This is a genomic window from Rhodanobacter koreensis (assembly GCF_054782855.1).
Window position 1 is genome coordinate 1 of sequence record NZ_BAAGRR010000002.1, and the last position, 54602, is coordinate 54602.

General features: G+C 63.7%; 63 protein-coding genes (1 of these 63 running past the window's edge). 40 read left to right on the plus strand and 23 right to left on the minus strand.

Annotation, left to right across the window (positions count from 1 at the left end; genetic code table 11):
• From ACYVKM_RS05650 to ACYVKM_RS05795, 30 genes are all read left to right on the plus strand, one after another.
• Nucleotides 1–104 (plus strand): EF-Tu C-terminal domain-related protein (locus ACYVKM_RS05650; RefSeq protein WP_460877788.1); only part of this gene is annotated, 104 nt, incomplete at its 5' end.
• A 449-nt stretch (nucleotides 105–553) separates the two neighbouring features.
• Nucleotides 554–865, plus strand: a complete 312-nt coding sequence (gene rpsJ, locus ACYVKM_RS05655; RefSeq protein ID WP_008209947.1) for a 30S ribosomal protein S10 — start codon at nucleotides 554–556, stop codon at nucleotides 863–865.
• A gap of 20 nt (nucleotides 866–885) precedes the next feature.
• On the plus strand, nucleotides 886–1527 hold the full coding sequence (rplC, locus tag ACYVKM_RS05660; protein WP_460876563.1) for a 50S ribosomal protein L3: 642 nt from the start codon (nucleotides 886–888) through the stop codon (nucleotides 1525–1527).
• 11 nt (nucleotides 1528–1538) lie between these two features.
• Nucleotides 1539–2141 carry a 50S ribosomal protein L4 gene (rplD, locus tag ACYVKM_RS05665; protein ID WP_072757744.1) on the plus strand — a complete coding sequence of 201 codons (603 nt, stop codon included), beginning with the start codon at nucleotides 1539–1541 and terminating at the stop codon, nucleotides 2139–2141.
• Complete coding sequence (rplW, locus tag ACYVKM_RS05670; protein WP_007082176.1) at nucleotides 2138–2431, plus strand: 50S ribosomal protein L23; 294 nt, start codon at nucleotides 2138–2140, stop codon at nucleotides 2429–2431. Before rplD ends, rplW begins: the two co-directional genes overlap by 4 nt.
• A 17-nt stretch (nucleotides 2432–2448) precedes the next feature.
• Nucleotides 2449–3273 carry a 50S ribosomal protein L2 gene (gene rplB, locus ACYVKM_RS05675; protein ID WP_460876565.1) on the plus strand — a complete coding sequence of 275 codons (825 nt, stop codon included), beginning with the start codon at nucleotides 2449–2451 and terminating at the stop codon, nucleotides 3271–3273.
• Between the two features lie 12 nt (nucleotides 3274–3285).
• Nucleotides 3286–3558 carry a 30S ribosomal protein S19 gene (rpsS, locus tag ACYVKM_RS05680; protein WP_007082178.1) on the plus strand — a complete coding sequence of 91 codons (273 nt, stop codon included), beginning with the start codon at nucleotides 3286–3288 and terminating at the stop codon, nucleotides 3556–3558.
• Nucleotides 3558–3893, plus strand: coding sequence for a 50S ribosomal protein L22 (rplV, locus tag ACYVKM_RS05685; RefSeq protein WP_077442337.1), 336 nt, complete (start codon nucleotides 3558–3560; stop codon nucleotides 3891–3893). The genes rpsS and rplV overlap by 1 nt, the downstream gene beginning before the upstream one ends.
• A gap of 15 nt (nucleotides 3894–3908) precedes the next feature.
• Complete coding sequence (gene rpsC, locus ACYVKM_RS05690) at nucleotides 3909–4664, plus strand: 30S ribosomal protein S3 (protein WP_460876567.1); 756 nt, start codon at nucleotides 3909–3911, stop codon at nucleotides 4662–4664.
• Nucleotides 4665–4675: 11 nt separating this feature from the next.
• Nucleotides 4676–5089, plus strand: a complete 414-nt coding sequence (gene rplP / locus ACYVKM_RS05695) for a 50S ribosomal protein L16 (protein ID WP_056386829.1) — start codon at nucleotides 4676–4678, stop codon at nucleotides 5087–5089.
• Entirely contained in the window at nucleotides 5089–5274 is a 186-nt protein-coding gene (gene rpmC, locus ACYVKM_RS05700) for a 50S ribosomal protein L29 (RefSeq protein WP_460876569.1), read from the plus strand. The genes rplP and rpmC overlap by 1 nt, the downstream gene beginning before the upstream one ends.
• A gap of 12 nt (nucleotides 5275–5286) precedes the next feature.
• On the plus strand, nucleotides 5287–5559 hold the full coding sequence (rpsQ, locus tag ACYVKM_RS05705) for a 30S ribosomal protein S17 (protein WP_460876571.1): 273 nt from the start codon (nucleotides 5287–5289) through the stop codon (nucleotides 5557–5559).
• Between the two features lie 14 nt (nucleotides 5560–5573).
• Nucleotides 5574–5942 carry a 50S ribosomal protein L14 gene (gene rplN, locus ACYVKM_RS05710; RefSeq protein ID WP_007513359.1) on the plus strand — a complete coding sequence of 123 codons (369 nt, stop codon included), beginning with the start codon at nucleotides 5574–5576 and terminating at the stop codon, nucleotides 5940–5942.
• Nucleotides 5943–5955: 13 nt separating this feature from the next.
• On the plus strand, nucleotides 5956–6270 hold the full coding sequence (gene rplX / locus ACYVKM_RS05715; protein WP_056386827.1) for a 50S ribosomal protein L24: 315 nt from the start codon (nucleotides 5956–5958) through the stop codon (nucleotides 6268–6270).
• 8 nt (nucleotides 6271–6278) lie between these two features.
• Nucleotides 6279–6821, plus strand: a complete 543-nt coding sequence (gene rplE / locus ACYVKM_RS05720) for a 50S ribosomal protein L5 (protein ID WP_460877789.1) — start codon at nucleotides 6279–6281, stop codon at nucleotides 6819–6821.
• An 18-nt stretch (nucleotides 6822–6839) separates the two neighbouring features.
• Entirely contained in the window at nucleotides 6840–7145 is a 306-nt protein-coding gene (gene rpsN / locus ACYVKM_RS05725) for a 30S ribosomal protein S14 (RefSeq protein WP_077442343.1), read from the plus strand.
• A 221-nt stretch (nucleotides 7146–7366) separates the two neighbouring features.
• The gene (gene rpsH / locus ACYVKM_RS05730) at nucleotides 7367–7762 is read left to right on the plus strand and encodes a 30S ribosomal protein S8 (protein WP_460876573.1); all 396 of its coding nucleotides are present in this window, start codon (nucleotides 7367–7369) and stop codon (nucleotides 7760–7762) included.
• Nucleotides 7763–7773: 11 nt separating this feature from the next.
• Nucleotides 7774–8301 (plus strand): 50S ribosomal protein L6, encoded by a 528-nt coding sequence (gene rplF / locus ACYVKM_RS05735; protein ID WP_460876575.1) that lies wholly within the window; start codon nucleotides 7774–7776, stop codon nucleotides 8299–8301.
• Nucleotides 8302–8392: 91 nt separating this feature from the next.
• The gene (gene rplR / locus ACYVKM_RS05740) at nucleotides 8393–8746 is read left to right on the plus strand and encodes a 50S ribosomal protein L18 (RefSeq protein ID WP_460876577.1); all 354 of its coding nucleotides are present in this window, start codon (nucleotides 8393–8395) and stop codon (nucleotides 8744–8746) included.
• Between the two features lie 110 nt (nucleotides 8747–8856).
• Nucleotides 8857–9366 (plus strand): 30S ribosomal protein S5, encoded by a 510-nt coding sequence (gene rpsE / locus ACYVKM_RS05745; protein ID WP_077442651.1) that lies wholly within the window; start codon nucleotides 8857–8859, stop codon nucleotides 9364–9366.
• On the plus strand, nucleotides 9359–9559 hold the full coding sequence (gene rpmD, locus ACYVKM_RS05750; protein WP_460876579.1) for a 50S ribosomal protein L30: 201 nt from the start codon (nucleotides 9359–9361) through the stop codon (nucleotides 9557–9559). Before rpsE ends, rpmD begins: the two co-directional genes overlap by 8 nt.
• Before the next feature lie 5 nt (nucleotides 9560–9564).
• The gene (gene rplO, locus ACYVKM_RS05755; protein ID WP_460876580.1) at nucleotides 9565–9996 is read left to right on the plus strand and encodes a 50S ribosomal protein L15; all 432 of its coding nucleotides are present in this window, start codon (nucleotides 9565–9567) and stop codon (nucleotides 9994–9996) included.
• 6 nt (nucleotides 9997–10002) lie between these two features.
• Complete coding sequence (gene secY / locus ACYVKM_RS05760) at nucleotides 10003–11325, plus strand: preprotein translocase subunit SecY (RefSeq protein ID WP_460876582.1); 1323 nt, start codon at nucleotides 10003–10005, stop codon at nucleotides 11323–11325.
• A gap of 126 nt (nucleotides 11326–11451) precedes the next feature.
• A complete protein-coding gene (gene rpsM / locus ACYVKM_RS05765) occupies nucleotides 11452–11808 on the plus strand; it encodes a 30S ribosomal protein S13 (RefSeq protein ID WP_460876584.1) in 357 nt (118 codons plus the stop codon).
• Between the two features lie 12 nt (nucleotides 11809–11820).
• Nucleotides 11821–12207 (plus strand): 30S ribosomal protein S11, encoded by a 387-nt coding sequence (rpsK, locus tag ACYVKM_RS05770; protein WP_007513384.1) that lies wholly within the window; start codon nucleotides 11821–11823, stop codon nucleotides 12205–12207.
• Nucleotides 12208–12218: 11 nt separating this feature from the next.
• Complete coding sequence (rpsD, locus tag ACYVKM_RS05775; protein ID WP_077442350.1) at nucleotides 12219–12845, plus strand: 30S ribosomal protein S4; 627 nt, start codon at nucleotides 12219–12221, stop codon at nucleotides 12843–12845.
• Between the two features lie 15 nt (nucleotides 12846–12860).
• Nucleotides 12861–13859 carry a DNA-directed RNA polymerase subunit alpha gene (locus ACYVKM_RS05780; RefSeq protein ID WP_056714883.1) on the plus strand — a complete coding sequence of 333 codons (999 nt, stop codon included), beginning with the start codon at nucleotides 12861–12863 and terminating at the stop codon, nucleotides 13857–13859.
• A gap of 322 nt (nucleotides 13860–14181) precedes the next feature.
• Nucleotides 14182–14565, plus strand: coding sequence for a 50S ribosomal protein L17 (gene rplQ, locus ACYVKM_RS05785; RefSeq protein ID WP_077442351.1), 384 nt, complete (start codon nucleotides 14182–14184; stop codon nucleotides 14563–14565).
• Nucleotides 14566–14764: 199 nt separating this feature from the next.
• Nucleotides 14765–15268 (plus strand): disulfide bond formation protein B, encoded by a 504-nt coding sequence (locus tag ACYVKM_RS05790; protein ID WP_460876586.1) that lies wholly within the window; start codon nucleotides 14765–14767, stop codon nucleotides 15266–15268.
• Between the two features lie 29 nt (nucleotides 15269–15297).
• Nucleotides 15298–16674, plus strand: a complete 1377-nt coding sequence (locus ACYVKM_RS05795) for a class II 3-deoxy-7-phosphoheptulonate synthase (RefSeq protein ID WP_460877790.1) — start codon at nucleotides 15298–15300, stop codon at nucleotides 16672–16674.
• A 62-nt stretch (nucleotides 16675–16736) separates the two neighbouring features.
• Here ACYVKM_RS05795 and ACYVKM_RS05800 read toward each other — a convergent pair whose 3' ends face one another.
• Both ACYVKM_RS05800 and ACYVKM_RS05805 read right to left on the minus strand, forming a co-directional pair.
• A complete protein-coding gene (locus tag ACYVKM_RS05800) occupies nucleotides 16737–16949 on the minus strand; it encodes a GDCCVxC domain-containing (seleno)protein (RefSeq protein ID WP_460876588.1) in 213 nt (70 codons plus the stop codon).
• A gap of 11 nt (nucleotides 16950–16960) precedes the next feature.
• Nucleotides 16961–18574: an amidase gene (locus tag ACYVKM_RS05805; protein WP_460876590.1), complete on the minus strand. Its 1614-nt coding sequence runs from the start codon at nucleotides 18572–18574 to the stop codon at nucleotides 16961–16963.
• A gap of 99 nt (nucleotides 18575–18673) precedes the next feature.
• Here ACYVKM_RS05805 and ACYVKM_RS05810 point away from each other — a divergent pair, with 99 nt between their 5' ends.
• Together ACYVKM_RS05810 and ACYVKM_RS05815 are read left to right on the plus strand one after the other, a co-directional pair.
• Nucleotides 18674–19423: a c-type cytochrome gene (locus ACYVKM_RS05810; protein WP_460876592.1), complete on the plus strand. Its 750-nt coding sequence runs from the start codon at nucleotides 18674–18676 to the stop codon at nucleotides 19421–19423.
• Nucleotides 19420–20709 carry a c-type cytochrome gene (locus ACYVKM_RS05815; RefSeq protein ID WP_460876594.1) on the plus strand — a complete coding sequence of 430 codons (1290 nt, stop codon included), beginning with the start codon at nucleotides 19420–19422 and terminating at the stop codon, nucleotides 20707–20709. The genes ACYVKM_RS05810 and ACYVKM_RS05815 overlap by 4 nt, the downstream gene beginning before the upstream one ends.
• Before the next feature lie 83 nt (nucleotides 20710–20792).
• Here ACYVKM_RS05815 and ACYVKM_RS05820 read toward each other — a convergent pair whose 3' ends face one another.
• On the minus strand, nucleotides 20793–21302 hold the full coding sequence (locus tag ACYVKM_RS05820; RefSeq protein WP_460876595.1) for a mismatch-specific DNA-glycosylase: 510 nt from the start codon (nucleotides 21300–21302) through the stop codon (nucleotides 20793–20795).
• The gene (locus ACYVKM_RS05825; protein ID WP_460876596.1) at nucleotides 21286–22017 is read right to left on the minus strand and encodes a Dph6-related ATP pyrophosphatase; all 732 of its coding nucleotides are present in this window, start codon (nucleotides 22015–22017) and stop codon (nucleotides 21286–21288) included. Before ACYVKM_RS05825 ends, ACYVKM_RS05820 begins: the two co-directional genes overlap by 17 nt.
• A gap of 185 nt (nucleotides 22018–22202) precedes the next feature.
• On the opposite strand from ACYVKM_RS05825, the gene rng reads away from it, so the two are divergent.
• From rng to tldD, 3 genes are all read left to right on the plus strand, one after another.
• On the plus strand, nucleotides 22203–23684 hold the full coding sequence (rng, locus tag ACYVKM_RS05830) for a ribonuclease G (RefSeq protein WP_460876598.1): 1482 nt from the start codon (nucleotides 22203–22205) through the stop codon (nucleotides 23682–23684).
• Nucleotides 23685–23705: 21 nt separating this feature from the next.
• Nucleotides 23706–27644 carry a YhdP family protein gene (locus ACYVKM_RS05835; protein WP_460876600.1) on the plus strand — a complete coding sequence of 1313 codons (3939 nt, stop codon included), beginning with the start codon at nucleotides 23706–23708 and terminating at the stop codon, nucleotides 27642–27644.
• Between the two features lie 242 nt (nucleotides 27645–27886).
• A complete protein-coding gene (tldD, locus tag ACYVKM_RS05840) occupies nucleotides 27887–29326 on the plus strand; it encodes a metalloprotease TldD (RefSeq protein WP_460876602.1) in 1440 nt (479 codons plus the stop codon).
• Nucleotides 29327–29570: 244 nt separating this feature from the next.
• Here the strand turns inward: tldD and ACYVKM_RS05845 are convergent, their stop codons facing one another.
• Nucleotides 29571–30965, minus strand: a complete 1395-nt coding sequence (locus ACYVKM_RS05845) for an alpha/beta hydrolase family protein (RefSeq protein ID WP_460876604.1) — start codon at nucleotides 30963–30965, stop codon at nucleotides 29571–29573.
• Nucleotides 30966–31061: 96 nt separating this feature from the next.
• On the opposite strand from ACYVKM_RS05845, the gene ACYVKM_RS05850 reads away from it, so the two are divergent.
• Complete coding sequence (locus ACYVKM_RS05850; RefSeq protein ID WP_460876606.1) at nucleotides 31062–31580, plus strand: MarR family winged helix-turn-helix transcriptional regulator; 519 nt, start codon at nucleotides 31062–31064, stop codon at nucleotides 31578–31580.
• A 665-nt stretch (nucleotides 31581–32245) separates the two neighbouring features.
• Here the strand turns inward: ACYVKM_RS05850 and ACYVKM_RS05855 are convergent.
• The 3 genes from ACYVKM_RS05855 to ACYVKM_RS05865 all read right to left on the minus strand — a co-directional run bounded on the left by ACYVKM_RS05855 (nucleotide 32246) and on the right by ACYVKM_RS05865 (nucleotide 34564).
• Nucleotides 32246–33298, minus strand: a complete 1053-nt coding sequence (locus ACYVKM_RS05855) for an alpha/beta fold hydrolase (protein WP_460876608.1) — start codon at nucleotides 33296–33298, stop codon at nucleotides 32246–32248.
• Between the two features lie 424 nt (nucleotides 33299–33722).
• Nucleotides 33723–34277 carry a ribosome biogenesis factor YjgA gene (yjgA, locus tag ACYVKM_RS05860; protein ID WP_460876609.1) on the minus strand — a complete coding sequence of 185 codons (555 nt, stop codon included), beginning with the start codon at nucleotides 34275–34277 and terminating at the stop codon, nucleotides 33723–33725.
• A gap of 29 nt (nucleotides 34278–34306) precedes the next feature.
• On the minus strand, nucleotides 34307–34564 hold the full coding sequence (locus ACYVKM_RS05865) for a DUF1653 domain-containing protein (RefSeq protein WP_460876611.1): 258 nt from the start codon (nucleotides 34562–34564) through the stop codon (nucleotides 34307–34309).
• 105 nt (nucleotides 34565–34669) lie between these two features.
• Here ACYVKM_RS05865 and pmbA point away from each other — a divergent pair, with 105 nt between their 5' ends.
• The 3 genes from pmbA to ACYVKM_RS05880 all read left to right on the plus strand — a co-directional run bounded on the left by pmbA (nucleotide 34670) and on the right by ACYVKM_RS05880 (nucleotide 37124).
• Nucleotides 34670–36052: a metalloprotease PmbA gene (pmbA, locus tag ACYVKM_RS05870; RefSeq protein ID WP_460876613.1), complete on the plus strand. Its 1383-nt coding sequence runs from the start codon at nucleotides 34670–34672 to the stop codon at nucleotides 36050–36052.
• A gap of 129 nt (nucleotides 36053–36181) precedes the next feature.
• Entirely contained in the window at nucleotides 36182–36583 is a 402-nt protein-coding gene (locus tag ACYVKM_RS05875) for a DUF4870 domain-containing protein (protein ID WP_460876614.1), read from the plus strand.
• A gap of 178 nt (nucleotides 36584–36761) precedes the next feature.
• Nucleotides 36762–37124, plus strand: a complete 363-nt coding sequence (locus tag ACYVKM_RS05880; protein WP_460876616.1) for a DUF805 domain-containing protein — start codon at nucleotides 36762–36764, stop codon at nucleotides 37122–37124.
• 48 nt (nucleotides 37125–37172) lie between these two features.
• On the opposite strand, the gene ACYVKM_RS05885 is transcribed toward ACYVKM_RS05880, so the two are convergent.
• From ACYVKM_RS05885 to accA, 5 genes are all read right to left on the minus strand, one after another.
• Nucleotides 37173–38081, minus strand: coding sequence for a polyprenyl synthetase family protein (locus tag ACYVKM_RS05885; protein WP_460876617.1), 909 nt, complete (start codon nucleotides 38079–38081; stop codon nucleotides 37173–37175).
• Entirely contained in the window at nucleotides 38065–38322 is a 258-nt protein-coding gene (locus ACYVKM_RS05890) for an exodeoxyribonuclease VII small subunit (RefSeq protein ID WP_460876619.1), read from the minus strand. The genes ACYVKM_RS05885 and ACYVKM_RS05890 overlap by 17 nt, the downstream gene beginning before the upstream one ends.
• Before the next feature lie 76 nt (nucleotides 38323–38398).
• Complete coding sequence (gene tilS / locus ACYVKM_RS05895; protein ID WP_460876620.1) at nucleotides 38399–39700, minus strand: tRNA lysidine(34) synthetase TilS; 1302 nt, start codon at nucleotides 39698–39700, stop codon at nucleotides 38399–38401.
• Nucleotides 39697–40437, minus strand: a complete 741-nt coding sequence (locus tag ACYVKM_RS05900; protein ID WP_460876622.1) for an NYN domain-containing protein — start codon at nucleotides 40435–40437, stop codon at nucleotides 39697–39699. Before ACYVKM_RS05900 ends, tilS begins: the two co-directional genes overlap by 4 nt.
• Before the next feature lie 74 nt (nucleotides 40438–40511).
• Nucleotides 40512–41468, minus strand: a complete 957-nt coding sequence (accA, locus tag ACYVKM_RS05905; protein WP_460876623.1) for an acetyl-CoA carboxylase carboxyl transferase subunit alpha — start codon at nucleotides 41466–41468, stop codon at nucleotides 40512–40514.
• Between the two features lie 159 nt (nucleotides 41469–41627).
• On the opposite strand from accA, the gene ACYVKM_RS05910 reads away from it, so the two are divergent.
• Entirely contained in the window at nucleotides 41628–42005 is a 378-nt protein-coding gene (locus ACYVKM_RS05910; protein ID WP_460876625.1) for a YajD family HNH nuclease, read from the plus strand.
• A gap of 46 nt (nucleotides 42006–42051) precedes the next feature.
• Here the strand turns inward: ACYVKM_RS05910 and dnaE are convergent, their stop codons facing one another.
• The 10 genes from dnaE to rseP all read right to left on the minus strand — a co-directional run.
• Entirely contained in the window at nucleotides 42052–45627 is a 3576-nt protein-coding gene (gene dnaE / locus ACYVKM_RS05915; protein WP_460876626.1) for a DNA polymerase III subunit alpha, read from the minus strand.
• A 124-nt stretch (nucleotides 45628–45751) separates the two neighbouring features.
• A complete protein-coding gene (locus ACYVKM_RS05920) occupies nucleotides 45752–46297 on the minus strand; it encodes a TlpA disulfide reductase family protein (RefSeq protein WP_460876627.1) in 546 nt (181 codons plus the stop codon).
• 58 nt (nucleotides 46298–46355) lie between these two features.
• Entirely contained in the window at nucleotides 46356–46529 is a 174-nt protein-coding gene (locus ACYVKM_RS05925) for a hypothetical protein (RefSeq protein ID WP_460876629.1), read from the minus strand.
• A 216-nt stretch (nucleotides 46530–46745) separates the two neighbouring features.
• Nucleotides 46746–47456 carry a ribonuclease HII gene (gene rnhB / locus ACYVKM_RS05930; protein WP_460876631.1) on the minus strand — a complete coding sequence of 237 codons (711 nt, stop codon included), beginning with the start codon at nucleotides 47454–47456 and terminating at the stop codon, nucleotides 46746–46748.
• Nucleotides 47449–48660: a lipid-A-disaccharide synthase gene (lpxB, locus tag ACYVKM_RS05935; protein WP_460876633.1), complete on the minus strand. Its 1212-nt coding sequence runs from the start codon at nucleotides 48658–48660 to the stop codon at nucleotides 47449–47451. The genes rnhB and lpxB overlap by 8 nt, the downstream gene beginning before the upstream one ends.
• Nucleotides 48661–48728: 68 nt before the next feature.
• A complete protein-coding gene (lpxA, locus tag ACYVKM_RS05940) occupies nucleotides 48729–49502 on the minus strand; it encodes an acyl-ACP--UDP-N-acetylglucosamine O-acyltransferase (protein ID WP_460876635.1) in 774 nt (257 codons plus the stop codon).
• Complete coding sequence (fabZ, locus tag ACYVKM_RS05945) at nucleotides 49499–49972, minus strand: 3-hydroxyacyl-ACP dehydratase FabZ (protein ID WP_460876636.1); 474 nt, start codon at nucleotides 49970–49972, stop codon at nucleotides 49499–49501. The genes lpxA and fabZ overlap by 4 nt, the downstream gene beginning before the upstream one ends.
• Nucleotides 49965–51011, minus strand: coding sequence for a UDP-3-O-(3-hydroxymyristoyl)glucosamine N-acyltransferase (lpxD, locus tag ACYVKM_RS05950; RefSeq protein WP_460876638.1), 1047 nt, complete (start codon nucleotides 51009–51011; stop codon nucleotides 49965–49967). Before lpxD ends, fabZ begins: the two co-directional genes overlap by 8 nt.
• A gap of 127 nt (nucleotides 51012–51138) precedes the next feature.
• Nucleotides 51139–53556 (minus strand): outer membrane protein assembly factor BamA, encoded by a 2418-nt coding sequence (gene bamA / locus ACYVKM_RS05955; RefSeq protein WP_460876640.1) that lies wholly within the window; start codon nucleotides 53554–53556, stop codon nucleotides 51139–51141.
• 195 nt (nucleotides 53557–53751) lie between these two features.
• A protein-coding gene (rseP, locus tag ACYVKM_RS05960; protein ID WP_460876642.1) for an RIP metalloprotease RseP crosses the window boundary here: on the minus strand, nucleotides 53752–54602 show its 3' portion. Its footprint extends 496 nt past the window's final position; only the last 851 of its 1347 coding nucleotides appear in the window; the start codon falls outside the window, past its right edge; it ends in the stop codon at nucleotides 53752–53754.

Sequence of the window (54602 nt, forward strand, 5' to 3'; positions counted from 1 at the left end):
TGAGCCTGATCCACCCGATCGCGATGGACGAGGGTCTGCGCTTCGCGATTCGCGAGGGTGGCCGTACCGTCGGCGCCGGCGTCGTGGCCAAGGTCATCAAGTAAGACGCTTCAACTTGCCCAGGGTCGTCTTTGGCGACCCTGGGTAGACAGGCTTTCCTCCCTGTCATGGTCGGTGAGTTGTCCCGTTGACTGAATTGTCACCGGACCACTTCACTTGGCAGATATTTGCATGTATACTTCGCAGCTTGCTTATCGGTCGAGGCTTGCCTCCGGTCGATCTACCGCGAAATGAGGCGCAGGATGTGCTTCGAGTTCGCAGGCCGGGATGGCCCTCGCAATTCAATGTAATCACAGGGTGCAGCCCTGCTGATTACGTTTTTTTGCGTGATACGCAACTACGTCCAAGCGAGCCGCCTAGCGCTCGCTTGGTCTTTTCGAATTTGGGGCCGTGTAGTTGGTTTGCGGCTGCCGATGTGGTGCTAAAGGGTTGTGCGAGGCGGTGAGAAGCCGTTTCGTTTCACATTACGTTCTTTCGACAACAGGACACGGTTATGGCGAACCAGAAGATTCGGATTCGGCTCAAGGCGTTCGATCATCGTCTGATCGATCGTTCGGCCAGCGAGATCGTCGAGACGGCAAAGCGCACGGGTGCCACGGTACTCGGCCCGATTCCGCTTCCGACCAAGATCGAGCGTTACACCATTCTGACGTCGCCGCACGTCGACAAGGATGCACGCGACCAGTACGAGACCCGTACGCACAAGCGTGTGCTCGACATCGTCGACCCGAACGACAAGACCGTGGACGCGCTCATGAAGCTTGATCTCGCCGCCGGCGTCGATGTTCAGATCAAGCTCGGTTGAGCGACAGACAGGATACGAAGATGAGTATCGGATTGGTTGGCCGCAAATGCGGCATGAGCCGGCTCTTCACTGAAGATGGCCGCTCGATTCCGGTGACGCTGATTGAAGCGACGCCGAATCGCGTGACCCAGGTGAAGACGGACGATAACGATGGCTACAGCGCCGTCCAGGTTTCGGCGGGCAGCAAGCGCGCGAATCTGCTGACGCAGCCGCTGAAGGGTCACTACGCGAAGGCGAAGGTTGAGCCGGGTCGTGGCCTGTGGGAATTCCGCGTGGCTGCCGACGATCTCGGCAAGTACACCGTGGGTGCCGAGATCAAGGCTGACGACGTGTTCAGCGTCGGCCAGATCGTCGATGTCGCCGGCGTGTCGAAAGGCAAGGGCTTCCAGGGCACGATCAAGCGCTGGAACTTCAAGATGGGTGACGCCACCCACGGTAACTCGCTGTCGCATCGCGCGCCGGGCTCCATCGGTCAGCGCCAGACACCGGGTCGCGTGTTTCCGGGCAAGAAGATGTCCGGCCACATGGGTGCGGTGAACCGCACGCAGCAGGGTCTGGAAGTGGTCAAGGTCGACGCCGAGCGTCATCTGATCGCGGTGAAGGGTGCGGTGCCGGGTGCAACCGGTGGCGACGTCATCATCCGCCCGACGACGAAGAGCTGAGGAGAGACGCCATGGAACTCAATGTTATTGGCGCCAAGTCACTCAACGTGTCGGACGAAGTGTTCGGCGGTGAGTACAAGAAGGCCCTGGTTCACCAGGTCGTGATCGCCTACCAGGCGGCCGGCCGTGCCGGTACCCAGTCGCAGCTGTCGCGCGGCGAGATGTCCGGTACCACCAAGAAATTCAAGAAGCAGAAGGGCGGTGGCGCCCGTCACGGTGATTACCGTGCACCGATCTTTGTCGGTGGTGGCCGCACCTTTGCAGCCAAGCCGCGCAGCTACGAGCAGAAGGTCAACCGCAAGGCCTACCGCGTCGCGATCCGCTCGATCTTCTCCGAACTGGTTCGCCAGGGTCGCCTGAAGGTTGTCGAGAGCTTTGGTGTCGAGACGCCGAAGACTTCCGCGATGGTCGCCAAGCTGGCCGAGCTGGAAGTGTCCGGTCGCGTGCTGCTGGTGTCGGAAGATGCTTCCGAGTCGGTCTTCCTGGCCGCTCGCAACATTCCTTACATCCACGTACTGGATGTGATGGGCCTGAATCCGGTCAGCCTGGTCGGTTCCGACCATGTGGTGGTGACGGTCGACGCCGTGAAGAAGATCGAGGAGTGGCTGGCATGAACAACGAACGCATTCTCGATACGCTGCGCGCACCGCACATCTCCGAGAAATCGGCGCGCTTGGCCGAGCATAACCAGTACGTATTCGTGGTTGCCCCCGCGGCGACCAAGGCCGATGTCCGCGCTGCCGTGGAGAAGCTGTTCGACGTCAAGGTCGAGCAGGTGAACCTCGTCAACACCAAGGGCAAGGTCAAGTCCTTCCGTTTCCGCGCTGGCAGCCGCCAGGGCAAGCGCAAGGCCTATGTGCGTCTTGCCGATGGCCAGACCATCGACGTGTCCGCCAAGGCCTGAGCCAGGAGTTCTGTGAGATGGCACTAATCAACCACAAGCCGACCTCGCCGGGCCGTCGTGACGCAGTCAGCGTCAAGACGGAAGGCCTGCACAAGGGCGCGCCGTACGCGGCGTTGACCGAGTCGCAGTCCCGTACCGGTGGTCGCAATCATCATGGCCGCATCACCGTGCGTCATCGCGGCGGCGGTCATAAGCAGCAGTACCGCATCATCGACTTCAAGCGCGACAAGGAAGGCATCGCCGCCCGTGTCGAGCGCATCGAATACGACCCGAACCGCACCGCGCACATCGCGTTGCTGTGCTACGCCGATGGCGAGCGTCGCTACATCATTGCGCCGAAGGGCGTGGCGGTGGACGATCGTCTGGTGTCGGGTCGTGATGCGCCGATCAAGGCTGGCAACTGCCTGCAGCTGCGCAACATTCCGATGGGCAGCACGATCCATTGCATCGAGCTGCGTCCGGGCAAGGGTGCGCAGATCGCCCGCAGCGCCGGTGCCTCGGTGCAGCTGGTGGCCCGCGAATCCGGTTACGCCACGTTGCGTCTGCGCTCCGGCGAGATGCGTCGCGTCTCGGTCGACTGCCGCGCCACGATCGGCGAAGTCGGCAACGGCGAGCACAGCCTGAAGAAGCTCGGCAAGGCCGGCGCCAAGCGCTGGCTGGGTATCCGCCCGACCGTTCGCGGTGTGGTGATGAACCCGGTCGACCATCCGCACGGTGGTGGTGAAGGCAAGACTTCAGGTGGTCGTCATCCGGTCAGCCCGTGGGGCACGCCGGCCAAGGGCTACAAGACCCGCAACAACAAGCGCACGCAGCAGTTCATCGTGCGTCGTCGCACCAAGTAACAGGAAGCCGACATGCCTCGCTCTTTGAAGAAAGGTCCGTTCGTCGACCTTCACCTCGTAAAGAAGGTGGAAGCTGCGGTTTCCGCCAACAACAAGCGTCCGATCAAGACCTGGTCGCGTCGTTCGATGATCCTGCCGGAAATGGTTGGCTTGACCATCGCTATTCACAACGGCCGTCAGCACGTACCCGTACTGATCAACGAGAACATGGTCGGGCACAAGCTCGGCGAGTTCGCGGTGACCCGTACGTTCAAGGGCCATGTCGGCGACAAGAAGGGCAAGTGATGAGCACTGAAGCCAAAGCGATCCTGCGTGGCGCCCGCATTTCGGCGCAAAAGGCACGCCTGGTGGCTGACCTCGTCCGCGGGCTTCCCGTGGGCCGGGCCAGCGACGTGCTCACCTATACCAACAAGAAGGCTGCACACCTTGTCCGCAAGGTGCTGCTGTCGGCTGTCGCCAACGCCGAGAACAATCTCGGTGCCGATGTCGACGAGCTGAAAGTGGCCAGCATCTTCGTTGACGAAGGTCCGGCGATGAAACGCATGCATGCCCGCGCCAAAGGCCGCGGCTCGCGCATTCTCAAGCGCACCAGCCACATCACTGTGGTTGTTGGTAACTGACCGAGGATATAGACGATGGGTCATAAAGTTCATCCCACCGGTATCCGCCTCGGCATTGCCAAGGACTGGAACTCGAAGTGGTACGCCAACAAGGGCGATTACGCCAAGTATCTCGTGGCTGACATCAAAGTCCGCGACATGCTGAAGAAGAAGCTGGCTGCCGCCGGCATCTCGAAGATCCAGATCGAGCGTCCGGCCAAGACCGCACGCGTGACGATCCACACCGCCCGTCCGGGCGTGGTGATCGGCAAGAAGGGCGAGGATATCGAGAAGCTGCGCAAGGAAGTCAGCGACATGATGGGCGTCCCGACGCACATCAACGTCAACGAAGTGCGCAAGCCCGAGCTAGATGCACAGCTGGTCGCCGAGTCGATCGCGCAGCAGCTCGAGCGCCGCATCATGTTCCGCCGCGCGATGAAGCGCTCGGTCGGCAACGCGATGCGCCTGGGCGCGCTGGGCATCAAGATCAACGTGTCCGGTCGTCTGAACGGTGCCGAGATCGCCCGTTCCGAGTGGAGCCGCGAGGGTCGTGTGCCGCTGCATACGCTGCGTGCCGACATCGATTACGGTACTGCCGAGGCGAAGACCACCTACGGCATCATCGGCATCAAGGTGTGGGTCTACAAGGGTGAGGTCTTCGATCTGGCAGCAGCATCCCAGGAGTCGAAGGACGAGCCGTCATCGCAGCCGCGCCGCGAAGGTGGCGAAGGTCGTCGTAACGATTCGCGTCGCGAGGCCGGTGACGGCCGCCGCGAGCGGTCTGCGAAGTAAGGAGAGTTGCCATGTTGCAACCCAAGCGAACCAAATACCGCAAGCAGTTCAAGGGCCGCAATGACGGTCTGGCACAGTGCTCCAACCTCGTCAGCTTCGGCGAGTACGGCCTGAAGGCAACGACCCATGGTGCGCTTACCGCGCGTCAGATCGAAGCCGCTCGCCGTTGCATCACCCGTTTCGTGAAGCGTGGTGGCAAGCTGTGGATCCGCGTGTTCCCGGACAAGCCGATCACCAAGAAGCCGATCGAAGTGCGAATGGGCGCCGGCAAGGGCAGCGTCGAGTTCTGGGTCGCCCCGATCCAGCCTGGTCGCATGCTCTATGAAATCGAGGGCGTCGATGAATTGACGGCGCGCGAGGCGTTCCGTCTGGCGGCAGCGAAGCTGTCTGTGCAGACCCAGTTTGTTACCCGGGCGGTGATGTGATGGCCACCAAAGAAACCAAGAACCAGTCGGCCGAAGAGCTGAACCAGCATTTGCTGGATCTGCGCAAGGAGCAGTTCAACCTGCGCATGCAGAAAGGCTCCGGCCAGCTCACTCAGCCGCACCAGCTCCGCCGCGTTCGGCGTGACATCGCCCGCACGAAGTTTGTGCTCGGCGGCAAGAAGTAAGGGACGGCCGACATGAGCGACACTCAAATTCAAGAACAGAAACAGGCGCGTACCCTCGAGGGTCGCGTCACCAGCAACAAGATGGACAAGACGGTCACCGTACTGGTCGAGCGTCAGGTGCAGCATTGGCTGCTCGGCAAGATCATCCGCCGTTCGACCAAGTTGCATGCGCAGGACGATTTCGGTGCGAACGAGGGTGACCTCGTGCGTATCGCCGAGTGCCGTCCGTTGTCCAAGACAAAACATCACCGCGTGGTTGAAATCATCACGCGCGCCAAGGTCTAAGGGAGGGTGCAGCCATGATCCAGATGCAAAGCACGCTTTCCGCAGCGGACAACAGCGGCGCGAAGGAACTGATGTGCATCAAGGTGCTCGGCGGCTCCAAGCGTCGTTACGCCGCGATCGGTGACGTGATCAAGGTCACCGTGAAGGATGCGATTCCCCGCGGCAAGGTAAAGAAGGGTGAGGTGTACAATGCCGTGGTGGTTCGTACCGCCAAGGGTGTACGCCGTCCCGATGGCTCGCTGATCCGTTTCGACGGCAATGCAGCGGTGCTCCTCAACAACAAGCTCGAGCCGATCGGCACCCGTATTTTCGGGCCGGTCACCCGCGAGCTGCGCAGCGAGAAGTTCATGAAGATCGTCTCGCTTGCTCCCGAAGTGCTCTGAGCGGAGTCAAGAAATGAACCGTATCCGCAAGGGTGATCAGGTCCTCGTGATCACCGGCAAAAACAAGGGTCAGCGCGGCGATGTGCTGCGTGTTGCAGACGATCGCGTGTTCGTCTCCAACGTGAATCTGGTCAAGCGTCACACCAAGCCGAATCCGCAGGCCAACCAGGCCGGCGGCATCGTCGAGCGTGAAGCCTCGATCCATCTCTCCAATGTGCAGCTGTTCAACCCCGCCACGAACAAGGGTGAACGCGTCGGCACCAAAACGCTCGAAGATGGGCGCAAGGTCCGCGTGTTCCGTTCGACTGGCGAGGTCGTGGACGCGTAAGGAACACGATCATGACGCGCCTTGAAAGTTTTTATAAAGACCAGGTGGTCGCCAAGCTCACCGAGCAGTTCGGCTACCAGAACGTGATGCAGGTTCCCCGCATCACCAAGATCACGCTGAACATGGGCGTGGGCGAAGCCGCGGGCAACAAGAAAGTGCTCGAGAACGCCGTTGCCGACATGGCCAAGATCTCCGGCCAGAAGCCGATCACGACCAAGGCGCGCGTTTCCGTGGCCTCGTTCAAGATCCGTGACGGCTGGCCGATCGGCTGCAAGGTCACCTTGCGTCGCGCCCAGATGTGGGAGTTCATGGATCGCCTGATCAACATCTCGCTGCCGCGAGTCCGCGATTTCCGCGGTGTGTCGGCGCGAGCCTTCGATGGCCGTGGCAACTACAACTTCGGCATCAAGGAACAGATCATCTTCCCCGAGATCGACTTCGATCAGGTCGACGCGCTGCGTGGCATGGATATCTCCATCACCACCACGGCCAAGACCGACGAAGAGGCGAAAGCCCTGCTGGCAGCGTTCAGCTTCCCGTTCCGCAACTGATAGACGCGAGAGATACCCATGGCAAAGACCTCGATGGTCAACCGCGATATCAAGCGGACCAAACTCACGCAGAAGTTCGCCGCCAAGCGCGCTGAACTGAAGGCGATCGTGCTGAGCCCCAAGGCCTCCTACGAGGAGAAGATGGAAGCCCAGTCCAAGCTGCAGAAGCTGCCGCGCGATGCCAGCCCGGTGCGTCAGCGCACCCGTTGTGCATTGACCGGTCGCCCGCGTGCGGTCTACGCCAAGTTCGGCCTTGGCCGCAACAAGCTGCGTGAAGCGACCATGCGTGGCGACGTGCCAGGCCTGCGCAAGGCCAGCTGGTAATTACCAAAGACGGACTGGTCTGCGGAGTCAAGGCTCCGCGACTGGCTCACCCGGCTGCATAATTGCGCAGCCGTTGATGCGACTACCGCATCGAATTCGCTAAAACCTGAAAATGCTGATATAGTCAGCGGTCTGCGTAAGGCAGGCCGACGTCTTGTCGGCTCACAATTTGATTGATTTCCGGTTTTATCGGATATCGGTGCACTCTGAAGGATGTTTTCATGAGCATGACTGATCCCATCGCCGATCTGTTCACGCGCGTCCGCAATGCCCAGTCGATGGGCAAGCCGACCGTGCGTATGCCGTCGTCGAAACTGAAGTTGGCCATCGCCAATCTTCTCAAGAACGAGGGCTACATCCTCGACGCCAAGACTTCCGCCGAGGAAGGCAAGCCGGTGCTCGAGATCAAGCTCAAGTATTTCGAAGGCCAGCCGGCCATCGAGACCATTTCCCGTGTCAGCCGCTCCGGCCTGCGTGTGTATCGCGGCAAGGACGAGCTGCCGAAGGTCCTCGGCGGCCTGGGTATCTCGATCATCTCGACTTCCGCCGGTCTGTTGACCGATGCGCAGGCCCGTGCCAAGGGTCTGGGCGGCGAAGTCATCGGCCAAGTGGCATAAGGAGTCATTCAATGTCACGTGTAGCCAAGAAACCGATTTCCCTGCCGAAGGGCGTGGAGCTGACCGTCGCCGCCGACGCAATCTCCGTGAAGGGCCCGAAGGGCACGCTGTCCGTGCATCACCTGCCGGGCGTCACCGTTGCCGTGGACAATGGTGTTGCCACCATCAGCCTCGCCGAAGGCACCGACGACAAGTTCGGCGGTACCGCTCGCGCGCTGCTGGCCAACATGGTCCAGGGTGTTTCCACCGGTTATGAGCGCAAGCTCGAGCTGGTCGGCGTGGGTTACCGCGTCGCCATGCAGGGCAAGTCGCTGAACCTGAGCCTGGGCTTCTCCCATCCGGTGGTGTTCGAAGCGCCGGAAGGCATCAGCATCGAAACCCCGACGCAGACCGAAGTCCTGATCAAGGGCGCCGACAAGCAGATCGTGGGTCAGGTTGCAGCCAAGATTCGCGGCTTCCGTCCGCCGGAGCCCTACAAGGGCAAGGGTGTGCGCTATGCCGGTGAGAAGATCACGCTGAAGGAAGCCAAGAAGGCTTAATGCGGGTCCCTCCGCGAAAGACTGGCCATCCATGGCCAGACTCTTCAAAAGAGCCCCAACTACAAGCCGATCCGCTTTCGAGGAACTAACGATGAACAAGAACGAAAACCGCCTGCGCCGCGCCAAGTCCACGCGCAGTCACATCCGCAAGCTGGCTGTGGCCCGTTTGTCGGTGCATCGCACCGGCCAGCACATCTATGCGCAAGTGTTCGACGCTTCCGGCGTGAACGTGGTGGCAGCTGCCTCCACCGTGCAGAAGTCGGTGGCTGAAGGTCTGAAGGGCACCAAGAACCTGACGGCCGCTGCTGCTGTGGGCAAGGCTGTCGCCGAGCGTGCATTGGCTGCTGGCATCGATGCTGTGGCGTTTGATCGCTCCGGCTTCCGTTTCCACGGTCGCATCAAGGCGCTGGCCGATGCTGCTCGTGAAGCGGGTCTCAAGTTCTAAAAGTACTACCTGGGGATCGGGCAGGTCCTGATTCCCGCTGCATCACCTACAACTCCAAGCGGCTCAGCCGCAAGTAAAGTCCCGGTCCAGCCGGGCACATGGAAAAGAACATGTCTTCTAACGATCGCGAAAATTCGGACGGCTTGCTCGAAAAGCTGATTGCCGTCAACCGCGTGGCCAAGACCGTCAAGGGTGGCCGCCAGATGAGCTTCACCGCACTGACCGTGGTCGGTGATGGCGAGGGCAAGGTCGGCTTCGGCTATGGCAAGGCGCGTGAAGTGCCGGTGGCCATCTCCAAGGCGATGGAGCGTGCCCGCCGCCAGATGGTGAACATCGAGCTGAACAACGGCACCCTGTGGTATGCCATCAAGGCCAACCATGGCGCAGCCCGCGTCTACATGCAGCCGGCTTCCGAGGGTACCGGCGTGATTGCCGGCGGCGCCATGCGTGCCGTGCTGGAAGTGGTCGGCGTGAAGAACGTGCTGGCCAAGGCCGTCGGTTCGCGCAACCCGATCAACCTGGTGCGTGCCACCATCAAGGGTCTGCAGGCAGTCGCCTCACCCAAGAAGATCGCCGCCAAGCGTGGCAAGACCCTGGATGAGGTGCTCGGCAATGGCTAAGTCTCAGCAAACCGCCGACAAGACCGTGCGCGTGCGCCTAGTCAAGGGCCTGCGTGGCGTGCAGGCGCGTCACCGTCTCAGCGTCAAGGCGCTGGGTCTGGGCAAGATCAACGATGTCCGTGAACTGAAGGACAGCCCGCAGGTTCGTGGCCTGATCAACACGGTCTACTACCTGGTCCAGGTCGAGGAGTAAGCATCATGCGTCTTAATGACATCAAGCCGGCCGCCGGTTCGCACAAGACGCGCCTGCGCGTCGGTCGCGGTATCGGTTCGGGCATGGGCAAGACCGCTGGTCGCGGTCACAAGGGTCAGCATGCCCGTGCCGGCGGCACCCACAAGTATGGTTTCGAAGGCGGCCAGATGCCGCTGCAGCGCCGGTTGCCGAAGGTCGGCTTCCGTTCGCTGAAGAAGGCCGAGAGCCAGGAAGTGTTCCTGTATCAGCTGGCCCATCTCAAGACTGACGTGATCGACGTCGTCGCGCTGCATCAGGCTGGCCTGATCAGCAGCCGTGCGAAGAAGGTCAAGGTGGTTCTGAAGGGTGAAATCGGCCGAGCGGTGAAGTTGTCGGGTCTGCTGGCTACCGCCGGCGCCAAGGCAGCCATCGAAGCGGCCGGCGGCAGCGTGGAGTAATCGACGGTGGCTGCAGCCAAGGGCAATGCACTCGGCAAGCTCGGCAAGCTGACGGAGCTCCGTCAGCGCATCTTCTTCGTGATCGGTGCGTTGATGGTGTTCCGGCTCGGTTCGTTCATCCCCGTTCCCGGTGTGAATCCGGAGGCGATGACCAGCCTGGTCAACGGCAACGGCCTGATGGACATGTTCAACATGTTCTCGGGTGGTGCGCTGGCGCGGTTCTCGGTATTCGCGCTCGGCGTGGTGCCCTACATCTCGGCATCGATCGTGTTCCAGATGATGGGCTCGGTGCTTCCGGGACTGCAGGGGCTGCGCAAGGAAGGCGAGGCCGGCAAGCGCAAGATGACGGCGTACACGCGCTATGCCACGGTCGCTCTGGCGGCGTTCCAGTCGTTCGGCATTGCGATGGCGTTGCAGGGGCAGGTCGCGGCAGGTGGTGCGCCGGTGGTCTATACGCCCGGTTTCGGTTTCGTCATGTCATCCGTGGTCGGGCTTACCGCCGGCACGATGTTCCTGATGTGGCTGGGCGAGCAGATGACCGAGCGTGGCATCGGCAACGGCATCTCGCTGCTGATCTTCGCCGGCATCGTGGCTGGTCTGCCGGGGGCGGTGGTGCATACGCTCGGCATGGCCAACAACGGTGAGCTGACACTGATCAAGTTGCTGATGGTGTTTGGCCTGGTGTTGCTCGTGACGGCTTTCGTGGTGTTCATGGAGCGGGCCCAGCGGCGCATCACGGTGAACTATGCACGGCGTTCAGGTGGGCAGAAGGCCTACATGAACCAGAGTTCGAGTTTGCCGTTGAAGATCAACATGTCGGGTGTGATCCCGCCGATCTTCGCCTCGAGCCTGCTGATGTTTCCGGCCACCGCAGTCAGCTGGTTCAGCACCGGGCAGCAGTCGCGTTGGTTGCAGGATCTGACACAGTCGCTGAGTCCGGGCAATCCGCTGTACGACATCATCTTTTCGGTGCTGGTGATCGGTTTCGCGTTCTTCTACACGGCGATCGTGTTCAACGCCGATGAGACCGCGGACAACCTCAAGCGGTCGGGTGCGCTGATTCCCGGCATTCGTCCGGGCAAGGCGACGGCCAGCTACATCGATGCGGTGATGACTCGTTTGACCGGCGTCGGTGCGTTGTATCTGGTGCTGGTGTGTCTGGTGCCATCGTTCATGCAGCAGGCCTGGCATGTGCCGTTCTATTTCGGCGGCACCTCGCTGCTGATCGTGGTGGTGGTGGTGATGGATTTCACGGCTCAGGTGCAGGCGCATCTGGTCAGTCACCAGTACGAAAGTCTGCTCAAGAAGGCCAATCTGCGCCGCAGCTGAGGCTGCCAACGGATCGGTCAAAGTCGGAAAGTGGCGACACCGCGGTGTCGCAGGGCTTTCCAGTCAGGGTAATTCAGGTTAAAATTGCGCGTTTACCGCGCACGAAAGCATCGGAGAAAGTACATCATGGCGCGCATCGCGGGTGTCAATTTGCCGGTCCAGAAGCATGTCTGGGTTGGTCTGCAGAGCATTTATGGTATCGGCCGCAGCCGGGCCAAGAAGGTCTGCGTGGATGCTGGCGTGGTTCCCACCACCCAGATCAAGTCCCTCAGTGAAGGCGAGGTGGAGAAGATCCGCCACGAAATCGGCAAGTACACCGTCGAAGGCGATCTGCGCCGCGAGGTGGGTATGGCCATCAAGCGCCTGATGGATCTGGGTTGCTACCGTGGCCTGCGCCATCGTCGTGGCCTGCCGGTGCGCGGCCAGCGCACGCGTACCAACGCACGTACCCGCAAGGGTCCCCGTCGCGCGATCAAGAAGTAACGGATTCCGAATATGGCTAAGCCGGTCAAGACCAAGAAGAAGATCAAGCGCGTTGTCACGGATGCCGTGGCCCACGTGCAGGCCTCCTTCAACAACACCATCGTCACCATCACCGATCGCCAGGGCAATGCCTTGTCGTGGGCTACTGCCGGCGGCGCCGGTTTCCGTGGCTCGCGCAAGTCGACCCCGTTCGCTGCGCAGGTTGCCGCCGAAAAGGCTGGCCGTGCTGCTGGCGACTATGGCGTGAAGACTGTCGAAGTGCGCATCAAGGGCCCGGGCCCGGGTCGCGAGTCGGCGGTGCGTTCACTGAACGCGTTGGGCTACAAGGTGCTCAACATCATCGACGTCACGCCGATTCCGCATAACGGCTGCCGTCCCCCCAAGAAGCGTCGAGTCTAAGGAGCATACCCATGGCCCGTTATCGTGGAGCTACCTGCAAACTCGCCCGTCGTGAGGGTGCAGATCTCAGCCTGAAGAGCCCGGCGCGCGCGCTGGACTCCAAGTGCAAGCTGGAAAACAAGCCCGGCCAGCATGGCGCGAACAAGCGCATGCGCATGTCCGACTATGCCGTGCAGCTGCGTGAGAAGCAGAAGGTCAAGCGCATCTACGGTGTGCTCGAGCGCCAGTTCAGCAACTACTACACCAAGGCGTCGACCCTCAAGGGCAACACCGGTGAGAACCTGTTGCGCCTGCTCGAAAGCCGTCTGGACAATGTCGTCTATCGCATGGGCTTCGCGGTGACCCGCGCCCAGGCCCGCCAGCTGGTTGCCCACAAGGCGATCCTGGTGAACGGCAAGAAGGTGAACATTCCTTCGTACCAGGTCCGTCCGGGCGATGCGATCGCATTGACCGAAAAGGCACGCACCCAGCTGCGCGTGCAGGAAGCGGCGACCGTGTTCGACACCATGGACCTGCGTCCGATCTGGGTCGAAGTCGACGCCAAGAAATTTGAAGGCACGTTCAAGTCGGTGCCGGATCGCGGTGATCTGCCGTCCGACATCAATGAAGCATTGATCGTCGAGCTTTACTCGAAGTAATTACCGGAGCTCTGCATGGCAGTTTCGTCAACTAGTGTGCTGCGGCCACGAGGCCTCAGCGTCGAACAGCTCGGAGCCAACCGCGCCAAGGTGGTGGTCGAGCCGCTCGAGCGTGGCTTCGGCCATACCCTGGGCAACGCGCTGCGTCGCGTGCTGCTCTCCTCGATCCCTGGCAGTGCCATTGTCGAGGTGGAAATCGATGGCGTGCTGCACGAATACACCACCCTGGAAGGCCTGCAGGAGGACGTCATTGAAGTCCTGCTCAACCTCAAGGACGTGGCGATCCGTCAGCATACCGGCGATGAAGTCACCCTGACCTTGTCCAAGAAGGGCAAGGGCGTGGTCACGGCCGGCGACATCGTCGTCGACCACTCGGTGGAAATCATCAACCCCGAGCACGTGATCTGCCACCTGACCAAGGACATCGCGCTCAACATGCGTCTGAAGGTGCGTCGCGGCGTCGGCTACCAGCCAGCCAGCACGCGCCAGCATCCGGATGATGAGGCACGCCCGATCGGTCGCCTGCAGCTCGACGCGTCGTTCGCGCCGGTGCTGCGCGTGGCTTACGAAGTGGACGCAGCTCGTGTCGAGCAGCGCACCAACCTCGACAAGCTGGTTCTCGATATCGAGACCAATGGAACGATCGGTGCGGAAGACGCGGTTCGCAAGGCCGCCGAGATCATCAACGACCAGCTGTCGGTGTTCGGTGACTTCTCGCGTCGCGAGAGCGCCACCGACAAGGCCGAGAAGAGCGGGTTCGATCCGCTGCTGCTGCGTCCGATCGACGATCTGGAGCTCACCGTGCGTTCGGCGAACTGCCTGAAGGCCGAGAGCATCTACTACATCGGCGATCTGGTGCAGAAGACCGAAGTCGAGCTGCTGAAGACACCGAACCTGGGCAAGAAGTCGCTGACCGAGATCAAGGATGTGCTGGGCGGGCGTGGTCTCGCACTCGGCATGAAACTTGAGAACTGGCCGCCGCCGGGCCTTTCGCACGGCATGCAGCTGGGTTGATAGTTTTTTGCGAATGATGTTCGTGCGATCGCCCTTGATCGCTAGTAGTAAACCTCCAGCCGGAGCGTGTATAGCGCTCCGGCTGAATACCAAAAGCGGCCATCCATGGCCGCGAATGTTTTTTTGCGATCCTCCTTGATCGCTGTGTCATTTTGGTTTGGCAAGTATGCGTTTACCCGCTTTGCCAACCGCCAAAGGCGGCCATCCGTGTCCGCACTTCCAATAAGAGCCTGTTCTAAAAGGCTCCTCATAGCGGGTAACCGCGGGAAGCCGGACACAAGCGCCGGTTTTTCATAACAACAGACATCAGAGACTTTTTGCCATGCGCCATCAAAAATCCGGACGCAAACTCAACCGCACCAGCTCGCACCGCGAAGCCATGTTCAAGAACATGGCATCCTCGCTGATCAAGCACGAGCTGATCCGTACCACCCTGCCCAAGGCGAAGGAACTTCGCCGTGTGGCCGAGCCGCTGATCACGCTCGCCAAGACCGACGGCGTTGCCAATCGCCGCCTCGCCTTCTCGCGCCTGCGCGACAAGGAAGCGGTCGGCAAGCTGTTTGTCGAGCTGGGGCCGCGTTACAGCGAGCGTCCCGGCGGCTACCTGCGTATCCTCAAGTGCGGCTTCCGCCCCGGCGACAACGCGCCGATGGCGTATGTCGAGCTGGTCGGTCGCCCGCAGGTCGAGGCAGTCGACGCCGAATAAGCCGGTCGAACAGGCCGGTCGGGCAAGCCCGGTCGGACTGACGCTCCACCGTCGATACACAAAAACCCGGCCGGGCAACCTGCCGGGTTTTTGCTTTGTGGCAACAGCCGGACGCAAATTTTCCGCGGAATGCCGCCACCCTGCTGACAGCGCGTCGATGAACGGGTAATGTCATTGTTCCGCAACGCAGCAAAACGTCATGAATCCATTCCGCTGGTCGTACCGCATCAGTTTTTTCGTCGGCTTCCTGATCTGTGCAGGCCTGCTGGGCTTCGCGCTGTTTGCCGAATACCACTGGGGCATGTTTCCGTGCCCGCTGTGCATCTTCCAGCGCGTGGCCTTCATCGTGATGGCCTTGTTCTTCCTGCTGGGTGCCCTGCATGCCCCACGTGGCGGCGCCCGCTGGGTATATGCCGGCGGCGTGCTGCTCGGCTCGCTTTTCGGCATCGCCGTGGCCGGTCGGCATCTGTGGATCCAGTCGTTGCCGGCTGACCAGATTCCGTCCTGCGGGCCACCGCTGGATTACCTGTTCAGTGCGTTCCCGTTCGCCAAGGTATTGCAGCTGGTGTTCACCGGTTCCGGCGAGTGCGCCAAGGTCGAACCGATCCTGGGGCTGCCGATGCCGGCCTGGACCCTGCTGTGGTTCATCGCGCTGGCCGTGCTGGCGATCGTGGCCACGCGCCGCCGGGCCCAACAGAAATGAATGCTTCCACCGTGATCAAGGCCGTACCCATGAATGCCGGTTTGCCCAATACTTCCGCTCCCCAACACTGGGCTCCCGATTCCTGGCAGCAGCGCGAGGCACTGCAACAGCCGCAGTACGACGATGCGGCCGAACTGGCCGCCGCCGGTACCCAGCTGGCCCAGCTGCCGCCGCTGGTGACCTCGTGGGAAGTGCTGGCACTGAAACAGTCGCTCGCCGAGGCGCAGGAAGGCCGGCGCTTCCTGCTGCAGGGTGGCGATTGCGCGGAGAGCTTCGCCGACTGCACCAGCCCGATCATTTCCAACCGGTTGAAAGTGCTGCTGCAGATGAGTCTGGTGCTGGTGCACGGGCTGAAGAAGCCGGTGCTGCGTGTGGGCCGCTTTGCCGGCCAGTATGCGAAGCCGCGTTCAACCGACACCGAGACGCGCGATGGGGTGACGCTGCCCAGCTTCCGCGGCGATCTGGTCAACAGTCCGGAATTCACCACAGCAGCGCGTCGCCCCGATCCGCAACGGCTGATCCAGGCGCATGCGCATTCGGCGCTGACCATGAACTTCGTGCGCGCGCTGATCGACGGCGGTTTCGCTGATCTGCATCACCCGGAATACTGGGACCTGGCCTGGGTCGAGCATTCGCCGCTGGCTGCCGAATACCGCCAGATGGTCACCGGTATCGGCGATTCGCTGCGCTTCATGGAAACCCTGGCCGGGCCGATCGCCGGGTTCTCCAAGGTGGATTTCTTCACCTCGCACGAGGCGCTGCTGCTGCATTACGAACAAGCGTTGACCCGGCAGGTGCCGCGCCATCCCGGCTTCTTCAACCTGTCCACGCATTTCCCGTGGATCGGCATGCGCACGGCTGCGCTGGACGGCGCGCACGTGGAGTATTTCCGCGGCATCCGCAATCCGATCGCGGTGAAGGTCGGCCCGACGGTGACGGCAGCGCAACTGCTGCCGCTGATCGACGCACTGAACCCGCAGGACGAACCGGGGCGACTGACCCTGATCCATCGCATGGGCAACGCAAAGATCGCCAGCGCACTGCCACCGCTGCTGGAAGCGGTGAAGCGCGAGGGTCGCCGCGTGCTGTGGGTGGCCGATCCGATGCACGGCAATACCGAGAGCACCTCGAACGGCTACAAGACACGCCGCTTCGACAATATCCGCGGTGAACTCGATCAGGCGTTCGATATCCACGCCGCCGTTGGTACGCGACTGGGTGGCGTGCATCTGGAGCTGACCGGCGAGGACGTCACCGAATGCATGGGCGGTGCGCGCGACCTGTCCGAGTCGGATCTCGACCGTGCCTACAAGTCGATGGTCGATCCACGTCTGAATTACGAGCAGTCGCTGGAACTGGCGATGCTGATCGTGCGCAAGTCAGTCGGCGGCCACGAACAGGGTTGAGGCATCCCGCCACGGCGCCACTGAGCTGCCCGATGCGGAATCAGGCGCAACACGCAGATGAGTTAGCTGCAGCACGATGTCCGTTGCTGGATCGGCGGGCACGGCACGTCGCCGTAGGAGCAGAACACGCAGCAATCGCCGGGCCTGGGGCGAAGCAACATGCCGCAGTGCGGACACTCGTGGAAAAACAGGCACGCATTCGTCGGCATGGTCTCGGTGGACTGATGCCCGCAAGCGGGGCAGGTCAGCGTGCTTTGCAGGATCGGCTCGGACATGGTGCAGGACCTCAGCGCGGCACGACGGCCACCGGCTTGCCACCCACCGTATCAAGGAACTTCGGCGGCTGCCATGCATGGGTGTGTTGTTCGAAGCCGGAGGCGATCGAAATCAGCGTCGGCTCGCTCCACTTCGCACCGAACAGCACGATGCCGACGGGCAGACCATGCGCCCATCCGGCCGGCACGGTGATCGAGGGATAACCTGCCACCGCGGCGGGTTGTGATGCGCCACCGATCGTCGGGTCGCCACTGACGATGTGATCGCCGAGTACCGGGTCGGTGACGAACGCCGGCCCCCACGACGGCGCCAGCAAGGCGTCGAGATGATCCTTCGCCAGCGCGGCGTCGATGCCCTCCGGGCCGGCCAGCTGTTTCGCCTTCGTCAGCGCATCGGTATAGGACTTGTCGGTGAGCGGACCCCTGGCCTGGGCCTGCTCGAACAGCTGCTGCCCGAACCATGGCATCTCGCGTGCAGCCTCACGCTGATCGAACGCGATCAGGTCGGTCAACGTATGCACCTTCAGTCCGGTCCGCGTGGCCAGGTAGGCGTTGAGATCGTGTTTGAGGTCGTACTGCAGGACGGTCGACTCCGGCGTGTTCAGTTCGCTCAGATGCGGCAGCACGACCGGATCGACGATGATTGCCCCCTGTGCCTTCATCGTCGCGATCGCCTGCCCGAGCACGCGATCCGCATTCGGTTCGTTGCCGGCGAGTTGGCGCACCACGCCGATGCGCTTGCCACGCAGGCCATCCGGGCCGAGGAAACGGGTGTAGTCGGTTTTGTGCTGGTCCGCCTCGGCGGTGGCCGGGTCACGTGGGTCGCTGCCGGCGATCACCGTCAGCAGTGCCGCGGCATCGGCCACGCTTCGCGCCAACGGGCCGGCCGTGTCCTGGTTGTGGCTGATCGGCACGATGCCGCTGCGGCTGACCAACCCCAGCGTCGGCTTGATGCCGACGATGCCATTCATCGAGGCGGGGCAGATGATCGAGCCGTCCGTTTCGGTGCCGATCGCCACCGTGGCGAGTCCTGCTGCCACCGCTGCCGCGGAGCCCGAGCTCGATCCGCAGGGATTGCGATCGAGCGCGTACGGGTTGCGCGTCTGACCGCCGACGCCGCTCCAGCCACTGCTGGCGTGATCGGAGCGCATGTCGGCCCACTCGCTGAGGTTGGTCTTGCCGAGGGCCAGTGCGCCAGCCTGACGCAGGCGTTCAACCAGCGCGGCATCATGCGGTGCCGGTGCATCTGTCAGTGCCAGCGAGCCGGCGGTGGTCAGCATGCGATCACCGGTATCGATGTTGTCCTTCAGCAGCACCGGGATGCCATACAACGGACTGTGCGATGCGCTGCTGCGTGCGTGGTCAAGTGCACGGGCAAGATGCAGCGCATCGGGGTTGGTTTCGAGCACGGCACGCAAGGTGGGGCCGGAGCGGTCGATCTGCCGGATGCGTTGCAGGAACTGTCTGGCCAGTTGCCGGCTGTCGAGCGTGCCAGCATCCATGCGTTGCTGCAGCTGTGCGACCGATGCGTAGATCGCAGCGGGCGATGTTGAATCGGCGGCAATGGCCGGCGCCGCAGAGAGTGCAGCGACGAACGCGGCGAGATAGACGGCTGAACGGCTCACGGCAATCCCCGGTTCGGCGGATGCGGCATGTTGTCGCGAAGCGCCAGCTTAGCGCCATGTCCGATCAATCATCACGGCATGCACGCCTATAATCGGACGATGAACGCGAACACCAGCCTGCAACATGCCAAGCCCTTCGGTGCCGCGGCCCTTCTTGTTGTCGTCATGTTGTTCGGTGGCCCCAGCCGCGCTGCCGATGCACCACCGATTCCCGATACCTTGCAGCAGCGCATTGCCGCCTGCACCACCTGTCATGGTGTGCACGGCGAAGGCACGCCGGGTAGCGGTTATTTCCCGCGTCTGGCCGGCAAGCCGGCTGCTTACCTGGTGCGCCAGATGCAGGATTTCCAGAACGGCCTGCGCAAGTACGCGCCGATGGAATACACCGTGCGCCAGCTGAGTCCGGCCTACATGCAGGAGATCGCCGAATACTTCGCCGCGCAGCAGGTGCCCTATGCCCGGTCACCCTTGCCGCCGGTTTCCGCGGCGATCCTGCAACGCGGCGAGCAACTGGTCAGCAAGGGCGATCCCGCGCGCCAGATTCCGGCCTGCGCCAGCTGCCACGGCAGCCAGCTGACCGGGGTGCAACCGTCCACACCGGGGCTGGTCGGCCTGCCGTACGACTACCTCAGCGCGCAGCTGGGCTCCTGGCGCACGCATACCCGTGCCACGTTGGCGCCGGATTGCATGGCGGTGGTGGCGAACCGGTTGAGCGAACCGGATATCACGGCGGTGGCCGCCGCGCTGGCCAGTCGCCAGTTGCCCGCCGACACGCATGCCCAGGCTGCCGGTTCGGTGACGCCGCCGCTACCGTGCGGTGTGCTGGGTGCGACGGGAGACGGCACATGAAGTGGCTGCGCCGATGCCTGCTGCTGATCGTGGTGCTGGTCCTGCTGCTGGTGGGCTGGCTGTTTTTCGGCGGTGGTCAGCGGCCGACACCACCGGCGATGAGCAAGGTGGCGGCCTCGACCCTGCATGATCCCGCCCTGATAGCGAGGGGCAAATACCTGGCCACCGTAGGCGACTGCGCCGGCTGCCATACCGCGCAAGGCGGCGCAGCGCTCGCCGGCGGCCGCTCGCTGGCGACGCCGTTCGGCAACATCCCCGTACCCAACATCACGCCGGATCGCGACACCGGCCTGGGCAACTGGAGCTTCGAGGATTTCTGGCAGGCGTTGCATGCCGGCAAGGGCCGTCATGGCGAGCTGCTGTATCCGGCGTTCTCCTTCACCTCGTATACCAGGGTGACGCATGACGATGCGCTGGCGATCTTCGCCTGGTTGCAGTCGCTGCCACCGGTACATCAGGCGCCCAGCAAGTTGACACTGGATTTCCCGTACAGCGTGCGCAACAGCCTGGCGGCGTGGCGTGCACTGTACTTCAGGGAAGGCGAGTTCAAGCCCGATCCTGGACAATCGGCGCAGTGGAACCGCGGTGCCTACCTGGTGCAGGGACTCGGGCACTGCAACGAATGCCATGCCGCGCGCGATTCGCTCGGCGGCACGCCGCAGGGCGAACATCTGACCGGCGGCCAGATCCCGCAACAGAACTGGTATGCGCCGGACCTGAGCACGCGGCAGAACGGCGGCCTGCGGGGCTGGAGCGAACAGGACATCGTCGACCTGCTGAAAACCGGCCAGTCGGCGAAGGGCACGGCGTTCGGCCCGATGGCCGACGTGGTGGCGAGCAGCACCCAGCACATGACCGACGACGACCTGCGCGCGGTGGCGACCTATCTGGGCTCGCTGCCGCCGCGAGCGCAGCCGCGTGAAGAAACGCCGCCGTTCAACGCCAATGCGATAGTCAAGCAGGGCGAGAAGGTCTACACGCAGCATTGCGCGGACTGCCACGGCAAGGACGGCAACGGCGTCGCAGGCATCTATCCGGCGCTCAACGGCAACTCCTCGGTCACCGAGCCGAGCGGCATCAACGCGACCCGTGCGGTGCTGCTCGGTGGATTTGCGCCGCTGACCGCCGCCAACCCGCGACCCTATTCGATGCCGCCGTTCGCGCAGCAGCTGAGTGATGCCGAAGTGGCTGCGGTGGTCAGCTATATCCGGCATACCTGGAACAACAGCGCGCCGGTGGTGATGGAGCGCGATGTCAGCAAGTATCGACAGACGCCGATGGATTGAGTGCTAACCCACCAACGAGTCGCGCTGACATCATCGCGGCATCAAAATTTTGCATTGATCGGATCGCTTCAGCGGTTGAAGGGTCAACGCTGTCTGACCTTGTCTGCCAGCACCTGCCACGGCGCCAGATCCCAATGGCCACGCGCCTGTCCCGATGGCGACGGCAGCACGAATAGCTTTGTGCTGCCGATACTCTCGCGTTGCGGGCCGTAATCCACCGCGTGTCCGAGTGCTGCGCGTGCCGCATGCTTGCTGGTGAATGCGAGCAGGCGTGGCTGGTGGCGTTCGATCTTGGCGAGCAGGGCGGGCACATCGAACGCATCGCGTGGCAGCTCGTCGTCGTTGCCGCTGTGGTGCTTGGCCAGATCGGTGAGGCCGATGCCATAGTCAGGCAGCAGCGGAAACTGCGAGGGTGCCAGCTTGCGTGGGGTCAGGCCCGCCTCGAACAATGCGCTCCAGAACAGGTTGCCGGGATGGGCGTAGTAGGCGCGCTCGGCGGCCGAACGTTTGCTGGCAGCGGTGCCGCAGAACACCAGTCGCAGCCCGGGTTGCAGCACATCGGGCAGGATGTGCGGGTCAGTCTTGCGTGGCATCGTGGCGCCGGCTGTTGTCGGACCCGCTGTCGTCGAGCAGGAAATCGGTGAACTGGAAACGTCCGTCGCGCAGCACCGATTCGCCGCGACGCAGCCTGAGTGGCTGACGGAACAGTGGTCCGGCGTAGCTCAGCGTGTGGAATTCGCCGCGCTCGCCGCAGGGATCGACGCCGGCGGGCAGTGCGTCGAGCATGGCGGCATCGTAGTGGCGGCCACAAAAGCCGGCGTCGAGTTGCTGGGTGTCCACGCAGCACAGCATGGCTCGATGACCTTCGCGGACGAAGCGCCGTGACAGCGCGGCGGTTTCCTCGCCCCATAGAGGAAACACCGCGCGCCAGTTGTCGCGGCCAAGCTGGCGCACCCGGTAGTCGCGCACGTCTTCCAGGAACAGGTCGCCGAACGCGCAATGGCGGATGCCGGGCCAGCGCATCCGCGCCTCGACCAGCGCCTGTGCATGGGCTTGCTCGTAGGCTTCGTTGCTGCCGGGCCAGTCCAGCATGACTTCAAGCAACGGCAGCTCAAGCGCGGCGGCCTGCGCCAGCAGCACTTCGCGCTGCACGCCATGCATGGCGATGCGCTGGTAATTGCGATTGACTGTCGTGAGCAGGCCGACGACCTGCCATTGCGGGTCGGCGAGCAGGTGCTGCAGTGCCAGCAGGCAGTCCTTGCCGCCACTCCAGGCCAGCAGTATCGGCGTTGTCTTGGGCGTGCCCATGATTTCTGAACTCCCGGGTTTCGACTGGGCTGCAACGGCGCGAACGGTGCTTCCGCTACCGGCATATCTTGCGTGCGGCAGCTTATTTTGCGGCATCCGACACGCGAATGCCGGTTCATCGTCACGGTTCATCGACAGCCCGTGGCTGCAGCCGCTATAAAGATCACCTGTCCGGGGAGTATGCGGTGAGCGAAGAAATACTGATCAACGTGACGCCGCGCGAGACGCGGGTCGGCGTGGTCGAGAACGGCATGTTGCAGGAGGTACACGTCGAACGGGCCTCCAAACGAGGCTATGTCGGCAATGTCTACAAGGGTCGCGTGCAGCGGGTGATGCCCGGGATGCAGGCGGTATTCGTGGAGATCGGGCTGGAGCGCGCGGCGTTCCTGCACGCCTCGGACATCGTGCGCCCGGCGCCTGTCGTCGAAGGGGGAGAGCCGAACGGCAACGGCAATGGTCACATCCCTTCCATCAGCGAACTGGTGCACGAAGGCCAGGAAATCGTGGTGCAGGTGGTCAAGGATCCGATCAGCACCAAGGGCGCGCGGCTGTCGGCGCACCTGTCGATCCCCTCGCGCTACCTGGTGCTGCTGCCGTACGCGCGCACGCTGGGCATTTCCGCACGCATCGAAGACGAGGCCGAGCGCCAGCGGTTGAAGGACGTGTTGACCCCGTTGATCGGCGAAAGCCCTCTGGGCTACATCGTGCGCACCAATGCGGAGGGCCAGAGCGCCGAGTCGCTGGCCTTCGACGTGGCCTATCTGGCCAAGGTGTGGCGGGTGGTGCAGGAGAACATCGCCAAGGCGAAGGTCGGCGAGCGCGTCTACGAGGAACTCTCGCTGCCATTGCGTAGTCTGCGCGACATGCTCAATGACGACATCGAGAAGGTGCGGGTGGATTCGCGCGAGACCTTCGAAAAGGTCGCCAAGTTCGTGCACAAGTTCATGCCGCATCTGGACGACCGCATCGAGCACTACGACGGCGAGCGGCCGATCTTCGACCTGTACGGTGTCGAGGACGAAATGCAGCGCGCGCTGAAGAAGGAAGTGCCGCTGAAATCCGGCGGCTACCTGATCGTCGACCAGACCGAGGCGATGACCACGATCGACGTCAACACCGGTGCCTACCTCGGCACGCGCAACCTGGAGGAGACGGTCTACCGCACCAACCTGGAGGCCGCGCAGGCGGCGGCACGCCAACTGCGGCTGCGCAACCTCGGCGGCATCATCATCATCGACTTCATCGACATGAACGATGAGGAGCACAAGCGCCAGGTGCTGCGCATGCTGGCCAAGGGGCTGGCGCGCGACCACGCCAAGACCACGGTGTATCCGATGTCGGCGCTGGGGCTGGTCGAGATGACCCGCAAGCGCACTACCGAAAGCCTGGCGCGCCAGCTGTGCGAACCGTGCCCGGCCTGTAACGGTCGCGGCGTGCTGAAGACCGCCGAAACGGTGACCTACGAGATTTTCCGCGAAATCACCCGAGCGGTGCGCCAGTTCAATGCCCAGCAGCTGCTGGTGATGGCCAATCCGCTGGTGGTGAACCGCATCCTGGAGGAAGAATCCAGTGCGGTGGCCGAACTGGAAGAGTTCATCTCCAAGAGCATACGCTTTCAGGCTGAAGAGCATTATTCGCAGGAACAGTTTGATGTCGTCTTGCTGTAAATCCGGTCCGGATTGCCGCGCGTGAACGCGCTGTGGCAGCGTCGGCTGCATGTCTGTGCGCGCGGACTTGGCTGGATCGCCGGTGTCGCGGTGATCCTGCTGGCCGTGACGGCGGCGCTGGCACAGCTGCTGCTGCCGCTGCTGGCACGGCATCCGGCCTGGGTGGCCGCACAGCTGAGTCAGCGCATACAGCGGCCAGTCAGCTTTGCCTCGCTGGAGGGGCGCTGGACGCCGTCCGGGCCGCTGTTCGTCATGCACGACGTGACGGTAGGGCCTGCAGCCGGTGAACAGGGCAACATGCTGCAGTTGCCCGAATCCGAATTGAAGCTGGACTTCGGCGGCTGGCTGCTGCCGTCGCGGCACCTGCTCAACCTGCATGTGCATGGCCTGCAGCTGGATCTGGCGCGCGATGCTGCGGGCTGGCACATCAACGGCATCGGCGTCGCCGGTGGCACCGGCCAGCAGCCGTTCTCACCGGGGCGGCTTTCGCTGGATCTGTGGCTGGAAAATCTGCGGGTGGACGTCACCGACGCCATCCTCGGCAAGCATTACACCTTGCTGGCTCCACAACTGCGGCTGAGCCATCAAGGTAGCCAGATCCGCTTCGGCGGCCTGCTGCAGCGAGGTGGCGTGAATACGGCCCTGCGCACCGCGGGACGTTTCCGTCAGGACGGCAGCAGCGGCCGGATCTGGCTGGGTGCCGATGATGTCGAGCTGAAACCCCTGCTGGACGGTATCGATATGGGCGGCTATACGGCGGGTCAGGGCCATGGCCGGCTGTCGGCGTGGCTGGACTGGCACAAGGGCCGGTTGGCCAGCAGCCTGGTCCGTTTCGATCTGGACGGGCTGGCAGTGACCTCACCCACAGGCGCCACCGCCATCGTGCCGACCCTGCATGGGCTGGCCGGCTTGCGCCAGACCGGCGATGGCTACGATGTGCGCTGGGCTGGCGACGACGGCAGTGCGCTGGCGCTCGGCCTGCACCAGCCCGGCAGTGCGCAGGCCGGCATCGGCGTCGCCGCAAGCGAACTGCAACTGGCCCCGTTGCTGCCCTGGCTGGCACTGGCGCCGGATCTGCCGCAGGGCCTGGCACAGTGGTTGGGCAGCGGGCATCCACGCGGTGACCTGAGCAAGGTCGCGATGCAGTGGAGCCGAGCCAGCGGACTGGGCTCGCTGGACCTCACCTTCCAGAATCTGGCCATCGACCCGGTCGGCAAGCTGCCGGGGCTGAGTGGCCTGCATGGCGAGATGCGCGGCGATGCCGAGGCGCTGTCGATAGAGTTGCCGGATCAGGCCGCCACCTTGCAGTTCTCGCACCTGTTCCGCCAGCCGTTCGCATTGTCGAAGCTGGCCGGCACGCTGGCATTCTGGCGGCAGGACGACGGCTGGCACATCGGAGTCGACCCATTCGAATTCGTCGGTGCCGGTTATGCCGGACAGGCGCGCGGCGAGGCGACCCTGCCGGCGCAGGGTGGGGCGCCGTTCCTGGATCTGTACGCTTCGGTCGATCACGCGGACGTGCCGGCGGCCAAACTGTTCTGGCCGGTCAGCGTCATGCCACCGGCGACCGTTGCATGGCTGGACCGTGCGCTGGTGGCGGGTCAGATCGACCAGGCGCAGGTGCTGGTCCGCGGCGATCTGGCCGACTGGCCGTTCCATCACAACGAGGGTCGTTTCGAGGCACGCGCACAACTCAGCGACCTTACGTTCGACTATGGCGATGACTGGCCGCACGCCGAAGGTATCAGTGCCGTGGCCAGCTTCGTCAACAACGGCATGCTGGTCGAGGCCAGTGGCGGCCAGTCGCTCGGCGTCAAGGCGGACAAGGCGGTCGCGTTGATACCGGATTTCGGCGATGGCCTGCTCGACCTCAATGTGCAGGGCAGCGGCAGCGGTGCCAGCCTGATGAACTTTGTGCGCAACAGCCCGATCGGCCGCCATGAGGCCGACACGCTGGCCAAGCTGACGGTAGGCGGCAACGGCACGTTCGGTTTCCACCTGAGCCTGCCGCTGAAAAAGATCGAGGACGCCCAGCTCAGCGGTACAGCCCAACTGCAGGACGCCGACCTCAGTGCAGCGGAGTGGAACCTCAAGCTGGACAAGCTCAACGGCCCCCTGCGTTTCGATCTTCACGGCATGCAGGCGGGCCCGCTGGATGCGGGTTTTCACGGTCAGCCGTCCAAGCTGCAATTGGCGATTGCCGGTGCCAACAGCGACCCGAATACCGTGCTGTCGGCGCAACTGCAAGGCAGTTACAAGGTCGCCGAACTGGTGCAGGACTATCCATCGCTGAACTGGCTGGGTCGGCTGGCGGACGGCCGCAGCGATTTCAGCATCGGCTTTGCGATCGCCCACGTGCCCGGCGGCGATGCACTGACGCAGACCCTCAGCGTCGACTCGCCGCTGACCGGCACCGCACTCGATCTGCCCGCGCCGCTGAACAAGTCGGCGGCGGCCAGCCTGCCGTTGCATTTGACGATGGGTCTGCCAATCAGCGGCAGCGACCTGCAGTTCACGCTGGGCCAGGTGATGCATGGCCACTTGCGCCTGCCCACCGATACGAAGCAGCCGCTGGCGGGCACGCTGGCTTTCGGTGAGCAGATGCCGGATGGATTGCCCATGAAGGACCTGCGCATCCGCGGCCATGCCGCCCAGCTGGACGTTACCGGCTGGGTGCAGTGGGCGGCGGCCGGGAGCGGTGGCGGCGGCCCGGGGTTGGAAAGTATCGACATCGACGCCGATCAGGCCGAGTGGTTCGGTCATCCGCTCGGGCCGATGAAGATCCAGGCCAGACCGCAGGCCGATGCGCTGAGCGTGGACGTGGACGGCACCGCGATGGCCGGCAATTTCAGCGTGCCGACGCAGGAGCTGGACAAGCGTGGCGTCACTGCCCGGTTGCAGCGGCTGTACTGGCCGAAAAGTCCAACAGCGGAAACACCACCGGCGGCTTCGACGGCTACGGCTGCAGGTATGCCTGCTGGCGCGGCTGCGCCAGTCACGCCAGCTGTCGATCCTGCCAATACCGGCGTCAATCCGGCCGCGTTGCCGCCATTTCATCTATGGGTGGGTGATCTGCGTCTGGGCGACGCCAAACTCGGCGAGGCGCGCGTCGAAACCTGGCCCACTCCAAACGGGCAGCACATCGAACAATTGCGGGCGCTGTCCAGCCGGGTGCAGATCAATGCCAGCGGCGACTGGAACGGCAACGCCACCAACAGCCATACGCACATGAAGATCAGCTTCGCGGCCGAGGACCTTGGCGAGATGCTGGGGGCGCTGGGCTACGACGGCCTGGTGCACGGCGGCAAGACGAATGACCAGCTCGATGCCACCTGGCCCGGTGCACCCAATTCACTATCGTTGGCCACGATGAACGGCACGCTGCGCATCAAGGTCAACGATGGCCGTATTCCCGAGGCATCGTCACCCGGGGTGGGACGACTGCTCGGGCTGGTCTCGCTGGCCGAACTGCCGCGCCGGCTCAGCCTGGATTTCGGCGATGTGTTCGGCAAGGGACTGGCGTTCGATTCGATTGCCGGCGACTTCCATCTGGCCGATGGCAACGCGACCACCAACAACCTGGCGATCGATGGGCCAGCGGCCAACGTCCGTGTCAGCGGCCGTACCGGCCTGCGGGCAAAGGATTACGACCAGCAGATGGTGGTGGTGCCGCACGTCGGCAACAGTCTGCCGTGGGTCGGTGCCGTGGTCGGAGGCCCGGTGGGCGCGGCCGCCGGCCTTGCCGTGCAGGGACTGCTCGGCAAGGGCCTGAACCATGTGGCGATCCGGCGCTATCACGTCACCGGCACCTGGGACAAACCGGTGATGACCCTGGTGGAAAAGAGCGACATCCCGCTCAAGGCAGCGCTGGCTGCTCCGTCACTGTCGCCCGTGTCGGCATCGAGCGTGCTGCCACCGCTGGTCATTCCCGCGCCGGCCAGCAGCGCAGGCAGCCATTGAGGGAATCCCCCTTCGCCCCACTCAACATGACTGGTGCAGGTCGGCATTCCTTGCACCGGGATGAATTTGTTCCGGACGGCTGTGGGCGCCAGCCGGAGACGCTTCACAACAGGGGACTTCATGCCGGGCGCCGGCTGGCATGGCCGCGACTGGCAGACCGGAGATTCGCATCACGGCTTTAAAGCGGCCAGCGACAACCCCATGTGGGGTAGTTCCTGATCGACCGCAGACGAACGAGCACCATGGATTCCCTGATCGCATTAGCGCAGAGCAAGTTGCTGACCCCCGGCGGCATCGCCACCGGCGACCTCGATCGGGTGTTCACCCAGCTGATGGGGCCATCGATCGACGCCGCCGACCTGTACTTCCAGCACTCGCGCAGCGAGTCGTGGATGCTGGAAGAGGGCATCGTCAAGGACGGCAGCCATTCGATCGAGCAGGGCGTCGGCGTGCGTGCCATCAGTGGAGAGAAGACCGGCTTCGCCTATTCCGACGAGATCGTGCTGCCGCAGCTGCTGGAGGCCTCGAAAGCCGCCCGCGCGATTGCCCATGGCGGCAAAGGTGCGGGCACGCCGCTGGCACTCAACGGCGCGCGCCAGCTGTATCCGGCCATCGACCCGGTCGAGAGCCTGCCCAACCCCGACAAGATCGCGCTGCTGCGCGAGGTCGATGCGTACGCGCGCTCGCGCGATCCGCGCATCAAGCAAGTCATCGTCAGCCTCGCCGCGACCATCGACACCATTCTCATCGCCGCGTCTGACGGCACCCTGGCCGCCGACGTGCGCCCGCTGGTGCGCCTCAACGTGCAGGTGATCGCCGAACAGAACGGCCGTCGCGAGCAGGGCAGCGCCGGTGGCGGTGGTCGTTACGGCTATCGCGAACTGATCGAGAACGGCCGCGCACTGGCGTTCGCCGACGAGGCGGTGCGCCAGGCGCTGGTGAACCTCGACGCCATCGACGCGCCGGCCGGCCAGATGACCGTCGTGCTCGGTCCCGGCTGGCCCGGCGTGCTGCTGCACGAGGCGATCGGCCACGGCCTCGAAGGCGACTTCAACCGCAAGGGCAGCTCGGCGTTCTCCGGCCGCATCGGCCAGCGCGTCGCGGCGAAGGGCGTCACCATCGTCGACGACGGCACCCTGCCGGGTCGCCGCGGCTCGCTCAGCATCGACGACGAAGGCACCCCGACCGAATGCACCACGTTGATCGAGGACGGCATCCTCAAGGGCTACATGCAGGACAAGCTCAACGCGCGCCTGATGGGCATGGTGCCCACCGGCAACGGCCGCCGCGAATCGTTCACCGCGCTGCCGATGCCGCGCATGACCAACACCTACATGCTCGGTGGTTTACATGATCCCGCCGAGATCATCCGCTCGGTGAAGAAGGGCCTGTACGCGCCGAATTTCGGCGGCGGCCAGGTCGACATCACCAACGGCAAGTTCGTGTTCTCCGCGTCCGAGGCGTACCTGATCGAGGACGGGAAAATCACGCGGCCGGTGAAGGGTGCCACGCTGATCGGTTCCGGCCCGGAGGTGCTCAACCGCGTCTCGATGATCGGCAACGACATGAAGCTGGATGATGGCGTCGGCGTGTGCGGCAAGGATGGGCAGAGTGTGCCGGTGGGCGTGGGTCAGCCGACGCTGAAGATCGACGGGATGACGGTGGGTGGGACAGCGTCGTAAGCCAGGGTACTTGTCCCGACCCTCCCAGTCGTCATTCCGGCGAAGGTCTGCATCAGCCCCTCCTAGCCGTGATTCCGGCGAAGGCCGGAATCGCTTCTGTACTCAGCCATCAGAGCGAAGAGCTTTCGTCTACCTACGACAGCCGAGTCACTTTTCTCTTGCGTGGCCAAGAGAAAAGTAACCACTGCGCCGCAGGAGCTGCGCGAACGGCGTGCGCTTGTCCATGATGCGACCGGTTGAGACATCAATGATGCGCGCTCGCATCTGTCGGTGCCATTGCCGGACGGTAGATCGCGCTGGTGCCGTAACGTCGCGTATCGAACCGTCCCTGCAAAATGAAGTCGCGCATCATCGCGAAGTAGCCTTCCGGGTTGCGCGTGTCGACGCGCTCGCCGTCGGCCGTGGTTTCGTACTCGTATATGCCATGTTCGGTGTGCGGGAACACCGCGACCGTGATGGGTTTGTCCTTGGCCTGCAGTGCGCGCAGGCGCCGTTCAGTCTCCGCACTCGGTGCATCGTGGTCGTCGGCGGCCAGTATCCAGAGTTGCGGCGTATCGAGATTGCGCAGCACCGGCATGGGGTCGTAATTCGCCGGGACGCCGGCCAGCAGCACGGGGCCTTGTTCACGAAGCTTGGCTTCAGGCGTTTCGAGAAGATAGAACGCGATGTCGCCGTGCACGTATTTGAACCACGGTTCCTTTCCATATCGCGCCTTCACGGCGGCGAGTTGATCGTATCCATTCCGGAAATTGCTGACGACGATGGTCGACACGGCATCGGCTATATGCATCGCCTTGGCGACCACCTCAGCCCCGTAACCGCGGCTGGTCAGGTCGAAGGCGATCGCTTCGCGATCCTCGTCGAGGGGCGACACCGCCAGGCCGAACCCGATGACCACGAAGTCGACCGGCTCGATCTTCGCGGCTAACGGCGCCACCCAGCCGCCTTGGCTGCCGCCTTGGTAACCGATGCGACCCGCACGCGCACCGGCGAGGCGTTTGGCCTCGTTTGCCGCGGCAATCGCATCGTCGGCCAGCAGCAGATAGTTTTGCGTATACACCCCGCCTGACTTGCCGGTGCCGCGCTTGTCGTACACGAACGCGCCGATGCCCTCGGCGGGGAACTGTCGTTGCAGGGAATAGAAATCCAACGCTGAAATGTCCTCCGAACCGTGCACGAGGACCACGATCGGTACGCGCGCGTGGCCTTGCGGCATTACCAGGCGGCCGGCGAGCGACACACCCGCGCCTTGGAAGGTCACGTTCGTCACCTGCAACGGAATTTGCCGACCCGAAATTCCCGCGAAGATGATCGTGCCCTTGTCGCAATCGAATGACGCGCGCTTGCCATCCGGGCGTCCCGTCCAGCCCAGCGTGCTGGTCCACGCATTGTTTGCGTCCCGAGTCAGCAAACCCGTGCTGCCATCCTCCTTGCGCCAGCGCAGGTGGTCGCCATCGCTCGGACCGACATCGAGCTTGCTGCCGTCGTCCAGTTGATAGATGCCTACAGGGCAATCGCCGGTGTGGCTTGCCGACGATGCCGCGGCAGACTTCGTCGACACGGCCAGGAGCAGGGCGGCAAGCACAAGCGGCACCCGATGCATGATGACGGTGGCGCGCGGCGACAGGAAAAAGTGCATTGGCATATCCGACGACATGGGATTTATGTAAAAAGTTACATAAAAAATATGCGACAATCAAGTGGAACGGTTTCGTGCGGGCCGAAGGGGCAAAACATGCAGGTGAACGAAGAGGAAGGGATCGGCGAGGATTTCATCCGCAGGCAGGGGCCGGCTTATCTTGCGCACCTGCTCAGGCGGCTTTCGGATGAACTCGTGCGCGGCGCCGATGCCTGGTATCCCGAAGTCGGGGTGACCGTGCCACCACGCACCACGTCCACGTTGCTGGCGCTCGATGAACACGGGCCATTGGGTGTTACCGAAATTTCCGCTCTGCTGCGCCAATCGCACCCATTGGTCATCAACTGGATCAAACAACTCCAGGCTCAAGGGTTGGTCAGAACGCGCATCGACAAGCAAGATCGAAGACGCACTGTTGTCGCACTTACCGCCAAGGGCGTTGGCGAAATCCGGCACCTCCGCAAGGCGCTGGTCAGAATGGGCGAGACCTCGCAGGCGTTGATGGACGAAGCCGCTCCCGGGCTTTTTCATGCATTGTGGCGAATGGAGCAGGCTTGCCGGCGCGAGTCGTTCGATGACCGCTTACGAAATTCTTCCCGCGCGCCGGCAGATTGATCAGCGGCTCAATGCGCTGATACATCGGCTTCAGCCGGCCGTCCCGATAACGGACGGCTGCGACCGGCAGTAACGGGTTGGAGCGGATATTTCAGGCTATATAGCCCTCGTAGCGATGACTGCTCTCCCTCATCGGAAGAATGTTGTCAGTCTCGGTTGGTTTGCCGCTCAGGCTCCGCTTTGCTCTGGCTCTATTGAAAAGTGCGGGCCACGATGGCCCGCTGCTCTGCGGGAGTCAACAGGGAAGTCGACTCCTTTTCGATGGGGCAGGATGCCCTGTCGAAAAGCCCAGCGCCGACTCACGGACTTGCCGGGCGTGGATGCCCGGCAAGCGCCAAGCGGGGTGGCCTTTCTCTTTGGTTAGCTTTCTCTTTACTCCGGGCATCCTGCCCTGCGCCCTTCGGGCCAGCTTCGCTGTTCGCGCACACTCCTGCGTGCGCGTGGCCACGCAAAGAGAAAGTAACTCGGCCTTCGCAGGAGGGCGAAAGCTCTTGCTCCGAATGCAGCAAAAGCATCGCGTACAGGGGGTGCTCCTACAGGTGCGTCCACGCAAAGCGGACACCCAGCCATCGGCCGCAATATTCGCCCTCGGCTGATAGCGAATACGCAGAAGAGGGATTCAGGTATCGGGATGTTCGTGAACATCCCGATGCCGCCATGCGGCGTTACTGATCGCGCGTAACTTCCGCAGGCGCCGCGTCTCCTGCGCTCTGTGCCAATGGCAATGCATCGGTCACCAGATGCATCAGGAATCGCCCCGGCTGCTCCTGCATGATCATGTGGGCCGAGTCGGCAAACATCACCAGTCGCTTCGAGGGCGCCCGGATATCCCCGAACCACTTTTCGGTCAGCTCGTGCGCCGTGGTGTAGTCGTGCTGCCCCACGAACACGATCACCGGGCAATCGAAATGCGTGGTGTGGTCGAAGTCGACCGCCAGCAGCGGTTGCAGCAGGTGATTCAGCGAAAACAGGCTGCCCTTGCCGATCGCGACGAGATCGGCCTTGCTGTAGTCGGGCGACAACGATTCGGCATCGTCTTCGAACTGGTAGTCCTGGCGACCATAGGCGAGGCCGCCGTAGTACATCTCCCATTTGCTGCGCGTACCGATGTTGTCGAGGGTCAGCTTCGGACCCGGATAAGGCGCCATGGCTTTCAGCTCGCGCACGGCTTGTGCGTTGCCATGCGCCAACGCTTCACGGAGGGCGAAGGCGTAGCCGACCTCTTCGTTGTGGCGCCCATTCACGACCTGGCCCACCGAGATATACGCGTAGAACCAGTCCGGATGCAGCTGAGCCAGATGGACGCCCAGTACCGTGCCCCATGAATGGCCCAGCAGGAAGATCTTCTGCTTGCCGTAGTGCTGACGCAGGTATTGCACGACTTGAGCGGCATCGTCCGTCATGCCATCGACGGTCATGCCCGGCGCCATCGCCTGTTCCGAATTGGCTGCATAGGTCTTGCCGGTGCCTCGTTGATCCCACTGCACCACGGTGAAGTAATCCTCCCAGGGCGTCTGGAACGTATAGGCCTCCGGCATGGCCGGGGAAGCCGGGCCACCGTGCAGGAACAGCAGGATCGGATTGCGTCGATCCTTGCCGCGAATCGACAGCCATTGGTCGATGCCATTGATGCGCACCTTGATCCTCTCATCGACACCATTCGGCGAGACGATCTTGCGATTGCTCTCGAGGATCCGGGTGACCTCGTCGCGCGACATCAGGGGCGATTTGTCCTGAACCGGCGCAGCCGTCGCGCTGGATGCAGCAGCGGGTGCTGTGGCAGAAGAGGCATGGGTCGAGGCCATTCCGATGGCCACGGTCAGTATGAAAAGAAGATGCGTGCGGAACATGGACAACGAAGCTCTCCTTGTATGGATATCCGGTAACCCGCCGTGCCCATCGAACCCGGCGAAAGTGGGAGTGGCAACAACTCATGCGCGCAAGCGAACACGATGTCGTTGTATCCAGACAGAGCAAGTCATGTGCCAACGGGAGATGCGTGGCTGACACCAGTCAATTCAAGAGTTTGATGCCTGGTTGTGGGGATACGTGTTCGCGTCCGCGGACAGGTTTGCGGACGTCCGGGCAATGCGCGCCGGCAGACGCCGGGATGTCCGGCGTGGGTCGATAGTCGATGCCTGACTACGGCTCGATCGAACCGTCCTTCTGATTCAGATCCTTCAACAACTGAAAGATCTCCCGATACGCCCGCGGCGGCTTGTTCGGCGTGTCCTTCTCGATGCGTGCCTGGCGCACCAGCGAGCGCAGGTGCTGGCGGTCGACCTGCGGATGCTCGGCGATCAGTTCGGACAGGGCGGTTTCGTCTTCGCTGACCAACCGATCGCGCATCGCTTCGAGGCGATGCATCGCGGCGGTCTCCTGGCGCTGCTTTTCGCGGTTCTCGCCGAGCTCGGCGCGTACCGAGGCGAAGTCTTCCTCGCCATAGCGGCGCATCACCTTGGCTAGGAAAGCCATCTGGCGTTTGCGTGCGATGTGCGCGGTGATGCGACGGGTGATGTCGATCTCGCGACGCACGTCTTCCGGCAGGTCGAGCTTGGCCAGCCGGCTTGGCTGCAGTTCGATCAGCTGATGTGCCAGCGCCAGCACGGCGAGGGCTTCGCGGCGCTGCTGGGTGCGGCTGGGACCGTAGTCCGCCTCGTCGAGTTCGGTCTGGTTGCGGCTGCGGCTCGGGCTCACGGTTTCAATTCCAGAAGATGGATCGTGGATCAGGTGTGGCTGTCGTCGTCATGGGCCGGTTCGGCCTGCTCGTGATCAGCTTGTTCAAGTGCGAAACGGGCGATCGGCTCGCCATCCAGTTCGATGGTTTCGCTGAACATCGCCGCGGGACGTACCCACAGCCCGTGATCGCCATACAGCGCCTGATAGACCACCAGCGGTTCCAGCGTTTCGCTGTGGTGGGCGGTGCCCAGCACACGGTAGCGCTGGCCCTTGTAGTGACGATAGATGCCGGCGGTGGGTTGCATGGCGTACTCCGCAGCTCTTTGCATTTCATCGCCGCGGCCCCATGTCGGAGGTCCAGCGGTCGCGAACCGCCTATTCTACCCGCCTAACTCCCAGGAAAGCCCAACGTGAGCGAAGTCGCCATCAGCCAGGACCGCAGCCCGACGGATCGTAGTGAGGCCGAACTTGACCGGCTGGCCGAACTGGCCGAGGACGTGATCCGCCGCGCCCGTGCCGCAGGCGCCAGCCAGGCCGAGGTGGCCGCCAGCATCGACACCGGGCTGAGCGTGAACGTGCGGCTGGGCGAGGTGGAGACGGTCGAGCACACGCGCGATCGTGGTTTTGGCCTGACCGTGTATTTCGGCCAGAGCAAGGGCTCGGCCAGCACCGCCGACCTGCATCCGGACTCGATCCAGGCCACGCTGGACCAGGCGTGCGCGATCGCGCGCTACACCGAGGCCGATCCGGCGGCCGGACTGGCCGATGCAACGCGCATGGCGACGTCCTTCCCCGATCTCGACCTGTGGCATCCGTGGGATATCGACACCGCGCAAGCAATCGAGCTGGGCATCGAGATCGAGGAGGCCGGTCGTGCACACGCCGGCATCAGCAATTCCGATGGTGCCAGCGTGCAGGCCGGGCAGGGTCTGTCGGTGTATGCGAACTCGCACGGCTTCGTCGGGCGTGAGCGCGGCACGCGGCATTCGCTGTCGCTGGCGTTGATCGCCGGCGACGAAGACGGCATGCAGCGCGATTACTGGTACGACAGCGTGCGTGCGGCCGGCGATTTCATGAGTGCAAAGGCGCTGGGCGACAAGGCTGCCGAGCGCACACTGGCGCGCATGGGTGCGCGCAGCCTGTCGACGCGGCAGTGCCCGGTGCTGTTCGTGCCGGATCTGGCGCGCGGGCTGATCGGCCATCTGCTCGGTGCGGTCAGTGGTGGTGCGCTGTATCGGCGGGCCAGTTTCCTGCTCGACCACGTCGGCAAGCCGGTGATGCCGTCGTGGCTGAATATCAACGAGCGGCCGCGGTTGATGCGAGGCCAGGGCTCGAGCGTGTTCGATGCCGAGGGCGTGGCCACCCGCGACAGCAGCCTGATCGAGGGCGGCGTACTGGTGCGCTACGTGCTGGGCAGCTATTCGGCGCGCAAGCTGGGGCTGGAATCGACCGGCAACGCCGGCGGTATCCACAACCTGATCGTGGAGCCGGGCAGTGCCGATCATGCACTGGATGACTTCGCCGGCATGCTGCGCCGCATGGGCACCGGCCTGCTGGTAACCGAGGTGATGGGGCAGGGTGTGTCCACCATCACCGGTGACTATTCGCGTGGCGCGGCCGGCTTCTGGGTCGAGAACGGACAAATTGCCTACCCGGTCGAGGAGATCACGATGGCGGCGAACCTGCGCGACATGTTCAGCGGGATCGTGGCGGTGGGTACGGACGTCGATCCGCGTTCGCACCTGTTGACCGGCTCGATCCTGCTTGAGCGGATGACGGTCGCCGGCGAGTAGCTGGCCGCAAGTTCGCACCCCTGCCGCAAGCTCACTCGGCAAGCCGGTCGCGGCTTGCTAGCATGCTTGCCACCGGTGCCGAACCGGTCGTCCGTCCATCCACAAGCTGTCGACTTTGAGGAGATGCGCATGAGCGTTCCACCCGAGTCCGTCATCCCGCCCTCGCCGAGTGAACCGCCACTGGTCGGTGCCCCTTCCGCCGAGGAACGCCAGTGGGCGATGTTCGCGCACCTGTCGGCCCTGGCCGGCCTGATCATTCCGTTCGGCAGCATCATCGGACCGCTGGTGATCTGGCTGATCAAGAAGGACACCATGGCGTTCGTCAACGATCAGGGCAAGGAAGCGCTGAACTTCAACATCACGGTGGCGATCGCGGCGATCGTGTGCTGGATCTTGTGTTTCGTGCTGATCGGTATCCCGTTGTTCGCAGCGCTGGTCATCGCCTGGTTGGTATTCGTGATCGTCGGCACGATCAAGGCCAACGAGGGAACCACCTATCGCTATCCGTTCGCGCTGCGACTGGTCAAGTGAACCGGCGGCTTCCGGACGCCAGGACGCATGGCGGCATGCGGCCTGTTTCCATATAGACTCGCCCGGTCTCCCATCGCTCGATCGGTGTGGGCCATCGCATGGGTCCGGGGGGATCGGCGAGACAAGGCAGTTCTGTTTGCATGTCCGGGCATGAATCTATCGAAAGGGGAGTCGACTCATGGGTTTCTTTGACTGGTATCTGAAGTGCGTCAAGGGGCATTACGCGGACTTCGAGGGGCGTGCGCGGCGTACCGAGTACTGGATGTTCTTTCTGGCCAATCTGATCATTGCCATCGTGATTGGCCTGATTGGCAGAGCCATCCATCTTCCGGTGCTCGGCACGCTCTACAGCCTGGCGTTGCTGGTGCCCGGCCTTGCGGTCGGAGTACGTCGCCTGCATGACACGGGGCGCAGCGGCTGGTGGTGGCTGGTTGTGCTGATCCCGGTGGCCGGTATCGTCTGGATCATCGTGCTGTTCGCCATCGCAGGCGACCAGGGTTCGAACCAGTACGGTGCTGACCCGAAGGAAGGCGTTGCCTGACCCGGGTGGTTTGCCTGATCTGAAACGGGGCGGCGCAAGCCGCCCTTTTCAATGCGCGCGATGAGCCGAGTAGTGCGCCAGCTCGGCCAGCAGCGAGGCACGCTCGCCCAGTGGCGCGATCGCGGTCAGCGCGATTTCGATCAGTTCCGCCAGGCGTGCGCGCGAGGCGGCAAGGCCGATGATCGAGGGAAAGGTGGGTTTGTCGGCGGCGGCGTCCTTGCCGGCGGTCTTGCCGATCACCGCGGATTCGCCTTCCACGTCGAGGATGTCGTCGCGCACCTGGAACGCCAGTCCGACGGCGTGGGCATAGCGGTCCAGCGCTGCCAGCGTATCCACGTCGGCACCGGCGAGTAGCGCGCCCAGTTGCACCGAGGCGCGGATCAGCGCACCGGTCTTGCAGGCGTGCATGTGTTCAAGTTCTGCCAGGCTCAGCTTGCGGCCGACGGCCGCCAGGTCGAGCGCCTGGCCACCGGCCATGCCCTCGGCACCGCAGGCGCGGCCGAGCGTACGCTGCATGGCCACCACGGTGGCCGCATCGACCCGTTTGGCCATATCGCCAGCCAGGATCTCGAAGGCAAGTGCCTGCAATGCATCGCCGGCGAGGATCGCCATCGCCTCGCCGTACACGATGTGGCAGGTCGGCCGGCCGCGGCGCAGGGCGTCGTCATCCATCGCCGGCAGGTCGTCGTGCACCAGCGAGTAGGCGTGGATCAGCTCCACCGCACAGGCGGCGGCATCGAGTGCGGCGTCATCGGTGCCCAGCGCGTGGGCGGCGGCATACACCAGCAGCGGACGCAGCCGCTTGCCGCCACCGAGCACGGCGTAGCGCATCGCGCGGTGCAGCTCGGCAGGGGACTGTTCGGCCGGCGGCAGGTTGCAGTCGAGTGCCTGTTCGGCACGGACGGTCAACGCTTGCAGGGCGAGGCCGAGCTCGGCAGATTCAGAGTTCGGGTTCAAACGGTTCGGCGTTGTCGGGAGCATCGGGGTCGAGCAGCAGGCGCACGCGCAGTTCGGCCTGTTGCAGCGACTGCTGGCAGTGGCGGTACAGGCCGATGCCGCGCTCGAACGAGGTCAGCGATTCGTCCAGGCTCATTTCGCCGCCTTCCATCCGGGCAACCAGTTGCTCCAGCTCGTCGAGGGAGTGTTCGAAGTCGGCGGCGGGTGGGGTCTTGCCGGATGCGGGAGCGGTCTTGGCCATGGCCCGCAACGCTAACGCAGCGGCCGTCCGGAATCAATCGGCGCAAGGTCGCGGAGGGCGTCTGGCGCGACGTGGATCAGCGTGCCGGCTGCCAGCGGGGCGAGGCGCCGGTCTGCTGAAAAATGGCGGTGCCACGGCAGCTGGCCCAGCGATCGGCCACTGCGACCAGCTCGTTGCCGGCATACAGCAACGGACAGGTGTTGCGTTGCCAGGGCGGCAGTCTGGCCTGCTGGAACAGGTCACGCAGTTCGCGCGTGTACGCATCGCCATCGGGCTTGATGCGTTCGCCACCGTGACGCAGACGCACGCTCAGGGGTTCGACGAGACGAGCATCGACCTCGGTCAAGGTGAGCTTGCCGCCATCGGGCAGTGGCAGCGGCTCACCATGCCAGGCAGCCTGCCAGTCGGGGGCCACGACCGGTGCCGGCGGCAGCGCCCACAGCCGGTCCTTCCAGATATGCAGCTCGGCGCCAGCCCAGCGGATGCAGGGCAGCTGGCCGGCGCGCGCGCTGCACTGACGTTCGATCTGTCGGCGCTGCGCCGTGGTCGGTGCGGGCAGCTTGCGTGCATGCAGCCAGTGATCCAGCAGGGGCTCGCGTAGTGCGGGATCCAGCGCCAGCCAGCCGGCGGCGTGCAGACTGTCGCTGGCCGGGTCGTGCAAGGCATCGAATGCTGCCAACCATTGCGTGCGCAAGGCATCCGCCGCGGCACGGCTGAGCACGGCGCTGTGCAGGATCGAATCCACCGCCTGTGGCCAGTGTCGCGTCAGCTGCGGCAGGATCTGGTGACGCAGCTGGTTGCGTGCCAGACATGTGTCGGTATTGGAGGGGTCGTCGATGCACTCCAGCGCGTGTGCTGCGACGTAGTCGTGCAGCTGCTGACGCGACAAATCCAGCAGTGGCCGCCATAGCTGACCGCGACCGAACGTGCGCAACGCATGCATGCCGCCCAGCCCATCGGGGCCGGCGCCGCGCAGCAGCTTGAGCAGGACAGTCTCGACCTGGTCGTCGCGGTGATGGCCGAGCAGCAGCCACTCGTCTTCGCGCAGTTGCATGGCGAGGGCAGCGTAACGCGCGTCACGGGCGGCCGCCTCCAGCCCGATGCCCTTGCTGGTGTCCACCTGTACGCGAAGCACTTTGCATGGCACTTCGTGTGCCGCGCAGAAGCGCTGGCAGTGTGCGGCCCAGTCTGCACTGTCGGCGTGCAAACCGTGGTCGACATGCAATGCGCGCAGGCCACGTGCACGCGCCTGCGGCAATTGCGCCAGTGCATGCAGCAGTGCCGTGGAATCCGGTCCACCGCTGAAGGCGACGCAGAGCGGCGCCGGCGGCGCGGCCGCCAGCGCTGCAAGCAGATGCCGGGGCAGCGTTTCGCTCACTTCTTCGGGACGCGGGGACGCACGTAGATGTGCTTGCCGTTGCCGATGTGGCGTTCCTCGGTGTCGAACAAGCCGATGCCCTTGATCAGTCCGCTCAGCTTGGCGTAGCCGTAATTGCGCGAGTCGAAGTCGGGCGACTGCTTGTTGATGATGCTGCCGATCGCACCGAGGCCGGCCCAGCCGGTGTCGTCGGAGGCGGCATCGATCGCGTTGCGCAGCATGTTCATCAGGTGAGTGTCGCCGCGCAGCTCCTTGGCCGAACGCTGCTTCGGCGCGGCCTCGGTCTCGGCTTCGGTAGAGCCGGCCAGCACTTCGGTGTAGATGAACTTGTCGCAGGCTGTGCGGAACGGTTCGGGTGTCTTCTTCTCGCCGAAACCGTAGACGATTCGTCCGGACTCGCGGATGCGCGAGGCGAGCCGGGTGAAGTCGCTGTCGCTGGAGACGATGCAGAAGCCGTCGAAGCGCTCGGCGTAGAGCAGATCCATCGCGTCGATGATCATCGCCGAGTCCGTGGCGTTCTTGCCGACGGTGTAGCGGAATTGCTGGATCGGCTGGATCGAGTGACGCAGCAGCACTTCCTTCCAGCCGTTGAGATCGGGCTTGGTCCAGTCGCCGTAGATGCGCTTGACGTGCGCGGTGCCGTACTTGGCGATCTCCGCTAGCAGGCCCTCGACGATGGCTGGGCGCGCGTTGTCAGCGTCGATCAGTACGGCGAGCTTGGTGGTGTCGTGGGCCATGGCGGATACCGGCAGCATGATGTGATACCGATGGTAACGCCAAGTGCGCAGCTGATGCCGCGCGGGTTTCGAAGCTATTCTTGGTACGCACCGTAGCGGCGCAGGCGCCGGTAGCGTTGTTCGAGCAGGTCGGGCAACGGCATCGCCTCCAGCTCGTCGAGCTGGTTCAGCAGCACCGCTTTCAGGCGCACGGCCATCGAGCGTGGGTTGCGATGGGCGCCGCCGAGCGGCTCGCGCACCAGCTTGTCGATCAGGCCCAGTTCGAGCAGGCGCGGGGCGGTCATGCCGAGCGCTTCGGCGGCATCCTTCACCTTGTCAGGGCTCTTCCACAGGATCGAGGCGCAGCCTTCCGGCGAGATCACCGAATAGGTCGAGTACTGCAGCATGTTGGTGCGGTCGCCAACGCCGATCGCCAGCGCGCCGCCGGAGCCACCTTCGCCGATGACGGTGCACACGATCGGCACCTTCAGTTCGGCCATTTCCAGCAGGTTGCGTGCGATCGCCTCGCTCTGGCCACGCTCCTCGGCGCCGACGCCGGGATACGCTCCGGGGGTGTCGATCAGGGTCAGCAGCGGCAACTGGAAGCGCTCGGCCATCTTCATCAGGCGCAGCGCCTTGCGATAACCCTCGGGACGCGGCATGCCGAAGTTGCGGCGCACCTTGTCCTTGGTGTTGCGGCCCTTCTGGTGGCCGATGATCACCACCGGCCGGCCGTTGATGCGGCCAAGGCCGCCGACGATGGCGGCATCGTCGGCGTACATGCGGTCGCCGGCCAGCTCGTGGAATTCCTCGCAGATCACGCCGATGTAGTCGAGCGTGTACGGTCGCGCAGGATGACGCGACAGCTGGGTGGTCTGCCAGGAGTTGAGGTTGCGGAAGATCTCGTTGGTCTTGAGCTTCAGCTTTTCGCGCAGCCGGCCGACTTCCTCGTCGATATTGAACGCCTGGCCATGGCTGGCATGGCGAAGCTCTTCGATCTTCGCATCCAGTTCGGCGATCGGTTGTTCGAAATCGAGGAAGTTTGGGTTCATTCGCTGCATTTCATGGCACAGAAGCGGCTCAGTATACCGTCACGCAGGAAAACGCGAGAACGCCGCCGTATGGCTGTGACGGACTCGACAGATGCCTGCCCTGTGCCGGTGGATTGCGCTATCTTCCGCCCCATCAAGCCTGCCCAGCCGGATTCGACCATGCCGACCAAACCGCCCATCGACAACGCCAAGCTCGACCGCATCGTGGCCGAGGCGCGGCGCAATGCCGAGCAGCGCGAGCTGGGCTATCGCGAACGCGCCCTGAAGATGTATCCGTGGGTATGCGGCCGCTGCGCGCGCGAGTTCACCCGCGCGAACCTGCAGGAACTGACCGTGCATCACCGCAACCACGACCACGACTTCAACCCGCCGGACGGCAGCAACTGGGAGCTGCTGTGCGTGTATTGCCACGACAACGAGCATTCGCGGCATATCGACCATGTACGTGGCGGCGTAATGGAAGTGGAGGATGCACCGGCGGCTACCGGCAATCCGTTTGCCGATCTGAAGGCGATGATGGAGCGGGGCAAGAAGTGAAAGTTACGGCTCCTCCGCCTGCTTGTAGGGGGAGCCAAACGGGTTTTCAGTCCTGCTGCTTGACGATACGCAGTCGCGCGGCCTGCACACCCGGCAGCGCGCGCACGGCGCGCAGCAGCTCGGGAATGGCATCCACGCGCCAGTCCTCGCCCAGTTCGAGATCGGCCTGACCGCCATGGTTGCGATAGCCGTGCAAGGTCACGCTGGCGCGGCCACCGCGATAGCCGGCCAGCGCATGCTGCAGCTGTTCGACAAAGCCCGGACCGATGCCGTTCAATTTCAGTTGCAGCAGGCGTGCATGCTTGCGACAGGCATCGGCCAGCGAGATGGCACTGCGGGCGCGCAACTGGAAGCCGCCGCCGGAGAAGTCGTCAATGCGCAGACCGCCCTCGACGATCAGCATCTGGTCGCGGGTGAGTAGCGGCGCGACCTGCTGGTACAACTCGCCGAAGAAACTCACCTCGATGATGCCGCTGCCATCCTCCAGCCGCACGAAGGCGTCGCTGTCGCCACGCTTGCGCATGGCGGTGACCATGCCGGCGACCGTCCAGGGCGTGTCCGGCCCTCGACGGAAGCGGTTGTTGTCGCCGTCATCGTTTCTGCGCGGCTTGGGCGGCTGATAGCGATCGGCGATCTCGCCCAGTGGGCAGGTGGACAGTTGTGCCAGTTCGTCCTTCCACGGATCGGTGGGATGGCCGGACAGGTAATGCCCCAGCGTGTCGCGCTCGCCCTGCAGCTTCTGTTCCAGCGGCCATTCCGGCGCAGTCGGCAGATGGATCTGGACCACCGGTGTCGTCGCCCCTGTCGCGGCACCGAACATGTCGTTCTGGCCGGACTGCTTGTCCCGCAGGTGCTGTTCGGCAGCCTTGATGGCGTCGGGCAGCTGCAGCATCAGGCTGGCGCGTGTCGGCGCCAGCGCATCCAGAGCACCGGAACAAATCAGCGCCTCCAGCACACGGCGGTTGAGCTTGGTCGGGTCGACCCGGCGGCAGAAATCGGCCAGATCGGTATACGCGCCATGGGCGCGTTCGGCCACGATCGCTTCGCACGCGCCCTGGCCGACACCCTTGATCGCGCCCAAGCCGTACTGGATCGTGTGGGCACCTTGGCGCGAGGCACTGGACAAGGTGTCCGTCTCGATCGCGACGAACATGTATTCCGATGCGTTGACGTCCGGCGGCTGCACGGTGATGCCGAGTGCACGCGATTCTTCGAGGAAGGTCACTGCCTTGTCGGTGTTGTCCATGTCCGACGAGATCGTCGCGGCCATGAACTCGGCCGGGTAGTGCGCCTTCAACCACGCGGTCTGGTACGACACCAGCGCGTAGGCAGCAGCGTGCGACTTGTTGAAGCCGTAGCCGGCGAACTTTTCCATCAAGTCGAAGATTTCGTCCGCCTTGGAACCGGCGAGGCCATCCTTCGCCGCACCCTCGCGGAATTTGGCGCGTTCCTCGGCCATCTTCTTGACGTCTTTCTTGCCCATCGCACGGCGCAGCAGGTCGGCGCCGCCGAGCGAATAGCCGCCCACGATCTGCGCCATCTGCATCACCTGCTCCTGATAGACCATGATGCCGTAGGTCTCCTGCAGGACAGGCTCGACGCGCGGATCGGGGTATTCCACTTCTTCGCGACCATGCTTGCGCGCGACGAAGCTGGGGATCAGGTCCATCGGGCCGGGGCGATACAGCGCGCCCAGGGCGATGATGTCTTCAAAGCGGTCCGGCTTCGCATCTTTCAGCATGCGCTGCATGCCGGCCGATTCGAACTGGAAGATCGCTACCGTCCTAGCCTTCTTGAACACGTCATCGTAGGTGAGGGCGTCGTCCAGCGGCAGCGCGGCGATGTCCAGCGGCGTTTCACCGGCCTTGGCACGACGCGCGTTGATCGCCTTCACCGCCCAGTCGATGATGGTGAGGGTACGCAGGCCCAGGAAGTCGAACTTCACCAGGCCGACGGCTTCCACGTCGTCCTTGTCGTACTGGGTCACCACGCCGCCGCCGCCGGCTTCGCAGTACAGCGGTGCGAAGTCGGTCAACGGGGTCGGTGCGATCACCACGCCGCCGGCGTGCTTGCCGGCGTTGCGGGTGAGGCTCTCGAGATTGAGCGCAAGGTCGATCAGGGCGTGGGCGTCTTCGTCCTGCTCGTAGGCTTCGCAGAATTCCTTGACGACGCGGTCGGTCTCTTTTTTCGATTTCTCCGAGCGGCCGAGCGCATCGGACAGGGTGAGATCGAGCGGTCGCGGCGGAATGAGTTTTGCCAGCTTGTCGACCTGGCCGTAACCCATGCTGAGCACACGGCCGGAATCGCGCAGCACGGCCTTGGCCGCCATGGAGCCGTAGGTGATGATCTGGCTGACGCGGTCGCGGCCGTACTTGCGCGACACGTAGTCGATCACCTCGTCGCGGCGATCCATGCAGAAGTCGATGTCGAAGTCGGGCATCGACACGCGTTCGGGATTGAGGAAGCGCTCGAACAGCAGGTTGAACTGCAGCGGATCCAGGTCGGTGATCTTCAGCGCCCAGGCGACCAGCGAGCCGGCACCGGAGCCGCGGCCCGGCCCGACCGGAATGCCGTTGTCCTTGCCCCAGCGGATGAAGTCCGAGACGATCAGGAAGTAGCCCGGGAAGCCCATCTTGATGATGACGTCCAGCTCGCGCTCCAGCCGCGCCTCGTAATCGGCCAATGTGTGGCCGGCGGCGAGCGGCGCCAGCGCCAGGCGCTCGGCCAGCCCGCGCCGCGACAGTTCGCGGATATGGCTGTCGAGGTCGTAGCCTTCGGGCACCGGGAAGTCCGGCAGGTAATAGGTGCCGAACTTGAGTTCCAGATTGCAGCGCCGGGCCAGTTCGACGGTGTTTTCCAGCGCCTCGGGAATGTCTGCGAACAGCGCGGCCATCTCCTCGGGCGTCTTCAGGTATTGCTGGTCGCTGTAGTCGCGCGGGCGCTTCGGATCGGCCAGCACGCGCCCCTGGTGGATGCATACACGTGCTTCGTGTGCTGCGAAGTCATCCTGTTTCAGGAAGCGCACGTCGTTGCTGGCGATGACCGGCAGAGCGAGTTCGCCGGCCAGCGCAAGGGCTGCGGTGTTCCATTGCTCCTCGCCATCGCGGCCACAGCGGGTCAGCTCCAGATACAGCCGATCGGGAAACAGCCGTACGAGCGGCCGCAGCTTCACCAGCGCCGCCCCGATGCCATGGTTCAGCGCGATGCGGCCGACTTCGCTGTCGCGGCCGAGCAGGGCGATCAGTCCGCTGCTGGCATCTGCGCTGAGCCAGCCGGCCTCGACCAGCGCCCGGCCGCCGTGCTGCCCTTCCTGCCAGGCGCGTGAGACCAGGCGCGACAGGTTGAGATAGCCGTCGCGGTTCTGGCACAGCAGGGTGAGTCGCCATGGGCGCGGGTCGTCCGGTGCGCTGATCCACAGGTCGCAGCCACCGATCGGCTTGATGCCGGCCGCGCTGCAGGCCTTGTAGAACTTCACCAGTGCGAACATGTTGCATTCGTCGGTCAGCGCCACCGCCGGGATGCCGTCGCGCACGCAGGCGGCGACCAGCGCCTTGATGCGGATGGTCGAGTCGACCAGCGAATATTCGCTGTGCAGGTGCAGGTGGGTATAGCGGACGGTCATGCAGATTTGCGCGGTGAGTCCGTGCAGGCTAACCGGCGCTCCGTCCAGCGGCAAGATTGACTTCCGTACGGTTTGCGCCATGCATTGCAGCAGCTGGATTCAGGTCGCCGGCTGGCGTCGATGATCAGTGGTTGACGGTGATTCCGGCGGTGGCAGGCAGCGGCTCAACGAGCAGATCATTGATCTCGCTCACCAGGCTGTCGAGCATGTCTTCGCCGTAACCGACATGAATATGCGCCACCGTGCCATCGCGATGCAGCATCACCATCACCGGGATGCTCTTGTCGGCGCCGTAGGGCTTGCCGATCGCTCCGGTTCGGTCCCAGGTGATCAACAGTCCCGGCAAGCGCTTTTTGAGCATACGGGCGCTGTGCGCGAACGTATCGTGGTCTTCCCTGGAATCGACAGCTACGACTTGCAGCGGCAGGCCGCGCTGGGTGGCCAGCGTCTGCAGGCCTGCCAGTACCGGCATCTCCTTCATGCAGTAGCCGCACCAGGTCGCCCAGAAGCTGATCACCACGACCTTGCCGCGCAGCGAGGACACACTCACTGCCGGGCCGCCCAGCGCCGAACCGAGAGCATCCGGTGGCAAGTCGCCGGGCTGCATTTCGGCTGCATTCGTGGCGAAACAAAGCATCAGCCCGAACAGTGCGAAAGCGATCCTGCGCATGTCATCCATACCCCCGGTAGTTGTCGCAGCCTAGCAACAGCAGGAGCGGGGTGAAAGTTCAGCAGACATGAAAGCGTTCGTCGTCCTCGTACTTCACATAGTGATCGAGGCCGTGCACCTCCAGCGGACCGAGGTTGTAATCGGCGTGCGGCAGGTTGTCGTCCGGCGCTGCCGCGACCGCGGGGATTGCCGGCGCAGATGGGGTGGGGGAACGGTTGTCTTGGTGCGTCATGACGGGACTCCTGCGATCTGGCAGTGCGTTGATGGCCGTGGAGACCGGCGTGTCCCGGAAAGGGCGGGCCGGCATCGCTGGCGCGTCCATGCTCATGCTGGTTCCTGCATCCAGTGATGCGCCTGCCACGAAAAGAGTTGCATGACTGATGGGCTATGCCGATCAATCCCGGTAGTTGCAGGGCGATGCGCTTGCGGAAATACCAGTGGTGCCTGCTCAGAACAAGCTTGCCTGATCCAGCAGCAGTCGCACCGGTGCAAAGCTGCGCCGATGCTGTGCGCAGGGCCCGAGTTGTTGCAGTGCCGACAGATGGGCCGGGGTCGGATAGCCCTTGTGCATGGCGAACCCGTAGCCGGGATGAGTGGCGTCAAGCGCCACCATCAGGCGATCGCGGGTGACCTTGGCGAGGATCGAGGCAGCGCTGATTGCCGGCTCCAGAGCGTCGCCACCGACGATCGCGCGGCCGGGGCAGGGCAGGTCCCTCGGCAGCTTGTTGCCGTCGACCAGCGCCTCGCGCGCGGCTGGTGCGAGACCGGCGACGGCACGGCTCATGCCGGCCATGGTGGCCTGGAAGATGTTCAGGCGATCGATCTCGTCCGGTTCGACCAGTACCACGCAATAAGCCAGTGCGCGCTCGATGATCAACGGGTACAGCGCCTCGCGCCTTGCCTCGGTGAGTTTCTTCGAATCGTCGAGACCGGCAATCGGGCGATCCGGATCCAGGATCACGGCCGCGACCGCCAGCGGCCCGGCCAGCGGACCACGGCCGGCTTCGTCCACACCGGCAATGAAGATGCTCCGTGCACTCGTTCCTTCACCCTGGTAGCGACCGAAGGAAGTCCCCTTTCCGGAAAGAGAAGGTTGCGAGCGAAGGGGGTCCTCTTTGGGTGAGGATGAGTGGCGGCCGCTCGAGGGAAGCTTACCCATCGACAGGTTCTTGATCATCGATCAATTCGGCAATCGCTGCGGCCGCGCGATCCCCGGCGTGGCCTTCCATGCCGCCAAGCAATGCCTGATGCAGCTGTTCAAAGGCGGCGACGATATGGCTGCGGCGCTCGCTGTCGCGAAACAACGCCAGAGTGGCGCTGGCCAGGTTCCCGGCGGTGCATTCGTCCTGCATCAGCTCGGGTACCAGCTTCTCCTCGCTGAGGTTGCTGGCCCGCGCCAAGATGTTGGGAAGTGAGTAGATGTCGGTTTTCAGCATCTTCATGGCGCGCGCGATGCGATAGCTCAACGGGGTGACGCGATAACCCACGACCATCGGGCGTTTCGCCAGCATCGCCTCCAGCGTGGCTGTGCCGGAGGCCAGCAGCACCACGTCGGCGGCCAGCATCGCTTCGTGCGCGTGGCCATCGAGCAGGAGCGGTGTCATCTCGTCAGAGGGACTTTTTGCCAGCAGATCCTTGAGCTTGGCGTGCACCTGCGGGTTGGCGGCCGGTATCACGATGCGCAGCCCCGGGACGGAGGCGGCAACCTGTGTGGCGGCGTCGATGAAGATCTGCCCCAGGCGCGTCAATTCGGACAGCCGGCTGCCGGGCAGCACCGCCAGTACCGGTGCCTGTTGTGGCAGCTGCAGCACATCGCGTGCGCCGACGCGGTCCGATACCAGTGCGAAACGATCGGCCAGCGGGTGGCCGACGAAGCGGGCGTCAATGCCATGCTTCGCGTAGATCGCCGGTTCCATCGGAAACAGGCACAGCACGCGGTGGGCGCTGCGACCGATCTTTTCCGCGCGTTTCTCGCGCCACGCCCATACCGACGGACTCACGTAATGCACGGTCAACAGGCCGGCCTGTTTCAGCCGTTGCTCCACGCCGAGGTTGAAATCGGGTGCGTCGATGCCGATCACCACGGCCGGCCGTGCCGCCAGCAGGCGGGTTACCAGCGCCTTGCGCAGCCGCAACAAGCGCGGCAGGTGACGGATTACCTCGCTGAAGCCGAACAGCGAGAGCTCGTGGATGTCGTACCAGGATTCGAAGCCTTCGCGCTGCATGCGGGCGCCGCCGATGCCGACGAAGCGGGCCTGCGGGTAGTGCTGGCGCAGGGCGGCGATCAGGTCGGCACCGAGCTGGTCGCCGGAGTCCTCGCCGGCGAGGATGGCAATGAGAGGAGAGGCCTCGCTGGCTTGCATGTCGATGCCTCGCATTACGTCTGTATCAAAGCCAGAGCGCGTGCCTGATTGCCCGATAAGCGGGACGCTTATCGGGCGAGCGCCCGCTCGCTGTGGTCGAGAAACTCCAGCATCGCGCGCACGTCGTCACTCTGTTGCGCCTGTTCGGCCAGTTTTTCGCGTGCTTCCGGCAACGACAGGCCAGCCATGTACAGGACGCGGTACGCGCGCTTGATCGCGGCGATGCGCGTGGCGTCGAAACCACGGCGCTTCAGGCCTTCGCTGTTGATGCCGCGCGGGCGGCCCTGCTGCTCGTTCGCCATCATCACGAACGGAGGCACGTCATGCCCGACCAGGCAGCCCATGCCGATGAACGCGTGCGCGCCGACCTTGCAGAACTGATGCACGCCGGAATAGCCGGAGAGGATGGTCCAGTCGCCGATCGTCACATGGCCAGCCAGCGCCGAGTAGTTGGAGAACACCACGTGGTTGCCGATCTGGCAGTCATGCGCGATGTGCACGTAGGCGAGCACCCAGTTGTCGTCACCGATGCGGGTGACGCTGCCGCCATCGCCGGTACCGCGGTTGATGGTGGCGAATTCGCGGATCAGGTTGCGGTCGCCGATCACCAGCTCGGTGCGCTCGCCGGCGAACTTCTTGTCCTGCGGCGCGCCGCCCAACGAGGCGAACTGGGCGATGCGGTTGTCGCGGCCGATCCGGGTAGGGCCCTCGATCACCACATGCGGGCCGATCACGGTGCCGTCGCCGATGACCACCTCGGCACCGATCACGCTGTAGGCGCCGATGCTGACGTTGGCGCCGATGACGGCGGAAGGATCGATCAGCGCAGTGGCATGGATCATTTGTCGGACCTCGCGGCGCACATCAGTTCGCAACTGGCCACTTCCTTGCCGTCGACGAGCGTGCGTGCCACGAACAGGCCCATGCCGCGCATCAGGCGTTTCAGTGTCACTTCCATGCGCAGCTGATCGCCAGGGACCACCGGAGCGCTGAAACGCGCGTTGTCGACCTTGACCAGATAGAACAGCGGACTGCCCTTGTCACCCTTGAGGTGCCGGCTGATCTGGGTCAGCAGGCCGGCAGTCTGCGCCATGGCCTCGACGATCAGTACGCCAGGCATGACCGGATGACCGGGGAAATGCCCCTGGAAGAACGGCTCGTTGATGGTCACGTTCTTCAGCGCGACCACACTGACGTCGGGCACGATCTCGATCACGCGGTCGACCAGCAGGAATGGATAGCGATGCGGCAGCAATTGCTGGATCTGCTCCACATTGATCGGCAACGACAGGGACCCGATTTTCTCACTCATTGTTGCTGTCCTTCTCCAGCGCCGACAACCGGCGCGCGTACTCGTCCAGATGTTTGAAGCGTGCCGCATTCTTCCGCCATTGGCGGTTCTCCTGCAGGGGCACGCCAGAAGAATATTCACCCGACTCGCGGATCGAATGCGTGACCAGGCTCTTGGCGGTAATGGTAACCCGGTCGGCCAGTTCGAGATGTCCCAGCACACCGGCATTGCCGCCGATCATGCAGTAGCGGCCGATCCTGGCACTGCCGGCCACCGCGGCGCAGCCGGCCATCGCGGTGTGCGCGCCGACGTGCACGTTGTGGGCGATCTGGATCTGGTTGTCCAGTCGTACGTCTTCCTCCAGCACGGTATCGTCCAGCGCACCGCGGTCGATCGTGGTGTTGGCGCCGATCTCGCAGTCGTCGCCGATGCGCACGCCGCCGAGTTGCGGCAGTTTGATCCAGCTGCCGTGATCGGAAGCACTGAGGTCGAACGCGAGGCCGAAGCCGTCCGAGCCGATCACGGCGCCGGGATGCACCAGCACGCGCTTCCCCAGGGTTACCCGGGTCACCAGGGTCACCCTGGCAACCAGTCGCGACTGTGCGCCGACCGTGCAGTCGTCGCCGATGATGCAATGCGGACCCAGCACGGCACCGTCCCCGATCACGGCACCGTCCCCGACCACGCAGCAAGGTCCAACGCTGGCGCTGTCGCTGACTTGTGCGCTGGCGGCAACCACCGCACTGGGATGGATGCCCGGCGGTGCAGCCGGAAGGCGCTCGAACAGTGCAGCAATTTTCGCGTAGGCCACATAAGGGTCACGTGCGACCAGCGTCGCCACGGGACAGCCGGCGAGATCCTCTTCACGCAGTACGACCACCCCGGCGCGGGTGGCAGCCAGTTGCGCGGTGTATTTGCTGTTTGAGAGAAAGCTCAGCTGATTGGGTCCGGCACCGGCCAGCGTGCCGACACCGTCGAGGCGAATGCCAGTGTCCCCATGACAGGTCAGGTTGAACCGTTCGGCGAGTTCGGCGAGGGAATAGGTGCTGTGCGCGCTCAAGATGCTCTCCGTGACACTACAGCCATTGTATCGGTAGCCAAGCACCCTGCGTGATTTCGCAGCGTCGCAAAGCAGAAAGCGCGGCATCGCCGCGCTTTCCTTGCTTCCGGATGTTCGCCGGTAGCGGTCAGAATGTGCTGCCGAAGGTGAACTGGATGCGTTCTTCGTAATGACTGTCGTCTGGCTGGGTACGGAACGGCACGGCCAGACTGATGATCAGCGGACCGATCGGTGCCTGCCAATGCAGCGAGATACCGGCCGATGCGCGCAGGGTGCTGGCATTGAAGCTCTGGATGTTCTGGTAGGCATTGCCGACATCCGTGAACACCGACACGCGCGCGGTATTGGTGTCCTTCAGGAACGGCAACGGCAGGTACAGTTCGGCGGTGCCGAGTACCTTGAACGCACCGCCGATCGGTTGTGCGTAATAGCTGCCATTGTTGCAGTAGCCGTCTCTCGCGGGGGCGCTGCCGTCAATGCAGACACGCGGTCCCAGTGTGTTGTCCTGGAAACCGCGCACGTCGCGCACACCGCCGGAATAGAAGTTCTGCCAGAACGGGAAGTCGTTGCGCATGTCCACCGGTGCGGGCACGCCTGCGGCGGCATAGGTGGCCTTCAACGCGTCGTAGGCCTGGTCGGTGATTCCGTTCTGGCCATAGGTCTTGCCATAACCGGCCTGGCCATCCAGATACAGCACGAAACCCTTGCCGATCGGCCAGTAGTGATTGGCTTCCGCCGTCAGCTTCCAGTACTGCACCGTCGAGCCCGGCAGGGCGATATCGGTGGACACCGAGATCAGGCCACCACGGGTCGGTGCCCAGTAACCGTTGCGGGTGTCGTGGTTCCAGCCCAGCGTGCCGGTCCAGGTGTGGATGGTCTGGTTGCCGATCTCGTTCTGGTAGTCGATCAGCACCTGTGGGCTGTAGCCCGGAATCAGGTTGACCTTGTTGCTGCTGATGCCCAGACCCACGCGCACACCATCGGTTTCGGTGATCGGGATGCCGAGATAGCTGGAGAAGGACTTCTGGCTGGTCGAGTAGTCCGCGAAATCGGTATTGCCGTAGTCGGTCTTCGAATAGGTCGCGTTGTAACCGATGCCGATACCGTTGTCGGTCAGGTACGGGTTGTAATAGTTGACACCGTAACTGGTGGTGTAATAGCTGCGCGAACCGCTCACCGAAACGCTGTCGCCGGTGCCGAACAAGTTGTTCTGTGTCACCGACGCATTCAGGATGATGCCTTCGAGCTGCGAATAGCCGACACCGAACTGCAGGCTGCCGGCGGACTGTTCCTCGACCTTCACGCTGATGTCCACCTGATCCTGCGTGCCCGCCACCAGCTTCTTGTCGATGTCGACCTTCTTGAAGAAGCCCAGCCGCTGCAGGCGGATCTTGGAGCGGTCGATCGCTGCCTGCGAATACCAGGAGCCTTCAAGCTGGCGCATCTCGCGGCGCAGCACCTCGTCTTCGGTACGTGTGTTGCCCTGGAAGATGACCCGGCGCACATAGACGCGCTGACCCGGCTCGATGTACAGGGTCAGATCGACGGTGCGCTTGTCCTTGTCCAGCTTGGGGATCGGGGTGACCTTGGCATAGGCGTAACCGATATTGGCCAGGATGGCCTTGATCGACTTCGAACTGGACTCGATCGCGGCACGGTTGAAGGTGTCGCCCGGCTTGATGTAGAGCAACTGGCGCAGGGTTGCCTCGGGCAGGATCAGCGTGCCGAGCAGCTTGACGTCGGTGACCTTGTAGATCTCGCCTTCCTTCACGCTGGCGTCGATGTACATGCCGCGCTTGTCCGGCGAGATCGATACCTCGGTGGAGTCGACGCCGAAATCGGCATAGCCGCGATCCATGTAGTAGGACTGCAGCTTCTCCAGGTCACCGGACAGCTTCTCACGCGAATACTGGTCGTCCTTCGAATACCACGACATCAGGTTGCCGGTATTCGACTCGAAACCCTTGCGGATCTGCTTGTCGGTGAAGGCGTGGTTGCCGAGGATGTTGATCTCCTCGATCTTGGCTGCCTTGCCTTCGCGGATCTCGAGGTCGATGGAGACGCGGTTGCGATCGAGCTGGGTCACGTGCGGGATCACCGACACGTTGTATTTGCCGCGGTTGTAGTACTGGCGGATCAGCTCCTGCTGCACATTGTCCAGCGCCAGCCGGTCGAAGGTCTCGCCCTCGGTGAGGCCGATTTCCTTCAGGCCCTTCTTGAGGTCATCGGTCTTGATGTCGTGGTTGCCGCGAATGTTCAGCTTGGCGATCGACGGCCGTTCGACCACCTTGATCACCAGGATGCTGCCATCGCGATCGAACGTCACGTCACTGAAGAACTTGGTGTTGTACAACGCACGAATGGCCCGCTGGGCCTCGTCGTTGGTCAACCGGTCGCCCTTGTTGATCGACAGGTAGTTGTATACGGTACCGGCGGAGATGCGGCTGAGGCCGTCGATGCGGATGTCCGACACCACGAACGGGTCGAACGCAAACGCATTGGCGGAGAGGGAGGCAAGCAGGATCAGCGCGGCGATACGCTTCATCGTCGGTTCCGTTGGGTTATTTCGATGGGACGGCCAGCGTGGCCGCCCCGATCAAGAGCATGAAACAGGAACTGGCCCTGTCTCGAAAGGGTGTCCGCATTCCGCGGGGATGTCTCGTTTGACTTGCCGCCGCGCTGCACTGCGGCTGGCGCAGGCAGGCACACTTCGACATGCCGCGATCGCTGCCCATCGTTGTCACGACAGCAGCATGCGGTGAATATCGTTGTAGAACGCCAACCCCATCAGTGTGAACAGCAACGCTAGCCCGATGTACTGGCCGACGATCATCACCTGTTCACTGACCGGGCTGCCTTTGACCAGTTCCACAAGATAATACAGCAGGTGTCCGCCATCCAGCAGCGGGATCGGCAGCAGGTTCAGGATCGCCAGGCTCAGCGACACCAGCGCCAGGAACTGCAGGAACCATGGCAGGCCCATGCTGGCGGATTGATTGGCCACCTGAGCGATGCCGATAACGCCGGAGAGGTTGTTGGCGGAGGCCTGTCCGGTAACCATTTTTTCGATCAGGTTGAAGGTCTGCGTGGTATTGCGCCAGGTGGCCTGCAGAGAGGCGCCGAAAGCCCTGACCACACCGTAGCGCTGGGTGGTCGCTTCGCTGTCGGGGGCGCCTACGCCAATCACCCATTTGACCGGCTGGCCTTCGAGTGACTCCCTGCGTGCGTCGACCGCCAGCACCATCGGCGTGCCGTGGCGCTCGATAGCCAGTTTCAGATGGGGGGATTTGGCCGCTTCCGCGGGTACCAGCTTCTGGAATACGAGGTAATTGTCGACCGGATGATCGTTCACGCTGAGGATGCGGTCACCGCTGAGCATGCCGGCCAGCGCCGCCGGTTTGCCGGGCACCACGGTGGCGGCAATCGCGGGTGGGGGCATCGGGTCCAGCCCAAGCATGTCCAGATATTTGTCGACGGACTGTCCGGCGGGCAGCTGCTCCAATGGCAGCACCAGTTGCCGGGTACGGCCATCGCTGCCGCGTACGGTCAGTGGCAGGGGCGAGCGCCCGAGCAGGCCATTGACCACTACAT

Excerpts from the sequence above, each read along its gene's own strand:
- rpsJ (WP_008209947.1), top strand. The coding sequence starts at position 554 with ATGGCGAACCAGAAGATTCGGATTCGGCTCAAGGCGTTCGATCATCGT.
- rplC (WP_460876563.1), top strand. The coding sequence starts at position 886 with ATGAGTATCGGATTGGTTGGCCGCAAATGCGGCATGAGCCGGCTCTTC.
- rplD (WP_072757744.1), top strand. The coding sequence starts at position 1,539 with ATGGAACTCAATGTTATTGGCGCCAAGTCACTCAACGTGTCGGACGAA.
- rplW (WP_007082176.1), top strand. The coding sequence starts at position 2,138 with ATGAACAACGAACGCATTCTCGATACGCTGCGCGCACCGCACATCTCC.
- rplB (WP_460876565.1), top strand. The coding sequence starts at position 2,449 with ATGGCACTAATCAACCACAAGCCGACCTCGCCGGGCCGTCGTGACGCA.
- rpsS (WP_007082178.1), top strand. The coding sequence starts at position 3,286 with ATGCCTCGCTCTTTGAAGAAAGGTCCGTTCGTCGACCTTCACCTCGTA.
- rplV (WP_077442337.1), top strand. The coding sequence starts at position 3,558 with ATGAGCACTGAAGCCAAAGCGATCCTGCGTGGCGCCCGCATTTCGGCG.
- rpsC (WP_460876567.1), top strand. The coding sequence starts at position 3,909 with ATGGGTCATAAAGTTCATCCCACCGGTATCCGCCTCGGCATTGCCAAG.
- rplP (WP_056386829.1), top strand. The coding sequence starts at position 4,676 with ATGTTGCAACCCAAGCGAACCAAATACCGCAAGCAGTTCAAGGGCCGC.
- rpmC (WP_460876569.1), top strand. The coding sequence starts at position 5,089 with ATGGCCACCAAAGAAACCAAGAACCAGTCGGCCGAAGAGCTGAACCAG.
- rpsQ (WP_460876571.1), top strand. The coding sequence starts at position 5,287 with ATGAGCGACACTCAAATTCAAGAACAGAAACAGGCGCGTACCCTCGAG.
- rplN (WP_007513359.1), top strand. The coding sequence starts at position 5,574 with ATGATCCAGATGCAAAGCACGCTTTCCGCAGCGGACAACAGCGGCGCG.
- rplX (WP_056386827.1), top strand. The coding sequence starts at position 5,956 with ATGAACCGTATCCGCAAGGGTGATCAGGTCCTCGTGATCACCGGCAAA.
- rpsN (WP_077442343.1), top strand. The coding sequence starts at position 6,840 with ATGGCAAAGACCTCGATGGTCAACCGCGATATCAAGCGGACCAAACTC.
- rpsH (WP_460876573.1), top strand. The coding sequence starts at position 7,367 with ATGAGCATGACTGATCCCATCGCCGATCTGTTCACGCGCGTCCGCAAT.
- rplF (WP_460876575.1), top strand. The coding sequence starts at position 7,774 with ATGTCACGTGTAGCCAAGAAACCGATTTCCCTGCCGAAGGGCGTGGAG.
- rplR (WP_460876577.1), top strand. The coding sequence starts at position 8,393 with ATGAACAAGAACGAAAACCGCCTGCGCCGCGCCAAGTCCACGCGCAGT.
- rpsE (WP_077442651.1), top strand. The coding sequence starts at position 8,857 with ATGTCTTCTAACGATCGCGAAAATTCGGACGGCTTGCTCGAAAAGCTG.
- rpmD (WP_460876579.1), top strand. The coding sequence starts at position 9,359 with ATGGCTAAGTCTCAGCAAACCGCCGACAAGACCGTGCGCGTGCGCCTA.
- rplO (WP_460876580.1), top strand. The coding sequence starts at position 9,565 with ATGCGTCTTAATGACATCAAGCCGGCCGCCGGTTCGCACAAGACGCGC.
- rpsM (WP_460876584.1), top strand. The coding sequence starts at position 11,452 with ATGGCGCGCATCGCGGGTGTCAATTTGCCGGTCCAGAAGCATGTCTGG.
- rpsK (WP_007513384.1), top strand. The coding sequence starts at position 11,821 with ATGGCTAAGCCGGTCAAGACCAAGAAGAAGATCAAGCGCGTTGTCACG.
- rpsD (WP_077442350.1), top strand. The coding sequence starts at position 12,219 with ATGGCCCGTTATCGTGGAGCTACCTGCAAACTCGCCCGTCGTGAGGGT.
- ACYVKM_RS05780 (WP_056714883.1), top strand. The coding sequence starts at position 12,861 with ATGGCAGTTTCGTCAACTAGTGTGCTGCGGCCACGAGGCCTCAGCGTC.
- rplQ (WP_077442351.1), top strand. The coding sequence starts at position 14,182 with ATGCGCCATCAAAAATCCGGACGCAAACTCAACCGCACCAGCTCGCAC.
- ACYVKM_RS05790 (WP_460876586.1), top strand. The coding sequence starts at position 14,765 with ATGAATCCATTCCGCTGGTCGTACCGCATCAGTTTTTTCGTCGGCTTC.
- ACYVKM_RS05795 (WP_460877790.1), top strand. The coding sequence starts at position 15,298 with ATGAATGCCGGTTTGCCCAATACTTCCGCTCCCCAACACTGGGCTCCC.
- ACYVKM_RS05800 (WP_460876588.1), bottom strand. The coding sequence starts at position 16,949 with ATGTCCGAGCCGATCCTGCAAAGCACGCTGACCTGCCCCGCTTGCGGG.
- ACYVKM_RS05810 (WP_460876592.1), top strand. The coding sequence starts at position 18,674 with ATGAACGCGAACACCAGCCTGCAACATGCCAAGCCCTTCGGTGCCGCG.
- ACYVKM_RS05815 (WP_460876594.1), top strand. The coding sequence starts at position 19,420 with ATGAAGTGGCTGCGCCGATGCCTGCTGCTGATCGTGGTGCTGGTCCTG.
- ACYVKM_RS05820 (WP_460876595.1), bottom strand. The coding sequence starts at position 21,302 with ATGCCACGCAAGACTGACCCGCACATCCTGCCCGATGTGCTGCAACCC.
- ACYVKM_RS05825 (WP_460876596.1), bottom strand. The coding sequence starts at position 22,017 with ATGGGCACGCCCAAGACAACGCCGATACTGCTGGCCTGGAGTGGCGGC.
- tldD (WP_460876602.1), top strand. The coding sequence starts at position 27,887 with ATGGATTCCCTGATCGCATTAGCGCAGAGCAAGTTGCTGACCCCCGGC.
- ACYVKM_RS05845 (WP_460876604.1), bottom strand. The coding sequence starts at position 30,965 with ATGCACTTTTTCCTGTCGCCGCGCGCCACCGTCATCATGCATCGGGTG.
- ACYVKM_RS05850 (WP_460876606.1), top strand. The coding sequence starts at position 31,062 with ATGCAGGTGAACGAAGAGGAAGGGATCGGCGAGGATTTCATCCGCAGG.
- ACYVKM_RS05855 (WP_460876608.1), bottom strand. The coding sequence starts at position 33,298 with ATGTCGCGCGACGAGGTCACCCGGATCCTCGAGAGCAATCGCAAGATC.
- ACYVKM_RS05865 (WP_460876611.1), bottom strand. The coding sequence starts at position 34,564 with ATGCAACCCACCGCCGGCATCTATCGTCACTACAAGGGCCAGCGCTAC.
- ACYVKM_RS05875 (WP_460876614.1), top strand. The coding sequence starts at position 36,182 with ATGAGCGTTCCACCCGAGTCCGTCATCCCGCCCTCGCCGAGTGAACCG.
- ACYVKM_RS05880 (WP_460876616.1), top strand. The coding sequence starts at position 36,762 with ATGGGTTTCTTTGACTGGTATCTGAAGTGCGTCAAGGGGCATTACGCG.
- ACYVKM_RS05890 (WP_460876619.1), bottom strand. The coding sequence starts at position 38,322 with ATGGCCAAGACCGCTCCCGCATCCGGCAAGACCCCACCCGCCGCCGAC.
- ACYVKM_RS05900 (WP_460876622.1), bottom strand. The coding sequence starts at position 40,437 with ATGGCCCACGACACCACCAAGCTCGCCGTACTGATCGACGCTGACAAC.
- accA (WP_460876623.1), bottom strand. The coding sequence starts at position 41,468 with ATGAACCCAAACTTCCTCGATTTCGAACAACCGATCGCCGAACTGGAT.
- ACYVKM_RS05910 (WP_460876625.1), top strand. The coding sequence starts at position 41,628 with ATGCCGACCAAACCGCCCATCGACAACGCCAAGCTCGACCGCATCGTG.
- dnaE (WP_460876626.1), bottom strand. The coding sequence starts at position 45,627 with ATGACCGTCCGCTATACCCACCTGCACCTGCACAGCGAATATTCGCTG.
- ACYVKM_RS05920 (WP_460876627.1), bottom strand. The coding sequence starts at position 46,297 with ATGCGCAGGATCGCTTTCGCACTGTTCGGGCTGATGCTTTGTTTCGCC.
- ACYVKM_RS05925 (WP_460876629.1), bottom strand. The coding sequence starts at position 46,529 with ATGACGCACCAAGACAACCGTTCCCCCACCCCATCTGCGCCGGCAATC.
- rnhB (WP_460876631.1), bottom strand. The coding sequence starts at position 47,456 with ATGGGTAAGCTTCCCTCGAGCGGCCGCCACTCATCCTCACCCAAAGAG.
- lpxB (WP_460876633.1), bottom strand. The coding sequence starts at position 48,660 with ATGCAAGCCAGCGAGGCCTCTCCTCTCATTGCCATCCTCGCCGGCGAG.
- lpxA (WP_460876635.1), bottom strand. The coding sequence starts at position 49,502 with ATGATCCATGCCACTGCGCTGATCGATCCTTCCGCCGTCATCGGCGCC.
- fabZ (WP_460876636.1), bottom strand. The coding sequence starts at position 49,972 with ATGAGTGAGAAAATCGGGTCCCTGTCGTTGCCGATCAATGTGGAGCAG.
- bamA (WP_460876640.1), bottom strand. The coding sequence starts at position 53,556 with ATGAAGCGTATCGCCGCGCTGATCCTGCTTGCCTCCCTCTCCGCCAAT.